This is a genomic window from Burkholderia sp. Ac-20349, assembly GCF_017104865.1.
Classification (GTDB): Bacteria; Pseudomonadota; Gammaproteobacteria; order Burkholderiales; family Burkholderiaceae; genus Burkholderia; species Burkholderia aenigmatica.
In genome coordinates, this window is sequence record NZ_JAAGPM010000017.1 from 1 (window position 1) to 57671 (window position 57671).

A 57671-nucleotide genomic window follows, 5' to 3' on the forward strand; every position below is an offset into this window, starting at 1 on the left:
TTGGGGGCGTGCTGCTCATGACTGGAAGGCGGCTATGAACCAGTTCGCCATCCTTTACGAGGATCGATTCGTTCGACCATCCGTGTGAATCTCAACCCGCCTTGAACACGGAAATCCTGACACCCCCTTCAAAGCAAACGATACCCGTCAAGTCACGATAGCGGCATACCCACAGCACATTTCCCAGGAAAATAGCGGCGAAAAATACCACAACCATCCCGCCAATTGTTGCCCAAACGGGCCATGTCAATACACATCGCATGACAAACCACGCACTCAGCAAACTGCTCGCCGCGTACAGCAAATTCAGCATCCGCCGCGGCCGCTTCATCGGCCTCCAAGTTTCAGGATGCACAGCCGCATCGACGAATACATCAAGGTCAAACCGCAAACCACGACCAGCAAGGCCGCGTAGTATCGCAACAATCAGTGCGTCGCGATTCCTGAACCGTATGCATCGCATAGCATTGGACGTGAGCCTCATCGGAATTCGTTGCTCGACGATTTCACCGGTCGCCAAGCGGCGCCAGAACACGAAGTTCTTCGTGAATGACCTGGATGTCTGGTATTCGGTTCGCACATCACACCCGGCATCCGGCTTCCCGACTATCTCATCCCAGAGGATGCGTCTTCCCGCGGACAGCGCGTTGCTATCCGATAACTTTCCAGTGCCATACCACAGACCAATCTGATCGACGTGAAACCACGCCCCTGCCTTGATTCCCTCGCGCGTCATGACAATGGCTGACGCGGCCATCGAAACAAACAACGCAATCAAAACGATCGCCAACTCGAAGGTCCACTGAATGCGGTCGTCTATCGCAGATGTCGCTCCGAGCCCCAGACACGCGACCATGCAAAGCAACGCCGTGGCAAAACTGATGCAGCGAGTGCCGAACAAGTCGGGATCACCTTCAACCACGGAAAATTTTCGCAGATGTTGCGGTAGTCGAATAACGTGCGCTGGCCGGGCCATCGCTAGTAGAGGAGGGGCTCGCCCCTTGCAATGCCGAGTGTTCCGAGACATGCTAACTCCCAAAAAACTTAGCATAAAAATTCGACGATCCGTCTGTTACATATTGGATAACGTAACGTGCGTTTTCGTGACGGCAACACGTCCGTTAACCCACTGTCCCGCAAACCACCATCAAGCCATATGGCTAGGTCCGGATCAAAGCACGATTTCCCTGAATCGACATCCTGTGGCCGTCACGTTGATGCAGAAGCGAAAACACACCTCGATCGACGAAATGCAATGTGTGGGACATCGTCTCGTGCACCTTGGTGATCTCATGTATCGCCCACAATTGGAAGTCAGTCTGAAATAGTCACTTCGACTCGCCGGTTTCTCGCCCTTCCCGACGCGGTACCGTTGTCCGCCAGCGAATCGGCATCGCCGTTTCCCTCGACACTGATACGCGGCGCCGATACGCCAGCCGCAACGAGAATTTGAGCCACGTGCCGGGCGCGTACGTCGGAAAGCACCTGGTTAGATGCTTGACGTGCCGAACTGATCGGTGTGCTATCTGCGTATCCCGCCACCCGGAGGGTCGCGCCCTTGGTCACAGCCGCGATTTCCCGGCCAGCCGAAGCCACCACCGAAGCACCCCACGGCGCCACCGTCGCCTCGCCTGGCCCGAACATGCCGCTGAATCGGAGCGTCAACGCATTGCGCCCGGAGTCGCGGATCAGTTCGACATTCCCTGCAGCGACCTCGTCGCGAAGTTGCTGCTCCAGGTTTCGGGCGAGCACATCCAGCTGCGATGCCCGGAGCCCCTCATTCGTGCGCACCCAACGGTCCGCCGCGACGTAGCCCCCGGCCCCCAGCAATAACGCCACAACGAGACCGCCAGCGAACCTCGCTCGTGACCGGCGCACCGGCACCGGACGTACCCACGGATCGATCGTCTGTCGCGGACGTTTCCGCGGCTCGCTAACGCGATTCACGCTCTGCCCCCCCGTCATCACCGCGTCGTGTACGTGTTCGCGAATGACCTGCAAGCGCTTTTGACCGCCTGCTTCGAATCGGTATCGCCCACGGAACCCGAGATCGAGTACGTTTTGGTACAACTCGATGAGATCGAGGTTCTCGCGCTGATTGCGCATGGCGTCGTCGATCAGTTGGAAAACACGGTCGCCGCCCTGACGATCATGCCCCAACGCGCTCGCCAGGCTGTTGTCCTGCCATTCGACGCCGGTTGTCTTACCCTTCCCCCAAGGCGTCTGCATCGCCGCCTCGTCGAGCGCGGAGCACAAACAATAGCTGGCGCACCGGACATGCTCGGGTCGGAGCCGGAGTTCACTGCAGAGCCAGGTGAAGAGACGAATTTCCTGCCCCAGCCATCGACGCCACCGTGCGACGGCATCGGCATCGAGCGTTGCGGGCGTCTCGGCCAACGCCCGCAACAGGACACGTGACGCTTCGAGCAGCGGGTTGATCGCCTGCTCCGTGGCTTTCAGCCGTGCGGCAACAGACGGCGACGCCATGGCCCCTGCATGGCCCTGCGGATCGGTTGTCGAAAGATTCATCGATCGCCCCTCCTGGTTCAGCGGGAAGCGCTACCCGCGCTTGCCGGCAACATGCCTCGCGGCAACCCCGGCGGCGGGCCACTATCCGGCAGGTTGAACGCCGACATCGTGCTGGGGCACCGGAACGTCTTCAGCACGTCGCTCGTCAGCGGATTCGCGACACTCCCGGCGCTCGCGACGTCGAGTGCTGCCTGACGACCGTCGAAACCGAACGCGACGCGCGTGCGGCCCGGCGTCGCCGTCTCCACTACGCGACCTTTCTGGAGCAGGCGCATCAACGCCCACGGTCCATCTGCTGCGATCGTCGACGTATCCGGCCGAATCCGCGGGCTGGCCGTGATTTCCGTGTGGACGCCGCCGCGCGGTCCCGGCCATGTGACGGTGAAAGGCGCAACAGGACCATGTTGGTAAAGCGTCGTCTGTCCGTCGATGTCGAGCGAGAGACTCATGATCGTCGGATCGAGTTCGGGAATCCGGATGTCGGCCTTCCACGTCATCTGCTTGCGGCCGGGATCGTTGAAGAAGACGTCGCGGATGGCCTTCGCATGCTCGAACGGCTCCAGGTCTGGCCCCTGCATGGGTTCGGTCGCGCCCGGCAGCGTCCGGTAGCGCCAAGGCTTCGCGGCCGTGTCGACGAACGGTGCAAGCGTTTTCGTGAAGAAGTCATCGATCAAGCCCCCTTGTGCAAACACCCGGGTGAAATCGTCGATGCTGACATCGCGCTTGCTGTCCGGCGAAAACGGATAGTTACCCTCGACAATCAGCCGGCATGTGTCGCCGACCACCGCCTGCATCTGACGCGACAGCAATTGGCCGATGCCTTGATTAACTTCGCGCGAGCCATCGGAGGCAAGCTGCAGCAATACCGCGCGGAACGGTGCGGGCATCGTGTCGGCCGCCATTTTCAGTTTCGCGGCTACGTCGCTCGCCGGTGGCATGCTGTTGTTCGACAACGCATTGTCGGCAACCGTGAGCGCCGTGTAATAGTCGTTCAGCAGGTTGGTGACGCCGTCCAGCCCCGTCTTGTCCGCCTGCGTGGCGGCTGGCCGTGTATCGGATTGCGCATCCACGCTCCCGGTTACGACCTCGCGCAGCGCCGCAAAGTGATTGTCGACGAGTTCCCGTTCAACGCGCTCCGATGCCCGAATGCCCAACGCCTTGTCCGCCTTCTGATTGAGCTGGTCGGCGGCTCGCTGCAGCAGCGACCCGTCCGACACAGCCATCGCCTGCGTGAGCGTCGTCTCGTGCACGGCTGCCCGCGCAAGCCGCACGAGCGGCGAATCAGGCGCCGCGAAGCTGCGCAGCACCTTCAGATTGAACGCAAGGCTCGTGCCGCTCACGGTTCGGATGTCGTTGAGAAACGCGTCCCACTGCTGCGCATATTCCATCAGGTATTCGCGACGGACCGCGTCGGTCAGCGCATCGTCCGCGCCAGTCGCGTTGCTCACGATCTCAGCCGTTTTTTTTTGAGCCGAATCCGACGAACCCGCCAGGTACGAGCGCCCCATCACCCATGCATCGTCATCTCGCGCGATCTGCACGAATTCGGGCAAGCGCTTGTCGAACAGATTCCGATAGCCGTCGAACGTGAAAAGCCCCGCCACGCCACGCGACAACGGTGCGTCGCTCGCCCGCGTGAACACCGTGCCGGCCTGCGGGCCGACCACGCGCAGGAGCGTAAACTCGTCGGGCGCTTCCTTGAGCATCGCCGTCTTCGCGCGCTGATAAAGGCGATCGGTTGCGTTGCTGCCGTCGAGAAACGCGCGCGCCTGCTGCACCAGCGCATCGTTGCGAATCAGCGGCGATTGCACCACGCGCTCTCCGGAGAAAAGCTGCTGCACGTGGTCGATCATCGACGCCCTTCCACCGAAAACGGCCGCGCTGTCGGTCTTCGCCCAGTCGTCGAGCACCCAGGCCTTGACGTCCGCGGCGTTGAGCTTCGCCTTGTCGTACAACATCAGGTAGACACGCAGCGCATCGTAGGCCGCCTTCGGATCCTTGCTGGCGATCGCACCGGACATGACGTCTTCCAGGCGGTGCACGATCTGCGGCAACAGCAGGTTGTCCTCGAGGGCGTCGTACGCATGGCGGCTTTCGGTGGCGATGTCCGCCGGCGTATAGAGACCGTAGCGCCACGTACTGTCCGGATTCGACAGGTCCAGCCCCGGGAAGGTCGCCAGATAGCGGGCCTCGGTCAGCGTGTCGGGCACCGATTCCGGCTTGGGTTCCTTGTAGAGCTGGGTGACGCGGGTCGTGAGCGCCTTCACCTTGCGGCCGATTGCATCGAGATAGTCGCCGTTGTTGCCGAAGCTTGCACGCAGGCCGATGGCCAGCCACACGAACACCAGCAGCGCCAATGTGTGGCCGATCAGGCGCAAGAGCCGGTAGCGGTATTCCCAGCGCAGGTTGGGCCTCACCAGATGCGCTTCCGGGAACACGACGCGAGTCAGGAGGTCGTGCAGGAAGAAGCCCTGGTTGCCTTCGGCGCGTACCGACGACACGGGAGCGTGGTCCTGGGTCGACAGAAGGCGTTGAACGACTGTACTGCGCTCCGCGACGATCTCGCTGTCCCGTTGCCGCGCACTCGTGAAATACACGCCGCGCAACGTCGAATGAAGTTGGGTATCGTCGTACCGTGAGTCGAGAAATACCCGATCGATCAGGTCGAGCAGCGGTTCGAGCAGCGCCGAAAATTCCTCGGGCAATGCCGCAAGCGACCGGCGCTTGCGCGGATCGTACTCATCCTGCAGATGGGTATCAATCGAACCGCCGAGCCGTTGTGCGAGTTCGGCAAGCTCAGCGCGGCAGCGCTCGCGCACGCCTTCCTTCGCAACCGTTTCCTTGCCATACGGAAGCGTGAAGCCCCATGCCTGCGCTCTCCCCTCGGCCGTCAGCGCCCCGAAACACTCGGCGAAACCCGTCAGACGGTCCATCTTCGTGACCATCACATAAACAGGGAAGCGAATACCCAGCTCCTGCCTCAGTTCGGCCAGCCGCGCGCGCAACATGGCAGCCTCAGTCACACGCGCCTGTTCGTCGGCGCCCGCCAACGTGGCGAGATCGATCGTCAACAACGCACCGTTGATCGGTGCGCGGGGCCGATGCCGGCGCAGCATGCCCAGAAATCCGAACCATTCCGCGCGATCGACCTTCTGCCGGCGTTCCCCCGCACCTTGACCGCGCGGAACGGCAGAGCCGCTGGCTGCGGACACGGCGGCGGCTTTCGATTGCGATGCCTCATTGCGCTTCGAATCGTCTTCAGCGGCCTCCACAGCCGGCCCGGTATCGGCGCCGTCCTTGCCCTGAACGCCGGTTGCCGGCTTTCCCGTTTCCAAGACGGGCGCATCGACGTCGTCGGCCGTCGACATGCCGTGATGCGCGTAGTAGCCGGCCGTGTCGATCAGCACCGCGCCATTGGTCATCCACCATTCCACCGCGGCAGCGTCACCGGCCGGCGCGCCGGTCGCGCGCTGCATCTGCTCTGCAACGGGAAACACCAATCCGCCGTTCGTCAGTACGCTGGTCTTGCCGGACCCTTGCGAGCCGAGCGTGATGTACCAGGGCAGCTCGTACAAATAGCGCTTGCCCTGGAACAGCTTGCCAGGACCGCGCGCGCCGGTACGCATCGATTTGAGGCGCGCGAGCGCGCTCGTCATGATCCCTTCGACTTGACGCAAGCGCGGTGCAGCGGGTGAATCATCCTTGCGGCGGTCCATGCGCAGCATCTTCTTCAGGAACGCGTCGTCTTCGCGCATCTTCTGCCACAGACGGAACATCCCGAAAAGAGCGAAAGCGCCCGCCACCAGCGCGATTGCGGTGAGCCGAGCCGACACCGCCTCGAACGGCGCCACATGACCGAACGAGAGCAGCGGTGCCGCGTACCAGATCAACAAGCAAAGCAATGCGGCAAACACGACGATCGTCGACCAGCCCACGAGCCAGAGCAACACGCCGGCGAGCAACAGCGCGATCAGCAGCACACGCATGCCGGCACTGGCGAGCGGCTTGAGCCCGCCGAACGCGAAAAACGGGCCGACGAACCAGATCACCAATGCAACGACGATCAGTGCAAGGAACGCGAGGAACTGGCGCGAGGCCAGAAACGACAGGAACTGGAACTTCTTCATGTGTTATTCCGGAAACGGATCTGGCTTATCGTGCGACGTCGATCTCGACGCGGCGGTTTTGCGCACGCCCCTGCGCAGTTCGGTTGTCGCCAACCGGATCGGTATCGCCCTTGCCGACGGCTTCGAGCCGGCTTGCCGGCACCCCCGCGGCTTGCAGCATCTGCATGACCTGGATGGCGCGCTCTTCCGACAGCACCTGATTCGATGCGAAATGCCGGCTGCGAATCGGCACGTTGTCCGTGTAGCCAATGATCGTGACCTTGCCCGGCACCTTGGCGACCTCGCCCGCGATCTTCGAGATCAGCGGATTCATCGATACCTGAACCGAAGCGCCGCCGGGCTTGAACATCGCGTCGTCGCGGAACGTGACGGCGCTGTGGCGGGCATCCTCGTCGACACTGACCGTGCCAGCCGCGATTTCATCCTTGAGCAATTGCTTGAGGTGCAATTGCCGTGGCGGCGCAGGCGACGGTGTCATGCGGGCGATGTCGGCAATCTGCTTCTGGATGTCCGCGCTGCGGCTAAACAGTTCGCACTTGAACCATCCGAACAGTCCGAGCAGGATCACCGACAAGACCGTGACGGTGATCCATACCGGGAAATCGGTAAACGACAGGTGCTTGCCTTTCACGGTCGATTGCCAGCGCGGCGATAACGTCAGCGGTCCGGGTTCGCGCTGCGATGTAATCACGTTGTAGAGCCGCTGACGAATCGCGTCGCGCTTGCGCGGGCCATCAGCCACGCCTCGGTAGCGTCCTTCGAAGCCGAGACTGAGAATCCGGTAAATCACTTCCAACAGGTCACGATGCTCGTGAGGATCCTCCAGCAACCGGCCGATCAGCAGGTAGACTTTGTCACCGCCCTTGAGATCTCCGTGGAAAGTGGTCGCAAGACCGCTTTTCATCCATTCGATCGCCGACGTGCCCTCCTTGCCCCATGCGGTTTGCGCTACCGCTTCGTCGAGCGCGGTACACAGGCAGTAGCTCGCGCCGATCATGTGATCGCGTCGGATGTTTGCCTGCTCGCATAGCCTCTCGAATACGCGGACCTCTTCCACGAGAAGCGTACGTAACAACACGGTTGCATCTTTCGACTCGAACGTTTCGGGCATGTCGGCCTGCGCACGCAGCAAGACGCGTGATGCCTCGAGCAAAGGATTCGAAGCGGCCTTGACCTTGGCCAGGCGCTGCTCGAAAGCTTCGGGAGGTGCAATATCCTGACTGACAGGTGTATCGCCCTCCCGGTTCAGCGCTTTCTCCAATGCTTCCTCGTCATTCGCGGGAGTGTGCTCGACGCCAAACGGCGTACTGGATTTCCTTGGTGTCGACATGGCTAGCGCCCCACCTTGGCCGTCGAAGTCGCAATCAGTCGGCAGCCGCACTCGGTGCGATGCCCGTGCAATGCCACGTAACGCCCGCCGACGCTGAGCGTCGGATGGGCTTCGATAATCTTGTTGATGCCGTGCGGACGCCCGTCCGGATAGGTTTCCGGACAGTCGACCAGATCGTGCAGACGGGCTATTTTCTTGCCGCCGATCTTGTGCGTATCCGAGCCGGTAATGATCCGGCCGCCATGGTCGGTTGCGTCCCCGACGACTGCGATGCTGATTGACATGGTGCTATTCGTAGGAGGGCGCGCTCATTGGCGCGGAAGATTGCTGAAGTCGAATTTCACCGGGGGCGGCAACGTCCTCGACCGCTCGACGACGAACTTGCCGCGATCCACCGCCGCTTTCTGCTCTCGTGATGCAGCAACGGCTGTCGCTTGATCCGTAAGACCGAGGTTACGGACACGCCTGTCATTGCCGACAAAGAACGTGCGCGCCCATCCATAGCCGCCTGGTGAATATTCGTGAAAATACGGAACGCGAAACCAGGCGCGGCTGTCGTGTACGTAATCGTCCATTAGGCGCACGACGGCTGGCGAGAGCTTCCGCACTGCCTCGTCGGAGGTGTGCTCAAGTAGAAACGGCAACATCTGCGTTTCCGGAGCTAGCACGAAGTCCAAGACCGGCTGGTAGGCAGCGACAGCGCCGAGGAGTTGGATGGCGAGATCGCGATCGCCCAACCAAACGGTGTTCGAACCTTGTCGTCGGTGAGAACCCGCGTCCTTTCGATCGACGGTCAAATAGTAGGCGTTGGGGTTCTGTGATATGAAAATCTCTGCCGAGAAGAGCCCGCTCCCCATCTTGACTGCTTTCGCCGGCGCCTGCGACCAGTACACCTGCAAGCGCGTTCGCTGATCGGGGCGCAAATATGCTAGAACGAGCCGAAATTCCTCGGCCGCCTCGAGAAGGTCGGTCTTGTCATTGGTTGTGATGTCCGTCGCCCCCTCTCCAGGCCGACTTTCCTTTCCGTTATCCGCCGCAGCCTCAAGTATCTCCTTATCCTTCTTCTTGATTTGCTCGGCAAGTTGCTCGGCTCGCTTTTTAAACGCATTCGACTCAAGCGGGTTTCTGATCGTTCCAAGCGCTGCGGCCTCGAGGGTATTCTTTCGAATTTCGAGCTCGCGCTTTTCACGCTTCAGGCCGTCAAGCCGGGCTGATGATCCCTTTTGCTCGAGGCGCTTTTCCAGTCCGTACGGGGTGACCTGATCCTCCCGCGCGCGGCGGAAGAACTCCTGAGACGTAATGTATGTCTGAGAATTGCCTACATCCGCTCGCAGCGTCCGCCACGCGAGAGATTGCCCCATGCCAATACGCAACGCCGTTTCAACGCTGTCGAGCGGCTTCTGATTGACAGTCGACAACCAGTCGTTAAAGGCGTGGACGACTGCTGAAGAAATCCGAAAATCTTGCCCTACAACCTTCGGAAGCGGATTTTTATCATTTCCTGTCAACAGTGGCACCCCAGCCTTCAGCGCCTCAATGTACATATTGTGCAAGGCAATCTGGCTGAGCTTACTACCCTCTCCCGCTCTCGATTTACCCTGGTCACCAACGGGATAACCACCGCCGACGTCAGAATGCACCCCGGGGTAAGCAATCTCGATCCTACGGGGTTCGCCTATTGGATATATCTGCCGCTCCCGAATGGAATCGAGCGGAAAGCTCATCCTCTGTTCGTGGATCGAGAAGAAGTGCACACATTTCTTGACCGATATGGGAACGTTGAGCGCCCCCCTTGACGTCCATGCCCAATGCCCATCGAGTTCCACCCGATTGATCGCCGCCGTAGCGGTATCGGGTATGCCAACCGATGCGACAGTGTCGAAGATCCCCAGGAAATTGACTTCGTACGGAATCGCACCAGCGATCTTTCCACCTGGCGCCCATGTGTTAATGAGACGATTCACGAACACCCGCGCGCCTGCGGCACCTCGAGAAAAGCCGAAAACGTTAACCCACACCTTCTTGATCGACCGGTTGAGCTGCCCGCCCGGGCTGCTGTGCTTCCTTTGAAGCGCCGACAGCTCCCCATGTAATCGCTCAAGCTTCGATCGAACCTTGTATCCGTAGTAAAACATAGGACTACTTGCCGCTGCTCCTGCAACTCGGCTGGTCTTAGCTATGTTCGTGACGGCTGAAACTACAGTTCCGTTGGTCGCAATGACTTCATCGTCGATCAGCGAGCACACCTCCCGTGCTTCCGAGTTATCCATCAGCGCGCTACCTGTCATTGCTTGATGCAGCGCGTTCAACAAGCGGGTGTATCCCCACGCCACGCGCATGCCGAAACCAGCGGCGAATGCCTTACCCTTCGCCGTGAATTCCTTCTCACCAATTTCTTGAAATGGCGTGCCGACGCCGGGAATGTATTCAGCAAAAATTCCTATTGATTTATTCTGATGGCACGCACGATATAATCTGGCAACGTTGCTATGCGTTGGCTTTTCAACGCTCTTAGCATCCTCTTCCATATTATTATTCGTGCCATCGAAGAACAAATTGACATGTAATGTCTGCGGGCAGCTCGACGCACCCTCGGCCAATGCACTCTTGCCCATTGCACGGGCAGTCGCGCCCTCGGACAAACACCCCTGCTCGTTGAATGCTTCGGGCCAACGGATTTCGCTCATTGCCTCTTCTCCTTACTACTTGTTAAATTCCGGATCCAGCATGCCTTGCACAATGTAGGGGTCCTTCTCAGCTGGCTTAACTGGCATTGATGGCTTATCCTGAATTTCAACGCGAATACGGTCACCTGGCAGGAAATGCACCCAGAAGCCATAGGTCCGTGGCCCGTATGGCGGAACTCCTGTCGTAGCAGTAAGCCACTGATCACCGCTTCGATCGTCGTCGTAGGGACGCGTGTCCCGTCGCCACTTGACTACGAGCTTCATGTCAGGACGCCATTTGGAAGGAATACTGATACAACACATGCCGCCACTTTCTGAACGCACCTGCCCTGCCTCCTTCGGCAACATGTTCGACCCACCGGCAGAAAGCCTTTGCCCCTCATTTCTAATGCTGAATTGATCAATGTAATAGTCGGTGTAGTTGTAGCCGCTTACGTTTGACGGATTGCTCTCGTCCGCATCGGAGCAACCCGCCAGTGTCAACAGCAACCCAACGACGAATACCACGGCGAAACGCTTCCAGATAGACTCGATCATTTCCCAACCTCCTGTTCTTGGAGTGCCTTCGCCTTCTTCTCGTGGCTACACATCAACTCCCGCCAGACATAGGCCGGAACCATGTCGAACGATTGCACCAACGGAGCCCTGCTGGCGACACTCGATCGAATCGCCGCTCGAATTTCATCGTGTCGGTCGAAGGATTCGCCGTATTGGTACGAGCCCATACAGAACGCGTGACGGTCCGCGCGTGAAGTCAGCGCCCATTCACCCGCACGGTTGTAGCGTCGAAGAAAATTCTGGTATCTGGTTGCGTACGACTGGCTCGTGTCGATCAAACCAAGGTCGCTCAACTCGCTCATGAGCGCATGCGGTTCATCGTGCCGTTCCAAATCATCGAGCTGCCGTTGACTAAGGAACCGAGGAAACTCTCCCGCGTCTGCTGCCGACGCGCGTGCGTCGATTCCAACGTGTTGCCACTCCGAGCGGCCTCCCCGGTACATCCACATCGTCAACGGGCGAGTTAGTTCTGCCTGTGCCGCTTTCCCCCAGACTTCCAGAATCGACGGAAGCGAACGCGGGTCGAACCAGCGGAGCAGTGCCTGCATCCCTTCACCGATGTCGACAAAGAGAAAGCGCTGCAGGTGCAGCGTGAGCTCATCAATACTCAATGCGCTGCGCACCACGGTGAAGCATGGTCGATACCGGTCCAGCTCATCGATGTGGCGAACCCATTCGCTCTTTGCATCGTCGATCTCGAAGAGGATCGGCGCGGAATTTCCGGCCTCTTCCTCCGGAAGCCCCTCGAACAACGATCGCACCTCTGGCGAGAATTCGAGCACCCATGTAGCAATCGAATCTGGATACTGAGCACCGTCAACCAGACCGTAAAGTTTTGCGTTGTCGTCTACTATCGTCATGATGCAAACCTCAGAGCCGAGGAACAGCGGATGCGCCATTCTTCGCGGCTTTCAGCAGGCACTCGATACACACCTTGGGAACGTGGAGCTCGACAGGCACTTCGTCTGGCTGCGGGAAATAGTGATTGGCTGCATGGGCAAGCCAGACGCCGCTCGTCCCGCTCTTGATACTGCCTTGTTCAAGCTCGATATAGCTGCCGCCCCCGTTCAACACCAGTTTCTTCTGCGCGCTGATATGAATCGTGTCGCTGGTCACGTTGACTTCAAGCAGGGCGAGCAGATTGATCGCCTTCTTAAGCGCGTGAAAGTCGATGTCGCCGTCTGCCGCGACGGACTTCATACCCCCACTCGCCGCAAACTGGCGCAAAGTATCCCGTGCACTGATGAGGACACTGCCGTTCGCCGATGCCGCGATATGCTCCCCGCTTGTCAGCGCGACGTGCTGACCGCTTGCGATATGCGTTGTCGCCGGCGTCGTGGTCTGGATACCGGCAGCACCGGCGATGACGACGTGCGGCGCACCGAATTCAGAAAAACCATCGGCGGCGGCGCCTTGCGATCCGCCTATCGCAGCGTTCTGTTTGGCGAGCGTTCTGGCGACTTCCTCCTGATGCCCGTTCGCCTCTTGAGCCGTCGCCTGCTGCGCCAGTTCCGCGATCATCGTCTGCCAACGCTCGGCCTCTTCGAGTCGAGCCGTCGTTTCACCCATGTCGGTCACATGAGCCTGCGCGTTTTGCCGAACTTCGGTCGTGAGCAGCATCCCCTGCCCGGCACGAAATACGCCATGACCATCCGTGCGCAGTTCGGCCCCACGACCACGCTCATCCTGCCGCCCTGCGTTGCCCGCAATACGCGTGATGTAACCCAGATTCAACTGCGAAGCACCTTCATCGCTCGACAGGTGCGCCTGAATTCTTCCGTTCGTATCGTCGAAGGCGAGCGTGTTCGCCCGACGACCGCCGACCTCCCGGCTGCGATAGCCGGCCAGCGTCTGATTCTCCGGCAGCGCGAAGGGCGGCATGTTGAACGCGTTGGTCGCACTACCCACGATGATCGGCAAATCCGGATCGCCGTTGACGAAAGCGACTTCGACCTCATGCCCCCGACGCGGCAGAAAGACTCCACCGAACTGATCACCGCGCCACGCACCGGCCACGCGCACCCAGCAACTTGAACGCTCGTCGTTATTGCCGAGCCGATCCCACAGAAACTGCAGCTTCACCCGACCATAGGCATCGGTCCAGATTTCCTGGTTCTCGGGACACGTCACAACGGCGTATTCGACGCCGGTCATGCGCGGCTTCGCGATAGTTCGCAATAGCCGGAATGGCTCGTTGGTCGACTGCAACGTGAAATCCGCTTCGCAGCGGTAACGCTGACCGGAACCTGACGATTCGCCGATATCCTCAATCGTCAGCATGCAACCGACGACTGCATACTCTCGGTTGGCCGCGTCCTGCGGGTAGTGCAACAACACGAACGTCTGACCTGTGACGAGGCCGCGTAGGTTGCCTTTGCCGTGAGCCCTCAAGCCTTGGCAACGCCACGCCTGCATCTGCACCAGCGTCAGATACTCCGCCTCCGTGCGAGGCTCGTTGTGGTCGCCTGAGAGACCGGCCGCGCCAGCTTGAGGCTGCGCGTAATCCCCCCACGAGTACTGTTCCTGATGGGCGAGCCCGGTGTCGCGAGGGTCTTCGCGCATCACTTTGAGGTTCGCGCGCGGCAACGTGTAGTCATAGTCGACACTCGTCACTGCGCCTGTGGTCAACGCGTGCGAAACCGATAACTCGTGAATGTGTTCCTCGTCGATCCGCCGACTGGTCGGCGGTTCATAGCGCAGCGCGGTGTAAGCATCACTCAGCGGTTTGAGTGCCCCCATCGAGTCACAAAGCACGAGACGATGTTTGCCCTCGTCGTGCTCGAAAAAATAATAGATGCCCCACTCTTCCCACAAGCGCTGCAGGAATGTCCAGTCGCTTTCGAGGTGCTGGCGTTGGATATCCCGTTTCGGCCATACCTTGCTCGGCCGCGGAGTCGTGATTCGTTTTTCGACCGGAAACGGGTAGACCGAGAGCACCGCATCGGTGATCTCTACAACGGACATATCCTGAAAGATGCGGCAATCGCAGTTCTTCGTCGCGTGCCACAGCCACGGTCGGAGTGTGAGCTCATAGACAATCGACCGCCCGTCTTCACGCACAATCGTCGCTTGGCTGACAATACCGGTGATCTCGCGCATGCCAGCACCGACGTTCGCCATTCCGGCGGCGCCGGCTAGACCTGGAATGAAACGCCCCTTTCCTTCGAGCTGGATCGATACGGTCACTTCTGTGCCGACCAATGCATCCAGATCGACGTTCGCAGCGATGCTCTGCGAAAACCCGAGCGCATCCGGCGTTTTCAGTTCCAACACGTACTCGAACAATTCGCCAATTGTTTCGCCGCCAGCGAGCTTCACCGGCGTCAGGATCGACTGACCACCGCACATCGGCAGGGTCGCGCCGGAAACCGACAGCGTCCGTGGTGCGTCAAACAATGCCATCCCGACATCTCCTTGAATCGATCGAATCACTGAGCATCCGTTTTGTGTTACACCTGTGGCGTCTATAGCCCTTATTTCCAACCGTTAACAAATGAATGCGGCTCACTTAAAAAACTGACGATCAGAATAACTGCCACCACAATCAATACGCCAATGACGGCAACGAGACCATAAAATATTTCCGACATCTTCTCTTCATTTGATTTTTTCATTTTCAAAATTTAAATTAACAAAACTTCATATTTTATGAACTTCGCTCTTTAATTCCTTCATAATTGCCGAACTGTTCAGCGCACACCCCACAACTCAAGCCTCAACGACGGGAACTCTCCCGCCACATGCAATGCGATGCCGCCATGCCGCACCACCTCCTCCCACAACGCCCCGCCCTGCATCAGCTCGTAATAGATATATCCGGCGTTGAACGGAATCTGCCGCGGCGGCACCGGCAGGAGCTGCATACCAATGCCCGGCAGATGACTGCGCACCAGGCTCGGCAGCTTCTCCGACGGCCCCGCCTTCGCCTGCGCGAGAAACTGCTGACGCAGCGCATCGGGCGGCATCGCCGCATGCACGGCCAGTACCAGCGAAGCAAAGCCCTGCATATCCACCGGATCGACCACTGCGTTGCGCATGCCATGCCCCTGATCCTCGAGCACGATGCTCTGCGCGCTCCGCACCAATACGGCATTGAGCAGCCGATGCGTGTCGTCTACCACCGGCTTCAAGCACAGATGCGGCGTCGTATGCTGATATGGCGGATGCGTATCGAGCGGGCGACGCGTATTCGTCCGCAAATGCGTCGACAGCTCGCCCGCCATTGCGATCAGCAGCGTGTACACGTCTGCAGGCGACGTGTTCGGCACGCGCAGCATGTGCTGCAGCAACGGCTCGTACCGGTTCAGGATCTGCAACAGCAGGTAGTCCGTGACCGTCGCCGCGCTCGCGGTTGTATCGTCGGTACCCGCCAGCCGTTGCGACAACGCATTCGCGCGCAGGTGAGCGAGATCGTGGATCTTCGTGACCCAGCTCGTCAGCAGATCGCTCGCGCCATAGCCGGACACGGGCGGCACGATCGTGTCGTCCAGTTCGATGCTGCCGTCCGCACGGATGGTCTTCACACACGTCAGCGCAAGGCCGATCCATGCATCGCCCAGCTCCTTCTCAGGCACAAGGCGCAGCCGCAGGTTCGACAGTTGCACGGATTCAGGCGCCAGTCCGACTGAATTCGAATCGCGCAATTCGGTGTCGAACACCTGATAGCGCGCCATCGAATCCGCCGTGTTGGCGAACGTGGTTTCCTCGCAGTTCGGCAAGCGCACCGGCACCGCCAGATAGATCACCTGGTCGAGGTGTTCCTGACGGATCGTCAACGGTGGCGGCAGCGGCGTATTGCCCGGCGCGTCGAACGGCGTGCCGTCGGCGAACACGCCGGTGGCCGACTTGACGATCACTTTCCCGAGCGCGAGCGACTCCAGATCGAGCCCGTAATGCGCGAAGCCGAAGAAAAACGGCGACAGCGGCGCCGCACGCATGTGTGCGTACTTCTCGAAGTAGCGTTCCTGTTGCTGGAACAGTTGCGGTCTGAAAAACAACCCCTCCTGCCAGGCGACCTTGGCGTACCAGCTCATACGTATCGTCCGTTGTGTTGCGCGACGTGTTTCATTTCTTTTTCGCGTCGTCGATCCTGACGGCCTTGGCCTCGAGATCGACAGTCAGTTTCAGCTTCGGTGTAAAGCGGTACCACGCCTTGTCGGGCGCGGCCGGCATCGTGTAGACCGACCGCCACACCGCGTTCGGCAAGTCGCGGTAGGCCGCGATCACGCCGATGGCAGTCGTTTCCGGATCGGGTCGCCGGACGACTTTCCGTTGCTCGCCGGGCCGCAACTGGAACTCGTCGCGCTTGACGACGTCATCGGCCAGCACCGTCTTCTCCTGCTTCTCCAGCGTGAAGAAATCCGCCGCCACGAATGCGTTGTCGTTCTTCAGCTCATAGATGCGTACGACGATCGGCGCCGCCCGGCCGCGATCGTCCGGATTGACGTCGGATGCCGCCTTGACGGCCAGTTCGAGCCGAACCGGCTCCTTCGGCTTCGGTTCGCCGCTCGCGCAGGCCGAGAGCAGCACGACACCGGCGAGCAACGCGGCAGTCAGAATCGAACGCATGGAGAATTCACCTCGATGAAACGCGAAATGCGCCGCGCGCGGAGGGCACGAACGCTCCGCCGCGCGCAGCGTCCCGCGCTTACGCTTCCTTGTTGCCCTTGATGTCGAAGCTCGCCGTGACGGCGCCGCCGCTGCCGCCCTGCGCGTTCTGCACGACATATTCCTGCTTGACCTTCGAGAACGACAGCGACACCGTCTCGCGGCTCTTCTCTTCGCCGGCCTTGCTGCCGGACGGCCTCACGCGCGTGACGAGCACGTCGCTCATCGTGAGCTTCAGGTATTCGAGCGGGTTGCCGCCCGCTTTGCGCATCACCAGCACGGCCTGGTCGATGTGCTTGCCCGTCAGCGCGTACTTCATCAGGTTCGGGCTTGCACGATCGATGTTGTGTTCGAACGTGAGATCCTTGACGGTTGCCTTCCCGGCACCGCCGCCGCTACCCGAATGCATCGACGATTCCTGCTGGATTTCCCACTCCCAGTTCAGGATCTCGATTTCGTCCTTGTGCTTGTCATCGAGCGATTCGCCGTTGATGCCGTCGATTTTCAGAAAAATGTCCTGCGCCATGTGTAGTACTCCTTTTATTTAACGATTGGAAACTGGCCGATCGTCGGTTGCCCAAGCGAACCGATGTCCGGCCCTGCGGGCCCTACCGGGTGATTAAGCGGCTTCCTTGATCGACGGCAGCTTCGTCACGAGCCGCAGCGAAACGGTCAGCCCTTCGAGCTGGAAGTGCGGGCGCAGGAAGAACTTCGCCTGGTAGTAGCCGGGACTGCCCTCCACTTCCTCGACAAGCACTTCCGCCGCCGCGAGCGGCCGGCGCGCCTTCGTGTCCTGCGACGAGTTCGCGGGATCGGCATCGACGTAATGCATGATCCATTCGTTGAGCCAGCGCTGCATGTCCTCGCGCTCCTTGAACGCGCCGATCTTGTCGCGCACGATGCACTTCAGGTAATGCGCGAAGCGAGAGCAGGCGAACAGGTACGGCAGGCGCGCCGACAGGTTCGCGTTGGCGGTTGCGTCGGCGTCGTGATACTCGGCCGGCTTCTGCAGCGACTGGGCACCGATGAAGGTCGCGTGATCGGTGTTCTTGCGATGCACGAGCGGGATGAAGCCGTTCTTCGACAGCTCGGCCTCGCGACGATCCGAAATCGCGATCTCGGTCGGGCACTTCATGTCGATCCCGCCGTCGTCCGTCGGGAACGTATGGCACGGTAGATTTTCGACCGTACCGCCGGATTCGACGCCGCGGATCAGCGAGCACCAGCCGTACTGCTTGAACGAGCGGTTGATGTTGACGCCCATCGCGTAGGCCGCGTTGGCCCAGCCGTAGCGGCTGTGGTTCGAGCCGTTCGTGTCTTCTTCGAAATCGAACTGGTCAACCGGATTGGTCTTCGCACCATACGGCAGGCGCGCCAGGAAGCGCGGCATCGCGAGACCGACGTAGCGCGCATCCTCGGTATTGCGCAGCGAATTCCACGCGGTGTATTCGAGGTTCTGCGTGAAGATCTTCGTCAGGTCGCGCGGGTTGGCCAATTCCTGCCAGGACTCCATCTGTAGCACCGACGGGGCCGCACCGGTCACGAACGGCGTGTGCGAAGCCGCCGCCACCTTCGCGATCGAGCCCAGCAGGTCGACGTCCGGCGGCGTATGGTCGAAGTAATAGTCGGCCACGATGCAGCCGTATGGCTCACCACCCAGCTGGCCATACTCCTGCTCGTAGATCTGCTTGAAGAGTGGGCTCTGGTCCCACGCCAGCCCCTTGTAGCGACGCATCGAACGATGCAGCTCGGTCTTCGAGACGTCCATCACGCGGATCTTCAGGTGTTCGTCCGTCTCGGTGTTCGACACGAGGTGGTTCAAGCCGCGCCACGCGGATTCAAGCGCCTGGTAGTCATCGTGATGCAGGATCAGGTTGATCTGCTCGGAAAGCTTGTGATCGATCTGCGCGATGATGGCCGCGATGCTCTTGTAGGCGTCGTCGCTGATCGTGATCGATTGCGTAAGCGCCTGCTCCGCGAGCGTCTGCACCGCGTGTTCGACCGCCTCGCGGGCCTGGTCCGTTTTCGGCCGGAACTCCCGCTCCAGCAGCTGCGTAAAGTCGGACTGGGTGGTCGCCTGGATCTCGACGGCCTGTGCTTGCTGTTTTGCCATGATGGTCATCCTCGATCGGTTTGTCGGTCAGCTCGCGTCGCTCGAATCGGCCGCGCGTTCTTCGTGCCGCTCGGGCCGCGGCGCCGCGGCCAGCGACTTCAGCAGGGCCGGGTCCTGCAGCAACTGGGTGACGAGCGCCTCCGCCCCCGACTTGCCGTCCATGTACGTCTGCAGGTTCGCCAGTTGCGTACGCGCCTGAAGCAAGCGGCGCAGCGGCTCCACTTTGTCGGCGATCGCGGCCGGCGAGAAGTCCTCCATGCTTTCGAAGGTCATGTCGACCATCATCTGGCCGTCGCCCGTCAGCGTATTCGGCACGGCAAACGCAACGCGCGGCCGGATCGCCTTCATGCGCTCGTCGAAGTTGTCGATATCGATTTCCAGGAACTGGCGATCCGACACCGCAGGCAGCGGTTCGACCGGGTGCTTGCCGGACAGATCGGCGAGCACGCCCATCACGAACGGAAGCTCGATTTTCTTCTCCGAGCCATACACTTCGACGTCGTATTCGATCTGCACGCGCGGCGCACGATTGCGCGCGATGAACTTCTGCGAACTGCTAGCGGACATGAAAGTCTCCTGACAGTGGTTGACGGATGTCGAGCTCAACGGCACGGCTCGACAAGATGAGAAGGAGTCGCCTCGAACGTCAGCGCCTGGGCAGGCGATGCGGAGGCATCGGCCACGCCGATCGCGATGCGTGTGAGTGGCACGCGCGATGCGAACGCATCGAGCCAGAGCGCGGAAAGACGCGGCAGCACGTGTTGCTCGATGAAGCCGATGAGCACGCGCGCACCGGTCTCCTGAACCAGGCAACGGCCGACGACGTAATTCACGACCGTGTCGTCGTAGGCAAGCGCGATGTCATGACTGTCCGCCATGCGTTTCACGACGCGATCCAGATGCAGGCAAACGATGCTGGCAAGGGCGTTGTCGGCAAGCGGCCGGTACGGCACGACCGTCACACGCCCCATGAACGCCGCCGGAAATGCCTTCAGCAATTCCGGGGCAAGCGCAGCCCGCAGGCCGTCGAGATCGGGCGACAGTGCCGGATCCGCGCAGAGGCTCGCGCTCAGGTCGGCGCCGACGTTGCTCGTCAGCAGGATGGTGGTATTGCGGAAATCGATATGGCGACCGTCGCCGTCCTCCATGTATCCCTTGTCGAACACCTGGAAGAACATTTCGTGCACGTCGCGATGCGCCTTCTCGATCTCGTCGAGCAACACGACCGCGTAGGGACGACGACGCACCGCCTCGGTCAGCACACCGCCCTCGCCGTAGCCGACATAGCCGGGCGGCGCACCTTTCAGGCCCGACACGGTGTGCGCTTCCTGATACTCGCTCATGTTGATCGTGATCAGGTTCTGCTCACCTCCGTATAGCGCCTCTGCAAGCGCCAGCGCGGTCTCGGTCTTGCCGACGCCGGACGGGCCGGCAAGCAGGAACACACCCAGCGGCTTCTTCGGATCGGTCAGGCCCGAGCGCGCAGTCTGCACGCGTTCGCCGATCAGGTGCAGCGCGTCGCGTTGCCCGATCACGCGGGTGCCCAGCGTTTCCGGCAAGCGACGAACGGCTGCGATCTCGTCGGTGACCATGCGGCCGACCGGGATACCGGTCCAGTCCGAGACGATTTCGGCGACGATGGATTCGTCGACCTCGGGGAAAACGAGCGGCACATCGCCCTGCAGCGTAGCCAGCGTACGTTCAAGCTCACGCAGTTGATCAACCGATACCGGCGAACCCTCTGCGTCCGCAATCGCGGCTTCTCTTCCGGCGAGCAACGCCTGGGCGGCTGACACCTGCTCGTGCCAGCGATCCGCGATCGCCGCTTCCTCCGTCGCCAGCATGTCGATACGCGTACGCACGCGATTCAACGCCTTGTCCGCGTCGAGACCGATACGGGCCTCCTGCACCAGCAGCGCCTCTTCGGCACGCGCGGCCGCCAGGCGCTGCCGCACATCGTCGAGCTCGCGCGGCGTCGCGTGCTGCGACAGCGCGACGCGCGCACACGCGGTGTCGAGCAGGCTGATCGCCTTGTCGGGCAACTGGCGGGACGGAATATAGCGATGCGACAGCGTCACTGCGGCACGGATCGCTTCGTCCCGCACGACGACGCCGTGATGCGACGAGAACGTCGGCACAAGCCCGCGCACCATGTCGGTCGCGGCCGCCTCGGACGGCTCCGCGACCTGCAACACCTGAAAGCGCCGGGTCAGCGCCGGATCCTTCTCGATATGCCGCTTGTATTCGGCCCAGGTCGTCGCACCGATCGCGCGGATCGTGCCACGCGCAAGGGCCGGCTTCAGGAGGTTGGCGGCATCGCCTGTGCCGGCCTGCCCGCCCGCGCCGATCAGCGTATGGATTTCGTCGACGAACAGAATGACGGGTGCCGCCGATCTTGTCGCCGCCTCGAGCACGCCCTTCAGGCGAGCCTCGAACTCCCCCTTCATGCTCGCCCCTGCGAGAAGCGCGCCGACATCGAGGCTCAGCAATCGCACGTCCGCGAGATTTGGCGGGACGTTGCCCGATGCAATCGCACGCGCCAGCCCCTCCACCACGGCCGTCTTGCCGACGCCGGCCTCGCCGGTGACCAGCGGGTTGTTCTGTCGCCGACGCAGCAGCACGTCGATCATGGTGCGGATTTCAAGCTCGCGGCCGACGACTGGATCGATTTCGCCGGCGCGGGCCCGCGCAGTGAGATCCAGGCAATACTGCTCGAGCGAGTTGCCCTTCGACGCGCCGGACACCGCGCCCGAGGCCTCACCCGGCAGGACCGGCGCAAGCTCACTGCGATCGTACGGCCCGTCGGCAGCTTCCGGCGACCCGTCGATCCAGGCGGGAAGCACATCGCCAAGATCTTCCACTGAAATCTTGCCGAATTCCGGGGAAATGGCGAGAAGTACGCGCCGCAGTTCGGGGGTCGACACGAGCGCCGCAACCAGCCATGCACCGCGCACGCGACAATCGCCATGACCGAGGGTCGCCAGCACCCAGCCGCGTTCGATGGCCGCTTCGATATGCCAGGAAAAATCGCTGATCGAACTCGCACCGGCCGGCAAGGCAGCCAGCGCCCGCGCAAGATCGCGCTCGAGCGCGTCGCGATTGATATCCGCATGGCGCACGATCCGCTGCAGGTCGCCATCCCGCTGCTGAAGCAGTTGGTGCAGCCAATGGACGAGTTCGACAAACGGGTTTCCGCGCAGTTTGCAGAAACTCGTTGCCGACTCGATTCCTCGGTAAAGCTCGACCCCGAGCTTGCCGAACAAGGTCTGGCGTGAAATGTTCATGGTGGTCTTATTTTGTTCGTTAGCGTGTCGCGAACGAATCCGTCGACGCAATCAGGAGTCCTTGATGGATTCCATGCCAGACGAGACGTTGAGCACTCGAAACACACTTCTCTCTCCGGTTCGAAAAAGACGGCCACTCGAATCAGGAGCCGCATTATCGACACGAAACAACAATTACGTCAACGCATTAATTTTCGCGGCGATATCAAATAATAAATTAGGACGATTCTTATTCCCAACCCGATCTTAAATCACGTATTCGCGCCCGATCATCCACATAAAAACCGCGAGCAATCCATCAAATACGCCACTCGCAAGCCATTGTTATTTCGAGATAAATGCCGGAATTCAACGACCAACATTGCAAACAAACGACCCCATCTTTTTGATTGAAATCAGATTTCCATTTAACCGTTGCAATTTTTGACAATCAATTATCAACTCATTTCCATACATTTATTGTCCGAGCTCTTTTTTGAGATGAAAGATTCATCGATACTCGCATGTCATTTTCGGATCTTTCTCTATCGAACCTGCTCATGCGCCCTCTTCGCCTGCCCTGGCCTCGTCAGTCGAACACCTCGCTCATCGCGCCCGCACTGGAGGACGCACGCTCGCAGCCCGTTGCCGACACGTTGCCGCTGGACGACGCGTTCAGTCCCGCTCGCATCGACGACGACATGCTCGGCCTCCTCGGAATCGGCACCCGGGACGGTGCTGCAGCCTATCCGCATGCCACAACGGACACGGCCGGCATCGACGCCGACCACACCGACGCGTTGATCGATACGCTTCATGCGCAGTACTGGCGCGCCCTGACCGACCCCGGCGCGCCGATCGCGTCAGCATGGGCCCCGTCGATAGACGACACGCTCCCGCACGAGATCTCGCCGGATCACCCGCACGACGTGCATGCCTACGAAAACTCCGGGCGCTCGGATTCGATCGAGACGCTCCTGTCCGGCAATCGCACGATCGAGGATGCCTTCGGTCATCTGGACGAGCACATGGAACCGGTGACCGATGGCGAATCCATTCCGGAGATCCTGCGACTGTTCGCGCCACCCGAATTTCATGCCGAGTTCGCACGCCGCGCCCCCGCACCGCCTCCGCCGCTTACCCGCCGCGAGCACCATGCATTGTCCGTGGACAGTCCGCTGACCGCGCCGTTGCGCAAGGATCAACCATGACCACCCTCACCACCACCGATACGCTCTCCGCGCAGCGTGCGGACGGCCTCCCGCTCGTCGACCAGATCGCACGTATCGAAGCACGCATCCGCTCGCAACCGACGACTGCCTCCCATCGCTGGGCGCTGTTCCAGCTGCTGTGCATCGTCGGCGAGTGGTCACGCGCGATCCAGCAACTGCAGGTTTGGGCAAAGCTCGAACCGGGTCAGGCTCGAACCGCGCAGATGTATCGCGACCTGATCCGTGCCGAACGGTGGCGGGCAAAGGTGGTCGAGGGCCGGGAACGCCCGGGTGTCGTCCTTGCATCACCGCCCTGGATCGATGCACTGCTGGACGCGATCCGCCACGCGGCCGACGGGCAGGTCGAACAGGCCGATACGCTCCGCGATGCGGCATTCCAGGCTGCGTCGGACATTCCGCTCGTCGCACCATCACAGGGCCATGCCGCATGGATCGCGGACAGCGATGCCCGTTTCGGCCCGGTCTGCGAAGTCATCACGGCCGGACACTATCGCTGGGTGCCGTTCGCCGACCTGGCGGAATGGCGCGTGTTGCAGCCGGCGCAACCGATCGATCTGGTATGGGCGCCCTGCACACTCACCCTCATCGACGGCAGCCTCATCCACGGCTTCATGCCGGCCCGCTATCCGGGTTCGGAAACCGGCAGCGACGCCGTGCGCCTTGGACGCGAAACCTTCTGGCGCGACATCGGCCGTACGGGTGTCGTCGCGCTCGGGCAGAAAACCTGGGCAACGGACCTGGGCGACTTCAGCCTGTTCGAACTGGCTCACGCCGAGTTCGGCTCGCGCGCTACGCGTGCTGCGATCGATGCGGATCAAGCCCATGACTGAGCGCAGGAAACACCAGCCGGGTGCCGACGCGCCGACCACACGTACGCCGCGGCGAGCCAGCTCGCATCTGATGCCGACCCTGCTCGATCGCCTGCGCGACGATGCACCGCATCGGCAGACCGAGGCCCCGGAGGAATACACGGTCACGCGCAAACAGATGCGCGACATCGTGCAGCGCGATCTCGCCTATCTGCTCAACACGACGAGTATCGAAGACCGGATCGATCGCAACCGCCATCCGCAAGCGGCCGCATCGACCGTGAATTTCGGCGTACCGCCGCTCGCCGGCACCTTTATCGCATCGCGTCAGTGGAACGACGTCGAAAAGATGATCAGCCGGGCCATCGGCGATTTCGAGCCGCGCCTGATTCCGAATTCGCTGGTGGTAGCGCCCCGTACCAACGCCGATGCCAATTCCGCGGGCGAACATCACAATGTGCTCGCCTTCGAAGTGCGCGGCCTGATTCACATGGATCCGTATCCGCTCGAGTTCATGGTGCAAAGCTCGCTGGATCTCGAAACGAGCGAAATCCGGATCACGGGCATGCGCGCCGGCTGAGCGCGGCGCACACAACGACCACAACGAGGCCTCTCCGATGGACCCGCGACTGCTCGACTATTACAGCCAGGAACTCATTTACATGCGTGAACTCGCCGCCGAGTTCGCGCATGCACATCCGAAGATCGCGCGCCGACTAGGCATGCAGGCCGGCGAAGTGGCGGACCCTTATGTCGAGCGCCTGATCGAATCGTTCAGCTTCATGGCTGCGCGCATGCAAATCAAGCTCGATGCAGAGTTTCCGCGCTTCACGGAACGGCTGCTCGAGGTCATCTATCCGAACTACGTCGCGCCGACCCCGTCGATCTCGATCGCTCGCCTGTATCCCGGACAGTCCGAAGGCAGTCTCACAGACGGCTATCGCCTTGCGCGCGGGACCGCGTTCACCGCGAAGGTTCCCGATGGAGAGCGCACGGCGTGCCAGTTCACGAGCGGGCAGGACGTCACGCTGTGGCCACTCACGATCACCGAAGCACGGCTGACAGGCATTCCACCAGACATCCCGGCGCTGGAGCGCTATTGCCCGCCCGATCAGCAAGTGCGCGGCGCGCTGCGGATCAAGCTCGCGACCACGGGGAACATGCGGATCGCCGACCTGAAAGGACTCGAGCGGCTTCCGGTGTATCTGGCAGGCGACGAACAGGTCGCATCGCACCTGTTCGAGTTGCTGCATGCGGGCGGAATTGCCTCCGTTATCGGTGCCCCCGGGGAATTCGGCATGCCGGGCCGCCCGCTCGCGGCCGTCATGGAAAACGCGATCGAACACGAAGGATTGGGCATCGATCAAAGCCTGTTGCCGCTCAACTGGGCCAAATTCCACGGGCACAACCTGCTGCATGAATACTTCGCGTGCCCTGCGCGGTTCTGGTTTTTTGCGTTGAATGGCCTTGCCGAGGGCTTTTCGCGGGTCAATGGCAGAGAAGTCGAGATCGTCGTGCTGCTCGACCGGGCGCCCGGTCCACTCGCCAATCTCGTCGATGCATCACGCTTCGCACTCTTCTGCACACCCGTCATCAATCTGTTCCGCAAACATACCGACCAGGTCGAGATCTCGCCGCGCGACACCGAATTCCATCTGGTGCCGGCGAGACTCACACCACTCGACTACGAGGTGTTCTCGGTCAGCACCGTCTACGGGCAGGTCGCCTCGACCTCTTCCGAACTCGAGTTTCGGCCGCTCTATCAGACGCTGAACAACGACGAAGGTAATCACGGTCGTTACTTTTCGGTGCGGCGCGAGCGGCGCCTGCTGTCCGATTCGGCACGCCGCTACGGTACGCGCGCGCCTTACGTCGGTACGGAGGTGTTTCTCTCGCTCGTCGACCAGGCAGAAGCGCCGTACGGCGAAAACATTCGCTTCCTGTCGGTCGAGGCGCTGTTGACGAACCGGGATCTCGCCACGCTCGTGCCGCGCAACGGCATGCACGACCTGGAAACCGCGCAGTCCGCGCCGGTCGACAGCATCGGCCTGATTCGGCCGCCGAGCGCGCCGTTGCCGCCTTATGCCGAGCGGGAAATGGCGTGGCGCCTGATCCGCCAGCTGAATTTCAACTATCTGCCGCTCGAAGCACTCGATCATCGGGAAGGCGGTCAAGGCCTGCGCGACCTGCTACGTCTGTACCTCGTGGATGGCGACTCCGGACAAGGCCGCCAGGTCGAGAGCCTCGTGGGTGCGAAAACGCGCCCCATCACGCGCAAGCTGCCGGGAACCGGCCCGATGACCTTCGGCCGCGGCATCGAATGTGCGCTGACGGTCGACGAGACCGGCTTCTCGGGCGTGAGTCCCTATCTGTTCGGGGTGATCCTCGAGCATTGGCTCGCGCGGCATGTCTCGATCAACAGCTTCACGCAGACGGAGTTGCACTCGATGCAGCGCGGCCGGATCGCGCGATGGCCGGCGCGCACGGGCACGCGCGGAGCACTGTGATGAAGCGCGCCACACACCCCACGCTGTCGCCGGAATTGCTCGAATCCCTGCAGGCCGAACCCTGGCGCTTCGGATTCCTGTCGTTGCTACGGCGGATCGGCGCGAACCCGACGGTCGACCCGATCGGCACCGCACGCCGGCCACGGGCCGAACCGTTCAGACTGGGCCAACAGCCGAGCCTGGCTTTCCCGCCGAGGGAAATCGCGAGCGCGCACGAGACGGCCGGGCGACTCAAGATGCGGCTGTTCGGCCTCGGCATGCTGGGACCCAACGGTCCATTGCCGATCCACGTTACCGAGATCGCGAAGGACCGGGAAAGCAGTCGCCGCGACACCACCACCGTCGACTTCTTCGACATCTTCCATCATCGGTTCTTCACCCTGTTCTATCGAGCGTGGGCTTCCGCGCAGGCGGCTGCGGGCCTCGACCGAAAACACGACGAGCAATTCTCGTTCTATATCGCAAGCCTCGCCGGGCAAGCGGTCGGCGAAATCGACCGGCGTCCTCTGCCGTCGCATGCGCGTCTTGCCGCCTCGTCCCATCTCGTCCGCGAATCGCGTAATCCGGACGGGCTTCGCACCACGCTCGAACACTACTTCGGCGTTCCGGTCACCCTCGAGGAAAACGTCTTTCACTGGATCGAAATCGATCCGGCCGACTGCGGGCGCATCGGGTACCCGGGCGCGGCCGCCACGATGGGCCGGGGCGCCGTGCTCGGGCGTGTCGCACCGGACCGTCAGCACCGGTTCCGCATCGTGATCGGTCCCGTCGATCTGGATGCCTATCTGCGCTTCACGCCACAAGGCGAAGACCTGCCGCGACTCGTCGAGTGGGTTCGGGCATTCGTCGGCCACGAGCTCGAATGGGAACTGGAGCTTCGCATCAAGCCCGAGAGCGCGCCGCCGGCCGTAATGGGCGGCCGGCAGCGCATGGGCTGGTCTGGCTGGCTGGGTCGCCCCGCCTCCGACAAGCCGATCACCGGCATGCGCTTCGAGCCGGAACGCCATGCACGTCATTTCAATCGTCGCGCCCCTGACTCCGACCATCGACCATGAGCAAGAAATCATCCCCCGCCCCGAACAAGCCTGGCCGTGCGCCCGTCGCAGATACGCCGCATGATGACTGGCTGGCGCCGTTGAGCGGTACGGAGCCGTGCGGCCCGGATCTCGAATACGATCACGATTTCGTGGTGCTGTTTGCCGGCACCGCACCCAGACAGGATGTGCAGTACGGCACATTCGTCGGTTCGCCCGAACCGCTCAACTGGAGCGAGATCGAGCGAGACTGCCGGCGGTTGATGACACGCACGAAGGACATGCGCGTTGCCGTGCTGCATACGCGCTGTCGAACACGCCTGGGCGGCGTGGCAGGCCTATCGGAAGGTATGCGGTTACTGGCGGCGTGGTTGCAGGCGTTTCCGGAGCAGGTCCATCCGCAGGCCGATGCCGACAACGATCGCCATGCAGCGCTGGAAATGCGAATGAATGTGCTGCAGGCACTGTCGGATCCGGAAGGGTTGCTGGCCGATGTGCGGGAAATCGTATTGACACGATCGACTGCCACCCGGCTGCAGGTTCGTGACGTCGAGCGCGCGTTCGCGCATCCGCGTCCGGTCGATGCGCTCGCGCCCGATTCGGTCACCCTGCAATTGCAGAACCTGCGGGAGCAGCAGCCGTCAACGATGAAGGCCTTCGACGACGCGATCTCGAGCCTCTCCGCTATCGATTCGTGGTGCACGACGCACCTCGAGACGTATCTGCCGGATTTTTCCCCGTTGATCCGCCTGCTCCGGCTCTTTCAAGCAAGCGAACCGCGGGTCGATAGCCAATCCGGCACTTTGCGTACGGTCGAACACGAGGAACGCGATACGCCGGTGTTGGCGACACTCGACGAAACGGCCACAGCGCCGGCACGTCCGGATGACGAAGAAACTGCTTCTCCAACCCCGACGTCCGTTGTCGCACCCGCCCCCCTTGCGCCAACGGACCGGCAGGCAGCGTTGGAGCTGATCTGCGCGGCACGCCGGTGGTTCGAAGCGAACGAACCGAGCAGCCCCATCCCGGTGCTGCTCAAACGCGCCGAACAGTTCGTCGGAAAGCGCTACGTCGATGTCGTCAGGGCCATTCCGCCGGAGCTTCTCGCTCAGTGGGAAGAGGCAGACGGCTCATGATGGCATCCCGTCACGGTCGTGTATGACGGGATGCCATGCGTGCTCGACGATCAGCTCTCGACATCCTCAAGACTGAACACCTCGGTCTTGTCGTTATACGAGAACACTTCCCCGTAACGGCCCCAGTCGATCACCGCGTCGAGCGTTTCCTCTGCCGCTTCGTCGGACAGGAAATCCTCCAGTTCCTGCTCGAAGCGCACGCGCGGCGCACGATGGCCAGGACGTTCGTTCAGCACCTTGCGGATCCGCGCGGCCAGCGGCACGTGCTTCAGCAGGTGATCCGCGAACATCAGCTTGCGCTCCTGCGTGCCGAATTCCGCGAACACGCGCGCGGGCGGCGTGAGGAACACGTCGCCTTCCCGCACGTCCGCGAAACCGAGGTACTGCAGCACTTCCGCGATCGGGAACAGTTCGTCGACTTCCAGATGCAGCGTGCGCGCGATTTCCGGCATGTCCGCGCGGCCATGGTACGGTGCCATCGCGAGCGTCTCGATCAGGCCGGACATCAGGTTGGTCGACACACGCGGCAGCCAGCTGCCGAGCTCGAGCCCCTTCTTCGTCGCCTCGTTGGTCGCACGCGCCGTCATCTTCGCGTAGATGTCGTCGACGAGCTTGCGGAAATCGGTGTCGAGTCGATTGCGCGGATGCTTGAACGGCACCTTGATCTCGGCAATCACTCGGCCCGGGTTCGACGACAGCACGAGGATCCGGTCGCACATGAACACGGCTTCCTCGATGTTGTGCGTGACGATCAGCACCGACTTGATCGGCATCCGGCCCTGCGTCCACAGGTCAAGCAGGTCGGTACGCAGCGTCTCGGCGGTCAGCACGTCGAGTGCCGAAAACGGCTCGTCCATCAGCAGGATCGTCGGATCGACGACGAGCGCGCGCGCAAATCCCACACGCTGGCGCATGCCGCCCGACAGCTCGCGCGGATACGCGTTCTCGAAGCCGTCGAGACCGATCAGGTCGATCGCGGCCAGCGCACGCTCGCGCCGCTGGCGTGCGTCGACACCGAGCGCCTCGAGGCCTGCTTCCACGTTCTGCAGCACGGTGAGCCACGGGAACAGCGCGAAGGTCTGGAACACCATCGCAACACCTTCGGCCGGACCGTCCAGCGGCTTGCCGAGATAGGACACCTCGCCGCCGGTCGGCTCGATCAGGCCGGCGATGATCCGCAGCAGCGTCGACTTGCCCGAGCCGGAACGGCCGAGCAGCCCGACGATCTCGCCTTCGCGCAGCGACAGGTTCGCATCGTCGAGCACCAGCAGCTCGCCTTGCGACTTGTTGAAACCGCGGCTGACATGCTCGACGCGCAGGATTTCGTCGCCAAGACGCGGCGGCTGGGCCGCCTGGTTCGTCTGGACGGGGGCATTCATGACATTCGGATTTTGCATCGCGCTTACTCTCAATCGAGACGGAGCCGGGCTTCCGCATAGGCGTACATCGGACGCCACAGCAGACGGTTGAACAGGGTAACGAACAGGGACATCACGGCGATGCCCAGGATGATCTTCGGGAAATCGCCGGCGGCAGTCGTTTGCGCGATGTATGCGCCGAGGCCGTGCGCGACGACCTTCGTATCGCCCCACTGCACGAACTCGGACACGATGCTCGCGTTCCACGCGCCGCCCGATGCAGTGATCGCACCGGTCACGTAGTACGGGAAGATGCCCGGCAGGATCGCCTGCCGCCACCACTGCTTGCCGCGGATATGGAAGTTCTTCGTCACTTCCTTGTAGTCGTTCGGATAGGACATCGCCCCGGCGATCACGTTGAACAGGATGTACCACTGCGTACCGAGCACGATCAGCGGCGACAGCCAGATGTCCGCGTTCAGGTGAAAGCGGACAATCACGATCACGAACACCGGGAACAGCAGGTTCGCCGGGAAGGCGGCGAGGAACTGCGCGAGCGGCTGGATCTTCTCGGCCAGCGCCGGACGCAGCCCGATCCACACGCCGAGCGGCACCCAGATCACCGATGCGATCAGGATCAGCAGCAGCACGCGCAGCAGCGTGATGAGGCCGAGCACGAGCACATGCCCGACTTCGGCCATCGTCACGCCGGTCGACACGAAGGTAACGACGCGCCACACCACATACACCGTCAACAGGATGACCAGCACGCCCCAGACGATGTCCCCGATCCGCGACGACCGGCGGCGCGATGCGCCGCGCGCACCGGTGCCCTTGAACGACGGCAGGCGCAACGGAATCCGCGCCGCCTGCGACAGCAGCCAGCCGGCCGGCACGAGCAACTGGTGGATCAGGTGCGTACGACGCATCATGTCGAGCAGCCAGGACTGCGGCGCGTCGCCCGATGCGGTGTTTTCCATCCGGAACTTGTCGGCCCACGCGACGAGCGGGCGGAACAGCAACTGGTCGTACGCGAGGATCACGACCGTCATCGCGACGATCACCCAGCCGACCGCGCCGAGGTTCTTGTCCGAAATCGCCTGCGCGAGATACGCGCCGATGCCCGGCAACGTGATGGTCTGGTTGCCGACCGTGATGGCCTCCGACGCGACGACGAAGAACCAGCCGCCCGACATCGACATCATCATGTTCCAGATCAGCCCCGGCATCGAGAACGGTACCTCGAGCTTCCAGAAGCGCTGCCACGCCGTCAGGTGGAAGCCGCGCGACACTTCATGCAGATCGCGCGGTACCGTCCGCAGCGACTGGTAGAAGCTGAACGTCATGTTCCACGCCTGGCTCGTGAAGATCGCGAAGATCGCCGCGAGCTCCGCGCCGAGCACGCGGCCCGGGAACAGCGCGATGAAGAACGTGACGGTGAACGAGATGTAGCCGAGCACCGGCACCGACTGCAGGATGTCGAGGATCGGGATCAGCACCATGCCCGCGCGGCGGCTTTTCGCGGCGAGCGTGCCGTAGACGAGCGTGAACACGAGCGATGCGACCATCGCGGCGAGCATCCGCAGCGTGGTGCGCAGCGCGTATTCAGGCAGGTTCGACGGGTCGAGCGAGATCTTCTGGGTCTGCAGCACGCCGATCGGCGCCATCGTCTGGTGAAAGCCGATGATCGTCATCGCGAGCAGGCAGATGATCAGCGGAAACGCGACGGCATCCCAGCGGTTGGGTAGCACGCGCCACGCCGAAGCGTTCGCGGTGCGGTTCGGATCGAAACTGATATCCATCGGTAGCGTCTTGTGTTGAATTGAAAATCGATGGGACCGGCCGCGCGTCGCGCGGCCGGACGTCGCGCCCCCCGGCGCGGGTCAGAACAGTCCGTGCAGCGCCCAGTACAGGACGGCCGACAGGGCAATCGACGCGGGCAGCGTCAGCACCCATGCGAGCACGAGGTTGCGCACGGTATCCCAGCGCAGGCCCGAGCCGCTCGCCGTCATCGTGCCGGCCACGCCCGACGCGAGCACGTGCGTCGTCGACACCGGCAGCCCGTATGCGTCGGCCATCCCGATCGTCAGCATCGCAACGGCCTCTGCCGATGCGCCCTGCCCGTATGTGAGATGCGATTTGCCGATCTTCTCGCCGACCGTCACGACGATCCGCTTCCAGCCGACCATCGTGCCGAGGCCGAGCGCGATCGCGACCGCGACCTTCACCCAGGTCGGGATGAATTTCGTCGCGCGATCCATCTGCTTCTTGAACGCTTCGAGCGCGCTCGCGTCCTCGACCGAGAACGCCGGCGTCTTCGCCTTCTCCATCAGCCGGATCGCCTCGGACGCGACATACATGTTGTTGCGCACGTTGTCGACGAGGTTCTGCGGCACGCTCGAGATGCCGCCGGCCTGCGCGACCTGGTCGGCGATCGTGTCGGTGAGCTTGCCCAATGCCGGGATCGTCGCGGGCGACAGCTTGTGCGTGCGCACGTACGCCTCGACGTCGGCGCGCGGGTCGGACGACTGCGCGACCGGATCGGCGTACTTGACGAGCGTCGTCGACGCGTGACGCGCCACCGCGACGAACGTGCTCGTCTGGTCGGGCGTCACGGCCTTGTTCAGCGCGTAGGCGGTCGGCATCACGCCGATCAGGATCAGCATGATCAGCCCCATGCCCTTCTGCCCGTCGTTCGAACCGTGCGCGAACGACACGCCCGTGCAGGTGAGGATCAGCAGCAGGCGGATCCAGAACGGCGGCGGCTTGTTGCCCTTCGGCTCCTGGTACAGCGCCGGCACGCGCACGAACGCCTTCAACAGCAGCAGCACGAGCGCGGACAGCACGAAGCCGATCAGCGGCGAGAACAGCAGCGCCTTGCCGACGCCGAGCGCCTGGTTCCAGTCGACGCCGCTCGTGCCCGACGGGCCGCTGACGATCTGGTTCATCAGCCCGACGCCGATGATCGAGCCGACGAGCGTGTGCGAGCTCGACGACGGCAGCCCGAAATACCAGGTCGCGAGGTTCCACGTGACGGCCGCGATCAGCAGCGAGAACACCATCGCGAACCCTGAGCCGCTGCCCACCTGCAGGATCAGCTCGACCGGCAGCAACTGCAGGATGCCGAACGCGACGGCGCCGCTCGACACGAGCACGCCGCACAGGTTCCAGAGGCCCGACCAGACGACCGCCAGGTGCGGGTCGAGCGAATGGGTATAGATGACGGTCGCGACCGCGTTCGCGGTGTCGTGGAAGCCGTTGACGAATTCGAAGCCGAGCGCGATCAGCAGTGCGACGATCAGCATCAGGAACGGGAGGACCGAGCTTTCCTTGACGGGACTGAGGTCGGCGCTGAGATGAACACCGACATAGACGATGCCGCAGGCAATGATCAGAAAAAACAGCGCGAGGCTGATGGCGCGCGTGCGGTTGCTGACCGCACCGCTGGTTTCCGTTGCCGCGAGATTCGGCATGAAGGGGCTCCGGAGAGGTGACTCGGAGTGGCAGGCTATCGATCGGTCGTGACGCAAATGTGACGTGTCACTTACAAGACATTGACAAGCCATCCGTCAGGAATCGCGCCGCACCGCGCAAGCCGCAAACACGGGTGGTCGACCTTGTAACGCATGGGAATAAATCCCCGCTCGGGAATAAATCCGCCGCTTCGCCGGTATGGCACGCGAAGGCGCCGGTTTCTTCCAGGACGATCCGGCCGTCCGGTTTCGTCACACGAATGCGAGGCTCACATGTCTTCATCGACCCCCACCAACCCGTCGCGACGCAAAGCCCTGCAGTGCATGGCCTTCGGCGGCCTCGGCACGCTGTTTACACTGTCGGGCGGCGTCCTGACGCCGTTCGACCTTGCGCTCGCGCAGACCGGCGACACGCTCCCGGCCAACGCGGGCCGCCCGCTGTTCGTGCAGATCAGCGACACGCACATCGGCTTCAACAAGGACGCGAATCCCGACGTGTCGGCCACGCTGAAGCAGACGATCGACCTCGTCAACGGCATGCCGGCGATGCCCGCGCTGGCCATCCATACCGGCGACATCACGCACCTGTCCAAGCCCGAGGAGTTCGACCACGCGTCGCAACTGCTGTCCGCGCTGCGCGTGCCGGAACTGCATACGGTGCCCGGCGAGCACGACGTCACCGACGGTTCCGGCGCCGAATATTTCGGCCGGTTCGGCAAGGCGTCGGACAACCGCGGGTATTACAGCTTCGATCACGCGGGCGTGCACTTCATCGGCCTCGTCAACGTGATGCATTTCAAGCCGAACGGGCTCGGCAGCTTCGGCGACGACCAGCTCGCGTGGCTCGCGCAGGATCTCAAGGGCCGCTCGTCGAGCACGCCGATCGTCGTGTTCTCGCACATGCCGATGTGGACCATCTACGAGCCGTGGGGCTGGGGCACCGGCGACGCACCGCAGACGATGGCGCTGCTGCGCCGCTTCGGCTCGGTCACCGTGCTGAACGGGCACATCCACCAGATCGTGTCGAAGGTCGAGGGCAACGTGACGTTCCACACCGCGCGCTCCACCGCATTCCCGCAGCCGACGGCCGGCAACGGCCCGGGCCCCGTGCCGCTCACCGTGCCGCGCGACCGGCTGCCGTCGATGCTCGGCGTGACGACCGTCGAATTCGCGGGCCATCCGGTCGCATCGTCGCTGCACGATGCGACGCTGGCGTGACGCACCGAACCGCAAGGAGACCGACATGACCCGCTTCAAGCCATTCAGCGTCGTCGCGGCGCTGATCCTGTGCGCCGCCGCCCCGCTTTCCGCACTCGCGCAGGGCCCGGACGGCACGCTCGTGACGATCCGCAATTTCATGTTTTCGCCGATGTCGACCACGATCAAGGCCGGCACGACGATCACGTGGAAGAACCTCGACGCGGAGCCGCACACCGTCGTCAACGACGCCGGCATCTTTCATTCGAAGGCGCTCGACCAGGACGAGACGTACTCGTTCCGCTTCGACAAGCCGGGCGTCTACAAGGTGTTCTGCGGGATTCACCCGTTCATGAAGGAGACCATCACGGTCGAATGACGCGGCGCATCACGACACGCACGGACGAATGGCGGGCGGCGCCGCCTACAATGCCCCCATCCCATTCGCCCGCGTGGCCGACGGAGCCGCCCATGCCCAGGATCGACCTCAGCACCGTGCCCGAACGCCGCGGCAGCGGCTATCCGCAGCCGTTCGACGCGCCGTGCGAGCAGCGCATCCGCCAGCGCGTCGGCGACGCCGGCGGGCTGCGCGATTTCGGCGTCAACCTGATGCGCGTGCCGCCGGGCGGCTGGTCGAGCCAGCGCCACTGGCATTCCGATGAAGACGAATTCGTCTACGTGCTCGAAGGCGAACTCGTAATGATCGAGAACGACGGCGAAACCGTGCTGTGCGCCGGCGACTGCGCGGCGTTTCCGAAGGGCTCGGGCAACGGCCATCACCTGGTCAACCGGTCGGATACGGTCGCCGTCTATCTCGAGGTCGGCTCGCGCTCGCCGGACGACGTAATCACCTGCCCGGACATCGACATGATGAGCCCGAGCCGCGACGGCCGGTTCCTGCACAAGGACGGCACGCCGTACCCGGACGCGTGACGTCGGCGGTCGCCCGACCCAAAGCGGCGCGAGCTGCCGCATGCGAGCGCACCACGGCTAACGCACTTGAGGGTCGGAAGCGGCAGGCAACGCAGACGCAGCGGCCCGTTGCACTTGGGGGCGGTCCCCCGCCGCCGATCGCCTAAACTGAATCGAACCGTTCGGATCCGACCCACCGTCACACGCAGCGAGGCCAGCCATGACCGCGAGCCAGCCGGCACGCATGGATCTCCCCGGGCAAGTCGTGCTCGTGCTCCAGGGCGGCGGCGCACTGGGCGCGTTCCAGCTCGGCGTCTTTCAGGCGATGGACGAAGCCGGTATCCGGCCCGACTGGGTGGTCGGGACGTCGATCGGCGCGATCAACGCGGCGCTGATCGCCGGAAACCCGCCGGAGCAGCGTTACGACAAGCTGTCGGCGTTCTGGCGCCGCGTGACCGAACGGACCCGTTTCGACGCCGCGCCGCTGCTGCCCGGCTGGGACCGGACGCTCGCCGAGCTGATGATCATCGGCGGCGGCATCGCGGGCTTCTTCCAGCCCAATCCGGCATCGTGGCTCGGGCCGATGGCCCGCCTCGGCGTCGATCGCGCGTCGTATTACCGGATCGCGCCGCTGCGCGACACGCTCGCGTCGCTGATCGATCCCGACCTGCTGAACGCGGGCCACCCGCGCCTGACCGTCAGCGCGGTCAATGCGTGCACGGGCACGATGCGCTATTTCGATTCGCGCGATACGCGGCTCGGGATCGAGCACATCATGAGCTCGGGCGCGCTGCCGCCCGCGTTCCCGGCGATCCGGATCGACGGCGAACCGTACTGGGACGGCGGCGTGTATTCGAACACGCCGGTCGAGGTCGTGCTCGACGACAACCCGCGCCGCAGCTCGATCATCTTCTCCGTCCAGATGTGGAATCCGGCCGGCCCCGAGCCCGAGAGCATCTGGCAGGTGTCGGAGCGGCAGAAGGACATCCAGTATGCGAGCCGCACCGACAGCCACATCGCGCGCCAGCAGCAGATCCACCGGCTGCGCCACGTGATCCGCGAACTGGCCCGGCACGTGCCGGAAGCCGAACGCGCGTCGCCGGCCGTGCGCCGGCTCGCCGCGTGGGGATGCGAAACCACGATGCACCTGGTCAAGCTCGCGGCGCCGCGACTCGCCGGCGACAATCAGCTGAAAGACATCGATTTCACGCCGGACGGCATCGCGGCCCGCCGGCAGGCCGGCTACGAGGCCGCGCAACGGGCCATCGCGGCACGTCCGTGGGACACGCCGACGGACCCGACGGAAGGCCTGACGGTATTCGATGCAAGCGCGCCGCCCGGCACGGAAAAAACGGCATGACGCGTGGCGCGGCAATCGCGCGCCGATCGCGATCGGCCTGAACGCGGGCGTGACCGACAGGGAAACGCATCGATCCGGCCGGTTCGTGGATCGTTCCGATCGGTCGATGCCGGCCGGCGCGGTTCTCCCGCACCCGCTTACGGCAACGCCGCGCGCACGCCCGGCGCGGTGCCGGTGACGACCGGACACGATGACGGCAATGCCTGGTCGAACAGTACGGCCAGCCCGCAGGCGGACGTGAACATGCCGAGATTGTCGTGCCCGACGCCCGGTACTTCGACGACCTGCTGGGCGAGATCGGCCGGGTGCCGCTTCTTCAGGTAGTCGAAATACGCGAGCCCGCGCGCGAGACGGTACGGGCCTTGCGCCATGGCCGCGCACGAACGGTCGATGAAATGCGTGTACGGGTTCGTGTCGGCCTGGCCGAGCAGGTACACGACACGACGTGCGACGTAGCGCGCTTCGAGCGCGCGCACGTCCTGCGATGCGACATAGGGCGGCGCCGACTGCAACCCGTATTTCCATTGCGTCGCGCTCGGGCAGGTTCCGCCTGCGATCGCCTGGCCGTCCGGCCGTGCGTCGTCGAAATACAGGTAGCTCGACGGGTTCGCGACCACATAGCGCACGGCGATGCCGGCGCGCTCCAGCGCATCGCATTCGTGCCCGGCCACCGCATAGCGCTGCAGCAACTGCGCGCCGGCGGAATGGCCGATCACGACCACGCTCGACAACGCGGGATACAGGCTGCGGTCGGCGAAATGCGCGAGCAATGCGTCGAGCGCGGTGAACGAACTGACCGGCTCCGGCTGACGGGCCGCGTCGCCGCCCTTCCATCCTTCCTGCGTCCACGCGAGCGTCTGCGCGGGCAACGAAAACGCGCGCGTATCGGCACGCGTCAGGAACTGCGGCGCGACGACCATCGTGCCCTTGCCAATCGCACCGGCTTGCTCGACGACCTTGAGCCCCGACGCGTAATACGCGTCGGCATTGCGCAGCGTGCCGTGAATCACGACGAAGACGCGTGTGACATCGGGCGCGGCCTGGTCGAGCGGACGATCCGCATAGACGGGCAGCACCGCGCTGCCCTGCGGCGTATCGACGGCCACGCGCTGGCCGGCGACGGCCTTGACCGGCGCATCGAGGCGTTCGCGCTGCGTGGCGGCTTCGGCCGGACGCGCGCCGCCCGGCACGCCGAGCACCGCACCGGCGGCCGCGAGCGAAATGGCGTATGACAGCGTTCGGGCGGCCGGCAGCACGCGCGCGAACCGGAGGCTGGCGAAGGCGACGGAAATGAGTGACATGGCGATGGACCGGTGGCGGGTATGACTTCAACGGCGATGGTCGCAGAATCCGTCGCGCGCTGCCGGACTGTTGCCGAAAGCGGTTCAGCCGGCCGGGATCGCGGCGCGGTCGCGCGTCAACCCGATGCTTCGGACGGATCGCGCTGCATCCGCTGCACGATCGCGTCCAGTTCGCCGATATGCGTGGCCACCGCCTGCTTGCCCGCGCGTGCCCATCCGTCGAACGACGTCATCCCGCTCACCGCGCCGACGAACCCCACGCCGGCACGCTCGGCCGCTTGCGCGTCCACCGCGTGGTCGCCCACGTAGATTGCCGAGCGGGCCGGCACGCCCAGCCGCGCCAGCGCCAGCACGAGCCCTTCGGGATCGGGCTTGTGACGCTGCACGTCTTCCCCGCCGATCAGCACGTCGACGAGCGCTTGCAATTCGTTCAGCGCAAGGATCGCCTCGATCCGGTAGCGAAACTTCGACGATACGATCGCGACCGCGAGGCCCTGCTCGCGCAGACGCGCGAGCAGCGATGGCACCTCGGGATAGATGCGCGTGCCGTGCACCATGATCTCGTCGGCCCGCGCCACGAAGTGACGTGCGAACGCGTCAGCCCGCGCCGGCTCGGTTTCCCCCGTGAGCGAGCAAAACATCTCGTGCAGCGGCAGCCCGATCACGGCACTGATCTGCGCCGGCGTCGCGCCGGCGGCATCCAGCCGATGCAACGCGTACTCCGTGCACGCGATGATCGCGGCGGACGAATCCGCCAGCGTCAAATCGAAATCGAAAAGGACGGCCCGAACAGACATGAAAGGACTCCGCAAAATATTGGCTCGTGTGCGACGCGCGAACCGGCATGACATGGCGATGCAAACCCGCGCGTCGATCGATCAGCGCTCCTGACCGGATTGTTCGCGATCGGCCGCGTCGAACCCGTCGGGGTCGCGCTTTGCCCATTGTTTTGCCCACCCCAGCAATGGCTGCAACGCCGCCTCGAGCCGCCGGCCTTCGGCGGTCATGCAGTAGCCGCCCTCGCCATGCTCGACGAGGCCCGACGCCTTGAGCTCCGCCAGCCGCGTGTTGAGCAGGCGTGCGTTCGTTTCGCAGGCTTCCTGCAACGCACGGAAGGTGAGCGGCTCGCCGCGCAGCTCCCACAGGATGCGCAGCGTGGTGCGCCGCCCGAGCAGATCCAGCACGACCATGATGGGTCGTCCCGTCTTCGATCCGCGAACGCGTTGTCCGATTTTGGGTGTCGTCATGCTGTACTTTTTAAAGCAAACGCCGCGTGACGTCAACGTATCGATGCAATGTCGGACGCATGCGGCATCGCATGATGCCGATGTTTTCTTCCTTCCTCATGCTTTACTTTTTAAAGCACGCCACCTACGCTACCTGCTCAGCCATCGGCGAATGCGAGCGTTCACACGCACCCGCCACGAGCACGAAGGAGTTCACATGACTCAGCGTATCGCATGCGCAGTGCCGCCGTTCGCCCCCGACATCGCCGCGTCGATCGACCGGATCATGCGGGGCCGCCCGCCGTTGCGCCTCTTCACCACGCTGGCGCGGGACACTCGCCTGTTCACGAAGTTCTTCGCCGCCGGGCTGCTGGACCAAGGCCACCTCGACATCCGGCAACGCGAGATCGTCATCGACCGCACGACGGCGCTGTGCCGCTCCGAATACGAATGGGGGGTGCATGTTTCCGTGTTTTCGCCGGCCGCGGGGCTGACCAGCGAACAGATTCGCTCGCTGGCCCGCGGCTCGGCCGACGACGCATGCTGGAGCGATGCGGACCGGTTGCTGATCCGGCTGTGCGACACGCTGCATCGGCACTGCGACATCGACGACGAGCTGTGGCACGCGCTGCGCCCGCATTTCAGCGACGAGGCGCTGCTCGAACTGCTGATGCTCGCGGGCTTCTACCGGACCGTCAGCTACCTCACGAACGGGCTGCGCCTGCCGCCGGAAGCCGGCGCCGCGCGATTTCCCGCATGAGCCGTGAACCGGCAGCGCGACGGCGACGCGCGCGTCACGATTCGCCGCGCCGCGCGCGCGTCTTCTCGAGCCGCCAGTGCATGATCTCGTCCGCGCCGGGCCCCGCCTCCACGCGCAGGTCCGGCAGGTCGATCGGGCTACCCGTCTCGACATCGACCAACGCCAGCCGCACCGCATGCCCCGAGCGCGCCTCCATGAAACGGAGCGGCGGCGCCTTCGATTCCGCCTGCCCCCACGCATCGCCGACCTGCGCGAGCGCCATCAGCACGATGCCGATGTCGCGGCCGCGCGGCGTCAGATGGTATTCGTACCGGTCGGGGCGCGACTGATACAGCCGGCGCTCGATCAGCCCCCTGCCTTCGAGCGCCTTCAGCCGATCCGACAGCGTCGCATGGGTCACGCCCGTGGACTGGCGCAGATCGTCGTAACGCGCCAGCCCGAACGCCAGATCGCGCACGATCAGCGTGCTCCATCGATCGCCGAGCGCATCGAGCACGCTGGCGATCGAGCAGGTCATGCCGTCAAAACTCTTGGATTTCATCGTAAATCACCTTTCCTGACTTCGATGCGCAGCCCACGCCGGGGCGCGCACGGCGGTAATCGTATCGTATCCGGCAACGCTTGACGGCGTGTCGCCCTCGACTTACTCTGATAATAAGAGTTATGAGAAACCTTGTCAGTCCAACCCTTTGGAGGTTCGAACATGAAGCAAGAAGATCGAGGCGTAATCGTCGTAACCGGTGCGTCGTCGGGGATCGGCGCGGTCTATGCGGATCGTCTCGCCGCTCGCGGATACGACCTGATCCTGGTTGCGCGCCGGCGCGAACGGCTCACGGCGCTCGCCGACCGGCTCCGGTCCGCATACGGCTGCGATGCGCAGGCCGTCGCCGCCGACCTGTCGAGCCACGACGGCGTCGCGCACGTCGAGGCGCTGATCGACGGCACCGCCGACTTCGCCGGCATCGTCAATGCCGCCGGCCTCGGCGCACTGGGCCTGTCGGTATCGGTCGACCCGGCCGCCGTCGACACGATGATCCGGGTCAACGTGCTCGCGCTGACCCGGCTCTCGCTCGCGGCCGCGCGCCGCTGCAGTGCGGCCGGACGCGGCATGATCGTGAACATCGGTTCGATCGTCACGCTGATGCCCGTGCCCGGTGCGGGCGGATACAGCGGCTCGAAAGCATACGTGCTCAACTTCACGCGCTCGCTGCACGCCGAGCTTGCGCCGCGCGGCGTCGCGGTCCAGGCCGTGATGCCGGGGCCGGTGCGCACGGCGTTTTTCGGCAACGCGGCCGCGCCGTTCCCGGATTCGCTGTTCATGACGCCGGAAACGCTCGTCGACACCGCGCTGCATGCACTGGATCACGAGGAATCGGTGTGCTTTCCGACGCTCCACGATCTCGGCGCATGGCAGCAGTTCGACGGCGCGCGCGGCACCCTCCTTCATGCCGTCACGCGGGATGGCCAGCCCGCCGCGCGCTACAGCGCAATCTGACACGACACCTGCTTGCTCTCACGAACCGGGGAACACACATGCCGCTCTGGAACATCTACCATCCCGAACACGCCTATTCCGATACCGACAAACTGGAGATCGCCGAGCGCATCGTCGGCCTCTACGACGGATTTCTGCCGCGCTTCTACGTGAACGTGCTGTTCCAGCCGCTGCCGCCCGCGTCGTTCCTGATCGGCGGCAAGCCGACCGACGACTTCGTGCGGATCCGGGTCGACCACATCGCGCGACAGATCGAGGATCCCGCCGAACAGGCGCGGTTCATGCAGCATGTCGGCCGGCGCCTGACGCCGTTCATCGGCGAGCGTGGCCTGCGCTGGGAAATCCATATCGGCGAAACGCCGTTCGGACTGTGGACGATCGAGGGGCTGCGCCCGCCGCGGCCGGGCACGCCGGCCGATCTCAAGTGGCGCACGGAGAACCGGCCGTCGCCGTACTGAAAGACGCTGCCTCCCGGGGTCTGTCGTCCGACTCAAGCGCCCCCCCGGGGGGCATCACCACCGCATCCCCACGATTCGCGACTCGCGAATGGAGGCACTGCCGTGATCACCGAAATCGTCTTCTTCAAGCTGCGACCCGACGTCGACCTGCCCACGCTGCGAGATCGCTATGAAGCGACCGCCGTGAAGTGGGCGCTGAACCCGGACCTGCTGCACAAGTGGTACTTCTACGACGCGGCCACGCACGAAGGCGGCGGCGTGTACGTGTGGCGCACGCGCGAAGCCGCCGCGCGCTGGCACGGCGACGAATACAAGGCGATGGTCGAGCGCGTGTACGGCTTTCCGCCCGTGATTCGCATGCTCGACACGATCGCACATGTCGATGCGACGCAGGGGCGGTACGAGATCGTCGGCAAGCCTCCGGTCACTGCGGCACCGGGCAAGCGGTAGCCGACGCAATTCAGGCTGGCGACAAGCCCGTCGCCGGCTGCGCGCGGCCCCTCGCTACAACGCCGCTTCCTTGAGCAACCAGTCGCGAAAGGCCACGAGTTTCGCCAGGCCGGAACACTCGTTGCGATACACGATGTAATAGGCCAACGGCGAAGCGAACGTGATTTCCGGGAAGAGACGCACCAGACGCCCGGTCGCCAGATCGTCACGCGCCATGACGCTCCGCGCGAGCGCGACGCCGTGCCCGTCGATGGCAGCCTGCAGAACCGCCGCGGAATTGTTGATCTGCATCCCGCGCCCGGTAGCGGCATCCGCCACGCCGGCCCTGTGCAGCCACGTATCCCAGGCGGGAAAGCCCGTCCGGCTATCCATCGACAGGTCGTGGATCAAGGTCTCCCGGGCCAGATCGGCCGGCTTTTGCAGACGCGGACGCCCGCGCAGCAGCCCGGGCGAGCACACGGGATAGACATCTTCGTCCATGAGTTTGTCCGCGACGAGCCCTGGCCATGTGCCCGTCCCGTAGCGCACGCCGATATCGATCTGCTGGGTCACGAAATCCACCGGCTTGAGGTTGGTATCCAGGCGCACGTCCGTATCGGGCCACGCGTTCTGGAAGCGCTCGATCCGGGGCAACAGCCACTTGGCCGCAAAGGCCGGGCTGACCGCGACGGTGAGTACCCCGCTCGTGGATCCCTCCTTGAGCCGCTCGAGACCGACCGTCAGCCTGTCGAAGCCTGCCCGAATATCCGGCAGCGCGCGCTCGGCCGCCTCGGTCGGCACGAGTCGCAGACGCCCGCTGGCGCCGCGATGGAACAGCGGCGTGCCCAGCCATTCCTCCAGCGCGCGGACGAGTTGGCCAACCGCCGCAGGCGTCACATGAAGCTCGGCCGCGGCTGCCGAAAAGCTCCGATGACGGGCGCTGGCCTCGAATGCACGCAACGCATTCAGGTGAACGGGCGACTTCATCGTGACAAAGATTTTCTTTCAATGAAGAACACTTTATCTCGTTTGCCGATGAAAGTGAATCGGCGAAAAATTCACGACATGCCCGTTGCTGGCGCCAAGCAGCGTTGAACGGGCCTGCAACATGGCCCATCCGGGTCCAATCCCATCCATAGCTTTTCTTCTAAACGGAATTCACCATGAGCAATCCATTCAACGGCAGGAAGCTGCTGGTCGTCGGCGGGACCAGTGGCATGGGGCTGCAAACGGCCCGCCTGGTGCTCGCCGAAGGCGGTAGCGCGGTCATCGTCGGCCATCGGGCCGACAAGGCCGAGGCGGCGCAGCGGGAATTGGCCGCGCTGGGCCCGGTCGCGGTACTGACGGCGGACCTGTCCAGCGACGACGGCCTCGCAGCGCTGCTCCAGACCCTCGACGCGCACCATCCGGACATCGACCTGCTGGTCAACGCCGCGGGCGTGTTCTTCCCGAAGCCGTTCCTCGAGCATCGCGACGCAGACTACGACCAGTACATGAAGCTGAACAAGGCGTTCTTCTTCATTACGCAGAAAGTCGCCGCCAATCTGGTCGCCAGCGACCGCCCGGGCGCGATCGTCAATATCGGCTCGATGTGGGCGAAACAGGCGATCGCCGCGACGCCGTCGTCGGCGTACTCGATGGCAAAGGCGGGCCTGCACTCGCTGACGCAGCATCTGGCCATGGAACTGGCCCCGAAGCACATTCGCGTCAACGCGGTGTCGCCGGCAGTCGTCCAGACGCCGATCTACGAAGGCTTCATCCCGAAGGCTGACGTGCACGACGCGTTGCAGGGCTTCAACAGCTTCCACCCGATCGGCCGGGTCGGCACGCCGCAAGACGTGGCGGAAGTCGTTGCGTTCCTGCTGTCGGACAAGGCGAGCTGGGTCACCGGCGCGATCTGGGACGTGGACGGCGGCGTAATGGCCGGCCGCAATTGATGGACCGCAGGCAGCAGCACGACATGCCCGCCTGCCCCGTTCGAACCGGATCGTCGAACCATGACGGATCGATGGCCGGAACCCCGCTGCACCTTCCCGCTCGATGAGGAGAAACGACATGGTTTATTTGCAGATCACGCTCAGGATTGCCGACGCCAACCGCGCTGCCGCAGCCGAGATCTACAGGCGCTACAAGACGCCATTCCTCGACACCGTCGCCGGTGCGCAATCGAAGGAACTGCTCGTGCGCGATGAAGACGTGCAGGTGCTGCACGGCTTCGACAGCACGGAGCACGCGAACGCCTACCTGCAAAGCGAGCTGTTCACCGCCGACGTGGTGGCCGGCCTCCAACCGCTGCTGGATGCCGCGCCCGACGTGCGCATCTACCAGGTCGCCTAGTCACACGGCCGGGCGCCCTCTCGCACGCGCCCCTTATTTATCAGGAAACCTTAACATGATGAACGACTGGAACGCCTACCGTGCTTCCCTGCTGGAGCGCGTCGGCGACTATGCGAAACAGAGCCCCGACGTGGTGCGCGGCCTGACGGCGATCGACAGTGCCGCCGCGAAAACGGGCCATCTGGATCCCAAGATCCACGAGCTGATCGCGCTGGCCGTGGCCGTGACCACCCGCTGCGACGGCTGCATTTCCGTGCACACCCAAAAGGCAGTCGAGCACGGCGCCACGCTGGGGGAAATCGCCGAAGCGCTGGGCGTCGCGATCGCGCTGAATGCGGGGGCTGCGCTGACCTACTCGGCGCGCGTCATCGAAGCCCACGCGCAACTGTCCAGCCAGTAATTCGCATCGAGGCCGGCCGCCGATTCCCCGTCGGCCGGCCGCGCGCTCATCCAGCCCAGGAACACCACCCATGCTCGTCAACGCAGATTTCTCGCGGCGCGTCGTCGTCGCGCCTCACCAGTATCGATGGGTGGCCTCCCCGCAGGCCGGCGTCGAGCGCGTGATGCTGGATCGGCTGGGTGGCGAGCAGGCGCGCGCCACCAGTATCGTCCGGTATGCGCCCGCTTCGTGCTTCCCGCCCCACCGGCATCCCGAGGGCGAAGAGATTCTTGTGCTGTCCGGCACCTTCTCGGAAGACGGCGTGCATTATCCGGCAGGCTGGTATCTGCGCAATCCGCCCGGCTCCAGCCACCGCCCGTCCAGCCGCGAGGGCGCCCTCCTCTTCGTCAAGCTGCGGCAGATGCGCGCCGGCGAGCGGCAGCGGGTACGCGTCGACACCAACGACCCGGCGGCCTGGCACCGGCGCGACGGTCGCGACATCTGCCCGTTGTTCGCGAACGATGTCGAACAGGTTTGCCTGCAACGGCTGGCGCCGCGTGAAGCACTGTTCTCCGCGCCGACAGACAGCGCCGAAGTGCTCGTCCTGGCCGGAAAGGTCGAGGACGAGGGCCGGCCTCACGGGCATGGCAGCTGGATGCGCCTGCCGAAGAGCGCCTATCCGGAGATCGTCGCCGGGGCCGGCGGGGCCACCGTCTATCTCAAGACCTGCCGCCCGGCCAGCATCACGGTGGATGCCTAGCCATGCAGACAGCACGCATCGCCATCGTCGGCGCGGGCCTGAGCGGCCTGTACGCGGCCGTTCTGCTGGAGCAGCGAGGCATCAGGGACTACGTGCTGCTCGAGGCACGCGATGTCCCGGGTGGTCGCATCGCCTCCGTTTCTCGGCACACGGCCGCCGGCACTGCGGTTGCGACGAACGACATCGATCGCTTCGATCTGGGCCCGACGTGGTTCTGGCCACACCTCCAGCCCCAGTTGGACCGACTGATCCACGATCTCGGCCTGCAGCGCTTCGAGCAATACGAAGCGGGCGACATGATGATCGAACGCTCGCCAGATGCGCCGCCCGTCCGCATGCAGGGGTACGCCAGTACGCCGGCGTCGATGCGCGTGGCAGGCGGCATGAGCGCGCTGATCGATGCGCTGCGCGGCCGCCTGGACGCGCGCCGTGTCGTCACCGGTCAGATCGTGCGGCGCATCCGCATCGTCGACGCCCACGTGGAACTGGAAAGCGAAAGCGTCGCCGCTGGCGTCACGACCTGGCGCGTCGAACACGTGCTGCTGGCCATCTCGCCGCGACTGGCGGAGGAGCGCATCGCATTCTTCCCGCCATTGCCGACGGCACTGGCCCGGCAATGGCGCGACACGAGCACCTGGATGGCGCCGCATGCCAAGTACGTCGCCATCTACGACACGCCGTTCTGGCGCGAACAGGGACTGTCTGGCGAAGCTCGAAGCGCACGCGGGCCATTGGGCGAGATCCACGACGCGTCCATGCCGGGCGGCAGCGCCGCACTGTTCGGCTTCTTCGGCATCCCCGCGCACGTTCGCAAGAACGTGCGCGACGACGTGCTGCGCGCACATTGCCGCGCACAGCTGGTGCGCCTGTTCGGTGCGAAGGCGGCGACGCCCGAAGCCGAGGTCATCAAGGATTGGGCGCAGGACGCCTTCACGGCCACCGCCGCCGATCTCGACGACAACGGCCACCACGCGCAAGCCCCTGCCGCCGCCGCGTCGTCCGGCCCCTGGCACCGACGCCTGACCGGCATCGCGAGCGAATGGTCACGATCGTTTCCGGGCTATGTCGCCGGCGCGATCGAAGCGGCGCACGCGGGTGTGCAGGCCTTGCCTGCATCGGGCGAATGACGATGCATCGCTGCAGCACATCAGGTTCCATTCACGACTCTGGAGAAACCCTCATGAAAAGTCATTACCGGGCCATGCAGGTCACCCGCCCCGGCGTTCTCGAACTGGTGGAGCGCAAGACGCCCACGCCGGCAGCCGGCGAGGTACTGATTGCGGTCGAGGCTTGCGGGATATGCGGTGCGGACGCCGCCGACATCGAACGCGCCGACCCGGCCTTGCAACCGCCACGCGTTCCGGGTCACGAGATCGTGGGACGGATCGCCGCGCTCGGAGCCGGTGTGCCGTCGCGCTGGCAGATCGGGCAGCGCGTCGGGGTGGGCCGTCTTGGCGGCTACTGCAACGAATGCGCCCAATGTCGCCAGGGACACTTTCAGCTTTGCCGCAACCAGCCGGTCGTCGGCGCAACCTGCGATGGCGGTTACGCCGAGATGATGCTCGCCCGCAGCACGGCGCTCGTCTCGATCCCCGACGAACTCGGCGCGGCCGAAGCCGCCCCGCTGCTCTGCGCCGGGATCGCGACCTTCAACGCGCTCAAGAAGTGCGGTGCCGAAGCGGGCGATGTCGTGGCCATTCTCGGCGTCGGCGGCCTCGGGCACATGGCGTTGCAGTATGCGCGCCACATGGGATTCAAGGTCGTCGCCATCGGCCGTCGCGGCGAGGTCGCCGCGGATGCGCTCGCGTTGGGCGCACACGTCTACATCGATACCAACCAGGAGCATGCCGCCACCCGGCTGCAAAGCATGGGCGGCGCGCGCGCCATCCTGACCACCATCGGCAATGCCGACGCGGTATCCGGTTTGCTGGACGGCCTCGCCCCTGCCGGCCGGCTCGTCGTGCTCGGTGTGACCCGGGACCCGCTGTCCGTCTCGTCCGGCCAGTTGGTCGTCGGCGAGCGGACGATACAGGGGTCGATCACCGGCTCACCGTACGAGAGCGAGAAAGCGCTCGATTTCAGTGTGCTCACGGGGATCCGCCCGATGATGGAAGTCATGCCGCTGGCGCAGGCCAACGAGGCCTATCGAAGAATGAAATCAGGCGACGTCAGATTCCGCATGGTGCTCACGATGAACCATGAGCCTTCGGATGAAACAAGCGATGGCCCGCGGCAGGAACAGGCATGGCACACCCAGGACAGGTGACGATTCCGGCGTCGCATTTCGGCATGGTGCTGGGCCTCGCCGGCCTCGGGCAGGCCTGGCGCGCCGCCACGCGGCTGTGGGCACTGCCGCCGCTCGTGGGCGAAACGATTCTGGCGGTGGCGGGCCTGACCTGGGCCGTCCTGATCGCCGGCTATGCGTGGCAAGCCGTGCGTCGCTTCGAGCAGGTGCAGGCCGAATGCCTGCATCCCGTGCAGGGCGGCACGCCTGCATTGGTGTCGGCGGCCACTTCGCTCGTTGCGATGGCAGTCCAGCCGTATTCGATGACCCTCGCGTGGATGCTAGCCATCGTCAGCATCGCGTGGCACCTGGGGTTCAGCCTGTGGCACACGGGCACGCTCTGGCAAGGCGGGCGGAATGCGCAGGACACGTTGCCGACCGTGTATCTGCCGACCGTCGCAGGCAACTTCACCAGCGCGGCCGTACTCGGCTCGTTGGGTCACCCGGACTGGGGGTGGCTGTTTCTGGGTGCAGGCCTGTTCTCCTGGGTGGCGCTCGAGTCGCTGGTCATACAGCGGCTGTGGCACCCGACGACGCTGCCGGCACCGCAACGCCCGTTGATCGGCATCCAGCTCGCACCGCCGACCGTGTGCGCGATGGCCTGGCTGACCTTGTCACCCGGCAGCGCAGATCACTGGATTCTCATGCTGTGGGGCTACGGCCTCTTTCAGTTGCTGCTTGGCCTGCGGCTCGCCGCGTGGCTGCGCGCGCAACCGTTCGTCCCTGCGTACTGGGCCTATACGTTCGGCGTCGACGCTGCATCGGTGACCAGCCTGAAACTGGCCCATGCGGGTGTGGGATCGGCCCGGGCATTGGCGCTACCCGTCTTCATCGGCGCCAACCTGTTGATCGGATATCTCGTTCTACGCACGGCCAGCCTTTTCATCGGGAATCTTGCAACGCGGCAAGCGCATGCGTCGACTCGAGAATCCCCGATCGATCCGGCCGCGGATGCCGAATACGCGCGCCGAGTCGAGCGCTCTTGACCGGGTGGCGATGCATCGACTGATCGCCATTCACGTCGAAGTTCCTTGCGCTTGTCCATTCCTCGATACAGGTTGACGACCGATCGACATACAACAAGCCCGCTCGGCGATAAATTTCCTGTTCGATTATTCCGTTGGTTTTCCTGAACGAGGAGAAGTCTCGCATGTTCATCGGCTTTATTCCGGTGCTGTTCGCGTTCGCCGCGGCGCTGGCATCGCTTCGCAACCTGGCCGCCGCGCGGCTCCTGTGGTCGACGAGCGCATTACTGGTCGTCGTGTGGACCGTTCATCACGGCAGCCATCACATGAAGGATCTGATGACGCTGGGGTCGTGGTAATGAAGCTCACACCACGCCACCTCGACGGACTCGATACCGCCGCGCTGCTCGGCATCGCCGTCACGCTGCTCGCCGCCTTCTACTTCCAGTTGGCAATGGGCGAGCTCCCGTGCGCATTCTGCAATCTGATCCGGGTAGGCTTCATGCTCTTCGGCAGCGGCCTGCTGCTGAATCTGCGGTTCGGCGCCCAGGCCTGGAACTATCTTCTCAGCGCCTTCGGCGCACTGATCGGCAGCCTGATCAGCCTCCTGTTCATGTTCGCGAAGGCGCCCGCCTATACGGTCCCGACGGGCTCGGCGATTCTGGGCCTGCACATGTACACGTGGACGTACCTGATCTTCACCGCCGCGATCCTCTATTGCGTGCTGATGCTGTGCCTGCACGCGCAGGCACGCGCGACCTCGGCCGCGGATCCGTCGCAGCGTCCGCGCCCGGCCATTCGCTCGTTCGCCATGGTGCTGTTCATCGCGCTGGTGGGCGCCAATCTCGTCTCGGCATTCCTGCAGAACGGCTTCCATTCGTTCAAGGCCGGCGGACAAAAGCACTACGAGATGCTCTACGACGGCGACGTCATGAAACCCTGACACCGGCCAGGGCCAGGCGCCCGTGCCGCGTGACGGTCGGGCGCCGCCCCTGGCGACGGTATCGCAACGCACATTCCACTGGAGGTGAAGATGTCAAACGTGAGAGTCGTCCCGTGGCAGGACGGAGAGCCGGCCCCCGAAACGTTGCTGGCCGCGATGCGCGCGCGTCGTCCGGGCGGCGAACTGATCGGCATCGACCGTGTCCTGCTCAGGAGCGAGCCGCTGGCGGCGGGATGGAACGAACTGCTGCGCCGGGTGCGCGCCGATTTCAGCCTGCCGCTCGTGCTCCGTGAACTGATCATGCTGCGCGTGGCCGTGCTCAACGGCGCGGATTTCGAGTGGCACGTTCATTACCCGGCCTATCTGGCGGCAGGCGGCACGCGCGCGCAGAGCGAAGCCTTGAGGGCTGCCGAGGTAGACAGCCGGCTGTTCGGTGACGCGGAACGCGCGCTGATTCGTCTGACCGATCAATCGACGCGACAGGTGCGTGTCGATGCCGATGTGATCGCCGAACTGACGTTGCATTTCGGCGAAACGCAGACGATAGAAGCCGTGGCCACAGCGGCCGCCTACAACATGGTTTCGCGCTTTCTCGTGGCACTGGGAATCTGAAGCGTGCCGCGAACCGGCATCCATGAGCCGGGCTCACTGCTCCATGAGGAGATACCATTGTTCGTCGAAATTTCGCGCTGCTACTCTATTCGCCATACGTGGTCACGCCGCCGGCGTGCCGTTTTTATCGTGAATGGAAGGGAACGTGAAGTCTCATTCTGAATTGGCTGCCGGCGGGGGCGCGGCAGATACGCCCGCCTCGATCTTCGACGAAGTCATCGATCGCAGATCATCGAACTCGCTGAAATGGGCGTTCGGCGCCACGCTGCTGTCACCCGACGAGCATGCTGCCGATCCGCTGCCGATGTGGGTCGCCGACATGGATTTTCGCGCACCGCGCCCGGTCATCGATGCACTGCACGATGCGGTCGAATACGGTGTCTTCGGCTATTCGTGCGGCGCGACCGCAAGCTACGTCAGTGCCGTCGTCGACTGGCAGGCGCGCCGCTTCGGTTGGGAAGTCGATCGCTCCTGGGTGATGCAGGCAAGCGGCATCATTACGGCGTTGAAGACGGCGATCCAGGCCTTCTCGTCACCCGGCGATACGGTCCTGATTCAGCCGCCCGTCTATGCGCATTTCCATGATGATGTCCTGCTGAACGGGCGGCACCTCGTGTTCGCACCGCTCGAGCGCGCCGGCACCGCCTATCGTTTCGACGAGCGCGCGTTCGAGGCGGCGATACGCGACAACACGCGGCTCTTTATCCTCAGCAATCCGCACAATCCGACCGGCAATGTCTGGAGCGAAGGTGAGCTGCGGGCGATGGGTGAAATCTGCGCACGGCGCGGCGTGATCGTCATCTCCGACGAGATCCACCAGGACCTGATCCTCAATCCGGCCAGGAAGCACATCCCCTTCGCGTCGCTCGGCGCATCGTTCGCGCGCAACAGCATCACCTGCACCGCGCCGAGCAAGACCTTCAACCTGCCCGGACTGCAGAGCGCGAACCTGTTCGTGCCGGATCCGCGCCTGCGCGACTCACTGCGGCGCCAGTTCGACCGCAACATGTACCAGTCGGTCAACACGCTCGGCATGGTGGCCGCCGAAGCCGCCTATACCCATGGCGAGTCGTGGCTCGAAGCGCTGCTGACCTATCTGCGCGGCAATCACGCCCATTTCCGCGACGCGATCCACGGCATCACGTCGCGCATCGAGGTCTTGCCGGCCGATTCGCTCTATCTGGCCTGGATGGATTGCCGCGGACTCGGCATGGACCCCGACGTCCTCAATCGCTTCATGCTGACCCAGGCGCGGCTCTGGCTCGACAAGGGGCAGAAATTCGGCATCGAAGGGCACGGCTACATGCGCGCGAACCTCGGATGCCCGCGCGTGCTGATCGACGAGGCGGTCGAGCGGCTGAGCCTGGCACTGGCCGCGCTCTGACTTCCGCGATGCAAGCCGGCGCAAGGCTGGACTAGCGCCCGCTTCGCCCGCGGTCACCCGGTGCAGGACAAGGATGCCGATCGTCCTGAACGACCACGCCAAACAATAAGGAATGCAAACAAAAAAAACACCGATTTCCCATGCAACTGCAAAGACAGATGAAGACACTCTCGGAGGCGACATGACACAGACCCCCACCACCCCTGCTTATGAACAGGAAGACCTGAAGCGCGACCTGTCGAACCGGCACGTCCAGATGATCGCCATCGGCGGCGCAATCGGCACCGGGCTTTTCTACGGCTCGTCCTGGGCCATCCGCACGGCCGGACCGGCCATCCTGCTCGTCTATGTGCTCGCCGCCATCGCGATCTACTTCGTGATGCGCGCACTGGGCGAGATGGCGGTCGAGGAGCCGGTATCCGGTTCCTACGTCTCGTACTCGAACCGCTACATTCACCGCTTCGTCGGCTTCCTGAACGGCTGGAACGCGTTCATCTTCCTGCTGGCCACCAGCGCGGCCGACCTGAACGCGCTCGGCAACTACGTGCACTTCTGGTTCCCCGCCATCCCGATCTGGGTGACGGCGGGCACGGCCGTCTCGATCATGTTCTGCGTCAACATCATCGGCGTGAAGTTCTATGGCGAGGCCGAATTCTGGTTTGCGCTCGTCAAGGTGGCGGCGATCGTCGCACTGATCATCTTCGGCGCCGGCATGATCGTGTTCGGCATCGGCAACCACGGCGTACCGATCGGCTATCACAACCTCGTTGCCAACGGCGGATTCTTCGCCAAAGGCGTGGGCGGGACCTTTCTCGCGATCGTGATGGTGGCCTTCTCGTTCGGTGGCGTCGAGAATCTCGGCCTGGCGGCCGGCGAAGCGAAGGACGTCCGCACCACCATGCCGAAGGCGATCAACGCGACGTTCTGGCGCCTGCTGATTTTCTATGTCGGCGCGATCGCAGTCCTGCTGATGGTGTTCCCGTGGACCTCGCTGACGACCAAGGGCAGCCCGTTCGTCGAGGTGTTCACGAAGATCGGCATTCCCGCCGCGGCCGGCATCATGAATCTCGTCGTGATCATGGCAGTGCTCTCGGCCGTGAACGCGAGCGTGTTCACCAACAGTCGCACGTTCTACAACCTGTCGCTGCAGAAGAATGCGCCGGCCTTCCTCGGCGTCGTCAACGGCCGCAAGGTGCCGTTTCGCGCGATCCTGATGGTGTTCGCGACGATGTTCGCCGGCGTGCTGCTCAACTACGTGATGCCGGAGCAGGCGTTCGAACTGTTCTCGTCGGTCACCGTGTTCGCGCTCGTCTGTGCGTGGGGTTCGATCGTCATCAGCCACCTGCGCTTTCGCAAGATCCGGATCGCGAACGGCGAAGCGGACAAGCTCACCTACAAGATGCCGTTCTATCCGTACAGCAACTACATTGCGCTCTGCTTCGTCGCCGCGGTGATGGCCTGTATCGCGATCCTGCCGGACATGCGGATGTCGCTGGTGGTGTCGGCGGTCTGGGTCGCGTTCGTATATGGGGTGTATCGCTTCTATATCCGAAACGAAGCCACGAGCACCGATGCCGCGTGCGAATCGTGCGATCCGAAGGATCTTCCCGCGTAAGCGGCACCGGCCGGATCCCGGCAGGCATCGCGCCTGCCGGGGCCCGATCGGCCCCGATTGCCGTCGCCTTCAGCGCGGCCGCGCCGGCGCGCGTTCGCCGACCGCGGTGCCGCGTCCGCGCATGTAGACCTGCGGGCTGCTGCCCATCTCCAGCCGGAATGCGTAGACGAAAGCCGACGTCGAGCCGTAGCCCAGTTCCATCGCGACGCGCGTCACGCCGTGCCCGCCCGCCAGCAGTTCGATCCCCCTGAACAGGCGCATGCGACGGCGCCACGAACGCAGGCTCATGCCGGTTTCGGCGACGAACCGGCGCGCCAGCGTGCGCGTCGACATGCCGAACCTCGCCCCCCACTCCTCCGGGCCGCGCAGGTCAGCCGGATCCGCATAGAGCGCTTCGCACAGCGACATCAGCGCCGCATCGCGCGGCCAGGGCAATGCCGACGGAAGTGCCGGCGCCCGTCGCAGCTGGTCGAGAATCAGATGCGTGATGCGCCCCGCATAGCCGTCTTCGTCGGGTTGCCCGTCGATTTCGCTCGCCTCGACGATCAGCGCCTTCAGCAACGGCGAGACGGTGAACACGCTCGGACTCGTGCCCGGCAGCGCCGGCCCCGCGTCGTCCGAGATCCACAGGCTTCGAAATTCCGCACCCAGGAGCGAGCCGACGCGATGCCGCGCGCCGGTGGCCAGCCACACGGCCTGATCCGACGAGATCACGCAGGAACCGCCTTCCGCGATCACCGTCAACGCGCCCGAGATCGCGTACACCACCTGATGCCAGTCATGATGATGTTCGGGAAAACAATGGCGGGCGGGAATGAACTGCGCGCGCACCCTGAGGGGTGCCGGTGGCGCCGCGTTCTCCGGCGCCTCGATCGTCTCCCAGACCATGATGATTCTCCAGTTGGCAGATATTCTATACATCTTGTCTATCAATCGAAATACCGACACGGCGAAACTTGGTCTAATGACGTCATGCCTGTTTCGCGGCAACGTGCGCAATCGACTGCCGCAGCCCCGAACCGCCAACGATCCTTACCGGAGTTTCCCGCCTCATGGCCTGTTTCGACCGCTACAGCCTGCCCCTTTCGACGACCTCCGAAGTCGCGGCCGAGCGCTATCGCGCCGGTGTCGACCTGCTCCTGTCCCTGTGGCCAGGCGTGGCCGAAACGCTCGACGAGGCGATCGCGGCCGATCCGGAATTCGCGCTGGCGCAGGCGGCCCGGGCACGCCTGCATGCGATCCGCGCCGAGATCGGTGAAGCACGCGCGATGGTCACGAACGCGGTCGCACTCGCTGCCCGCAACGGCACGCCGCGCGAGCGCAGCCATGTCAACGTGCTGTCGCTCGCGATCCACGGGCAGTCCGCCCAGGCACTGACGGCCGCGCTCGAGCATGCCGACAGCTGGCCGCGCGACGTGGTCGTGTTGTCGCTGCCGCTCGGTGCGTTCGGCCTGTTCGCGTTTTCGGGCATGGCGGATCACGACCAGGCGCGCGTCGATCTATGCGAGCGCCATGCGCGGCATTTCGAGGACGACGACTGGTGGTTCCTGACGTATCGCGGCTGGGCACATGGCGAGAACGGCGACGTCCGGCTCGGCCGTACGCTGACGCAGCGTGCGCTCGAACTGCGCCGGCACAACGTCAATGCCGCGCACGCGGTGGCACACGTGCTGTACGAGGCGGGGGCAAACGACGAGGCCGACGCGATGATCGCCGGCTGGCTGCCCGAATACGACCGCAGCGGCATCCTTCACAGCCACATTGCGTGGCATGCGGCCCTGATCGCGCTCGAACGCGGCGACACCGAACGCGCGCTCGCGATCTACGACGCGCAGGTTGCGCCGGCGGCGTCGCTGGGCGTGCCGATCAACGTGGTCAGCGATACCGCTTCGTTCCTCTGGCGCATGCAGGCTTACGGCTACACCGTTCCCGACGGCAAGTGGGACGACGCGGCCCGATATGCATCGGATTACTTCCGGCAGGCGGGCTTCCCGTTCGCCGATGTCCATATGGCGTTGATCGCGGCGGCCACGGGCGCAACGGCGGCGCTCGACGAACGTGCGGGCGCGCTCGACGCGCTCGTCGAGGCCGGCACGCTGCGGGCCGGTGCCGTGGTGCCGGCGATCTGCCGGGCGGCGCGTGCCTTCGCCGACGAGCAATACGCGCAATGCGCGGCGCTCCTCGAGCCCGTGGCGCACGAAGCGGTACGCCTCGGCGGCAGCGGCGCGCAGCGCGAAATCGTCCAGGACACGCTGCTGGTTGCGTGGATGCGCAGCGGCAACGCCGGCAAGGCACGCGCACTGCTCGAGCAGCGCCTGCATCGTCGCCCGTCGCCGCGCGACACGCGCTGGCTCGGTCAGCTCGTGACCGCCTGATCCGGCCCGTCCGTGACCGCGTAACCGGTAGCGGCGCGCCCCGCGCCCTCCCTTCACCCCGCCCGCCGGCGCCCCTGCCGGCTCGCGCGGACATGTCCGTCCGATTCGGCGCGTGGACGGCGAGCGAGACCGCGGGCAGCCGCGCAACCGCCAAGGAAGTCATATGTGTTCAAGCATCGTGGAACCGCGCACCGGATTGCGGCGCTGGCTGGTCGACGGAATCGGGCCGGTCGCCGCGATCGCGATCGCGCAGCTGTTCGGTACGGCGCTGTGGTTCAGCGCGAACAGCACGGCCCCGGACCTGATGCGGCTCTGGCAGGCGAGCGCGGCCGACATCGGCTGGCTGACCAGCGCGGTCCAGCTCGGCTTCATCGTCGGCACGCTGGTGATCTCGTTGAGCGGGGCTGCGGACCGGTTTCGCGCGAGCCGGATTTTCGTGTGCAGCGCCGTGCTCGGCGCCGCCTTCAACCTCGGTTTTGCGTGGTTGTCGAGCGGTCTTGTCACGGGTGCGGCGTTCCGCTTCGCCGTCGGCATCTGCCTCGCGGGCATCTATCCGATGGGCATGAAGCTGATCGTCGGCTGGGCGCCGGATCGCACGGGGTCCGCGCTGGCCCAGCTGGTCGCGATGCTGACGCTCGGCACGGCGCTGCCGCACGCCATGCGGGTCGTCGGGACCGGTTTGCCGTGGCAGTGGATCATTACCGCGTCGTCGGTGCTCGCACTGATCGGTGCCGGCGTGATCGGCGTCCTCGGGGACGGTGCCCGCCCACGGACGAACGCGGCCGTCGGGCAGCAACGCGGCCCGGCCGCCGTGCTCGGGGCGTTCCGGATCCGCGCGTTCCGCGCCGCGACACTCGGCTACTTCGGCCATATGTGGGAGCTCTACACGTTCTGGACCGCCGTGCCGCTCCTGATCACCCATACCGCGCTGGCGACCCACTTTCCCCGTGTCGGCGTGTCGGGCCTGGCCTTCGGCGTCATCGCCACGGGCGCCATCGGCTCGCTCGTCGGCGGGACGCTGTCGCGCACGCTGGGCAGCGCGAAGGTCGCGCTCGGCGCGCTCGCCCTCTCGGGGCTCTGCGCGCTGACCTTCGCACTCGCATGGCGCGTGCTGCC

General features: G+C 63.9%; 52 protein-coding genes (1 of these 52 running past the window's edge). 28 read left to right on the plus strand and 24 right to left on the minus strand.

Features of this window, described 5'->3' with window-relative positions; genetic code table 11:
• Positions 1-91 precede the first annotated feature (91 nt).
• The 15 genes from G3N61_RS08910 to tssH form a co-directional block, all read right to left on the minus strand.
• Positions 92-922, minus strand: a complete 831-nt coding sequence (locus tag G3N61_RS08910) for a hypothetical protein (protein WP_205822215.1) — start codon at positions 920-922, stop codon at positions 92-94.
• Positions 923-1314: 392 nt separating this feature from the next.
• On the minus strand, positions 1315-2529 hold the full coding sequence (gene icmH, locus G3N61_RS08915; RefSeq protein WP_205822216.1) for a type IVB secretion system protein IcmH/DotU: 1215 nt from the start codon (positions 2527-2529) through the stop codon (positions 1315-1317).
• A gap of 17 nt (positions 2530-2546) precedes the next feature.
• Positions 2547-6656: a type VI secretion system membrane subunit TssM gene (gene tssM, locus G3N61_RS08920; protein WP_205822217.1), complete on the minus strand. Its 4110-nt coding sequence runs from the start codon at positions 6654-6656 to the stop codon at positions 2547-2549.
• A 25-nt stretch (positions 6657-6681) separates the two neighbouring features.
• Complete coding sequence (gene tssL, locus G3N61_RS08925; RefSeq protein ID WP_205822218.1) at positions 6682-7986, minus strand: type VI secretion system protein TssL, long form; 1305 nt, start codon at positions 7984-7986, stop codon at positions 6682-6684.
• A gap of 2 nt (positions 7987-7988) precedes the next feature.
• Complete coding sequence (locus tag G3N61_RS08930; protein WP_011354597.1) at positions 7989-8270, minus strand: PAAR domain-containing protein; 282 nt, start codon at positions 8268-8270, stop codon at positions 7989-7991.
• 24 nt (positions 8271-8294) lie between these two features.
• Positions 8295-10673: a DUF2235 domain-containing protein gene (locus tag G3N61_RS08935; RefSeq protein ID WP_205822219.1), complete on the minus strand. Its 2379-nt coding sequence runs from the start codon at positions 10671-10673 to the stop codon at positions 8295-8297.
• 15 nt (positions 10674-10688) lie between these two features.
• Positions 10689-11210, minus strand: a complete 522-nt coding sequence (locus G3N61_RS08940) for a DUF3304 domain-containing protein (RefSeq protein ID WP_205822220.1) — start codon at positions 11208-11210, stop codon at positions 10689-10691.
• Entirely contained in the window at positions 11207-12130 is a 924-nt protein-coding gene (locus G3N61_RS08945) for a DUF4123 domain-containing protein (RefSeq protein ID WP_241017652.1), read from the minus strand. The genes G3N61_RS08940 and G3N61_RS08945 overlap by 4 nt, the downstream gene beginning before the upstream one ends.
• Positions 12102-14633: a type VI secretion system Vgr family protein gene (gene tssI / locus G3N61_RS08950; RefSeq protein WP_205822221.1), complete on the minus strand. Its 2532-nt coding sequence runs from the start codon at positions 14631-14633 to the stop codon at positions 12102-12104. The genes G3N61_RS08945 and tssI overlap by 29 nt, the downstream gene beginning before the upstream one ends.
• 287 nt (positions 14634-14920) lie before the next feature.
• On the minus strand, positions 14921-16264 hold the full coding sequence (gene tssK / locus G3N61_RS08955; RefSeq protein ID WP_205822222.1) for a type VI secretion system baseplate subunit TssK: 1344 nt from the start codon (positions 16262-16264) through the stop codon (positions 14921-14923).
• 31 nt (positions 16265-16295) lie between these two features.
• Entirely contained in the window at positions 16296-16799 is a 504-nt protein-coding gene (tssJ, locus tag G3N61_RS08960; RefSeq protein WP_205822223.1) for a type VI secretion system lipoprotein TssJ, read from the minus strand.
• Between the two features lie 79 nt (positions 16800-16878).
• On the minus strand, positions 16879-17364 hold the full coding sequence (locus G3N61_RS08965; protein WP_043179711.1) for an Hcp family type VI secretion system effector: 486 nt from the start codon (positions 17362-17364) through the stop codon (positions 16879-16881).
• 93 nt (positions 17365-17457) lie between these two features.
• On the minus strand, positions 17458-18951 hold the full coding sequence (gene tssC / locus G3N61_RS08970; protein WP_205822224.1) for a type VI secretion system contractile sheath large subunit: 1494 nt from the start codon (positions 18949-18951) through the stop codon (positions 17458-17460).
• A 27-nt stretch (positions 18952-18978) separates the two neighbouring features.
• Entirely contained in the window at positions 18979-19518 is a 540-nt protein-coding gene (gene tssB / locus G3N61_RS08975; RefSeq protein WP_205822225.1) for a type VI secretion system contractile sheath small subunit, read from the minus strand.
• Positions 19519-19553: 35 nt separating this feature from the next.
• Positions 19554-22235 (minus strand): type VI secretion system ATPase TssH, encoded by a 2682-nt coding sequence (gene tssH / locus G3N61_RS08980; RefSeq protein WP_205822226.1) that lies wholly within the window; start codon positions 22233-22235, stop codon positions 19554-19556.
• A gap of 503 nt (positions 22236-22738) precedes the next feature.
• Between tssH and G3N61_RS08985 the strand changes: the two genes are divergently transcribed.
• From G3N61_RS08985 to G3N61_RS09010, 6 genes are read left to right on the plus strand one after another with little or no spacing between them, the layout of a single operon-like run.
• A complete protein-coding gene (locus G3N61_RS08985; RefSeq protein ID WP_241017653.1) occupies positions 22739-23425 on the plus strand; it encodes a TagK domain-containing protein in 687 nt (228 codons plus the stop codon).
• Positions 23422-24276, plus strand: coding sequence for a type VI secretion system accessory protein TagJ (locus G3N61_RS08990; RefSeq protein ID WP_043179719.1), 855 nt, complete (start codon positions 23422-23424; stop codon positions 24274-24276). The genes G3N61_RS08985 and G3N61_RS08990 overlap by 4 nt, the downstream gene beginning before the upstream one ends.
• Complete coding sequence (gene tssE / locus G3N61_RS08995) at positions 24269-24835, plus strand: type VI secretion system baseplate subunit TssE (protein WP_205822227.1); 567 nt, start codon at positions 24269-24271, stop codon at positions 24833-24835. The genes G3N61_RS08990 and tssE overlap by 8 nt, the downstream gene beginning before the upstream one ends.
• A 37-nt stretch (positions 24836-24872) precedes the next feature.
• Complete coding sequence (gene tssF, locus G3N61_RS09000) at positions 24873-26762, plus strand: type VI secretion system baseplate subunit TssF (protein ID WP_205822228.1); 1890 nt, start codon at positions 24873-24875, stop codon at positions 26760-26762.
• Positions 26762-27817, plus strand: a complete 1056-nt coding sequence (tssG, locus tag G3N61_RS09005) for a type VI secretion system baseplate subunit TssG (protein WP_205822229.1) — start codon at positions 26762-26764, stop codon at positions 27815-27817. Before tssF ends, tssG begins: the two co-directional genes overlap by 1 nt.
• On the plus strand, positions 27814-28932 hold the full coding sequence (locus tag G3N61_RS09010) for a type VI secretion system ImpA family N-terminal domain-containing protein (RefSeq protein WP_205822230.1): 1119 nt from the start codon (positions 27814-27816) through the stop codon (positions 28930-28932). The genes tssG and G3N61_RS09010 overlap by 4 nt, the downstream gene beginning before the upstream one ends.
• A 50-nt stretch (positions 28933-28982) precedes the next feature.
• On the opposite strand, the gene G3N61_RS09015 is transcribed toward G3N61_RS09010, so the two are convergent.
• The 3 genes from G3N61_RS09015 to G3N61_RS09025 all read right to left on the minus strand — a co-directional run bounded on the left by G3N61_RS09015 (position 28983) and on the right by G3N61_RS09025 (position 33763).
• Positions 28983-30329: a nitrate/sulfonate/bicarbonate ABC transporter ATP-binding protein gene (locus G3N61_RS09015; RefSeq protein ID WP_043179726.1), complete on the minus strand. Its 1347-nt coding sequence runs from the start codon at positions 30327-30329 to the stop codon at positions 28983-28985.
• Between the two features lie 11 nt (positions 30330-30340).
• Complete coding sequence (locus G3N61_RS09020; RefSeq protein WP_043179728.1) at positions 30341-32092, minus strand: ABC transporter permease subunit; 1752 nt, start codon at positions 32090-32092, stop codon at positions 30341-30343.
• Positions 32093-32173: 81 nt separating this feature from the next.
• Positions 32174-33763 carry an inorganic phosphate transporter gene (locus tag G3N61_RS09025; protein WP_205822231.1) on the minus strand — a complete coding sequence of 530 codons (1590 nt, stop codon included), beginning with the start codon at positions 33761-33763 and terminating at the stop codon, positions 32174-32176.
• A 273-nt stretch (positions 33764-34036) separates the two neighbouring features.
• On the opposite strand from G3N61_RS09025, the gene G3N61_RS09030 reads away from it, so the two are divergent.
• From G3N61_RS09030 to G3N61_RS09045, 4 genes are all read left to right on the plus strand, one after another.
• A complete protein-coding gene (locus G3N61_RS09030; RefSeq protein WP_043179734.1) occupies positions 34037-34981 on the plus strand; it encodes a metallophosphoesterase in 945 nt (314 codons plus the stop codon).
• A 25-nt stretch (positions 34982-35006) separates the two neighbouring features.
• Positions 35007-35339, plus strand: coding sequence for a cupredoxin family copper-binding protein (locus tag G3N61_RS09035; protein ID WP_175024319.1), 333 nt, complete (start codon positions 35007-35009; stop codon positions 35337-35339).
• A gap of 92 nt (positions 35340-35431) precedes the next feature.
• Entirely contained in the window at positions 35432-35893 is a 462-nt protein-coding gene (locus G3N61_RS09040; protein WP_205822232.1) for a cupin domain-containing protein, read from the plus strand.
• A 199-nt stretch (positions 35894-36092) separates the two neighbouring features.
• Positions 36093-37232, plus strand: coding sequence for a patatin-like phospholipase family protein (locus G3N61_RS09045; protein ID WP_089452357.1), 1140 nt, complete (start codon positions 36093-36095; stop codon positions 37230-37232).
• Positions 37233-37369: 137 nt separating this feature from the next.
• On the opposite strand, the gene G3N61_RS09050 is transcribed toward G3N61_RS09045, so the two are convergent.
• The 3 genes from G3N61_RS09050 to G3N61_RS09060 all read right to left on the minus strand — a co-directional run bounded on the left by G3N61_RS09050 (position 37370) and on the right by G3N61_RS09060 (position 39723).
• Entirely contained in the window at positions 37370-38533 is a 1164-nt protein-coding gene (locus G3N61_RS09050; RefSeq protein WP_205822233.1) for an alpha/beta hydrolase, read from the minus strand.
• Between the two features lie 116 nt (positions 38534-38649).
• Positions 38650-39330, minus strand: a complete 681-nt coding sequence (locus tag G3N61_RS09055; protein WP_205822234.1) for an HAD-IA family hydrolase — start codon at positions 39328-39330, stop codon at positions 38650-38652.
• An 81-nt stretch (positions 39331-39411) separates the two neighbouring features.
• The gene (locus G3N61_RS09060; protein WP_231937848.1) at positions 39412-39723 is read right to left on the minus strand and encodes a winged helix-turn-helix transcriptional regulator; all 312 of its coding nucleotides are present in this window, start codon (positions 39721-39723) and stop codon (positions 39412-39414) included.
• On the opposite strand from G3N61_RS09060, the gene G3N61_RS09065 reads away from it, so the two are divergent.
• On the plus strand, positions 39722-40519 hold the full coding sequence (locus tag G3N61_RS09065; protein WP_241017654.1) for a carboxymuconolactone decarboxylase family protein: 798 nt from the start codon (positions 39722-39724) through the stop codon (positions 40517-40519). The two genes, G3N61_RS09060 and G3N61_RS09065, sit on opposite strands and share 2 nt — an antisense overlap.
• A gap of 34 nt (positions 40520-40553) precedes the next feature.
• Here G3N61_RS09065 and G3N61_RS09070 read toward each other — a convergent pair whose 3' ends face one another.
• A complete protein-coding gene (locus tag G3N61_RS09070) occupies positions 40554-41060 on the minus strand; it encodes a helix-turn-helix domain-containing protein (protein WP_043179746.1) in 507 nt (168 codons plus the stop codon).
• Between the two features lie 162 nt (positions 41061-41222).
• On the opposite strand from G3N61_RS09070, the gene G3N61_RS09075 reads away from it, so the two are divergent.
• From G3N61_RS09075 to G3N61_RS09085, 3 genes are all read left to right on the plus strand, one after another.
• Positions 41223-42014 (plus strand): SDR family oxidoreductase, encoded by a 792-nt coding sequence (locus tag G3N61_RS09075; RefSeq protein ID WP_205822235.1) that lies wholly within the window; start codon positions 41223-41225, stop codon positions 42012-42014.
• A 38-nt stretch (positions 42015-42052) separates the two neighbouring features.
• On the plus strand, positions 42053-42472 hold the full coding sequence (locus G3N61_RS09080) for a tautomerase family protein (protein ID WP_043179749.1): 420 nt from the start codon (positions 42053-42055) through the stop codon (positions 42470-42472).
• A 102-nt stretch (positions 42473-42574) separates the two neighbouring features.
• Complete coding sequence (locus G3N61_RS09085; RefSeq protein WP_205822236.1) at positions 42575-42922, plus strand: hypothetical protein; 348 nt, start codon at positions 42575-42577, stop codon at positions 42920-42922.
• 54 nt (positions 42923-42976) lie between these two features.
• Here the strand turns inward: G3N61_RS09085 and gcvA are convergent, their stop codons facing one another.
• Positions 42977-43888, minus strand: coding sequence for a transcriptional regulator GcvA (gcvA, locus tag G3N61_RS09090; protein WP_043179752.1), 912 nt, complete (start codon positions 43886-43888; stop codon positions 42977-42979).
• Positions 43889-44064: 176 nt separating this feature from the next.
• Between gcvA and G3N61_RS09095 the strand changes: the two genes are divergently transcribed.
• From G3N61_RS09095 to G3N61_RS09150, 12 genes are all read left to right on the plus strand, one after another.
• Positions 44065-44838: an SDR family oxidoreductase gene (locus tag G3N61_RS09095; RefSeq protein WP_205822237.1), complete on the plus strand. Its 774-nt coding sequence runs from the start codon at positions 44065-44067 to the stop codon at positions 44836-44838.
• Between the two features lie 118 nt (positions 44839-44956).
• Positions 44957-45238 carry a hypothetical protein gene (locus G3N61_RS09100; RefSeq protein ID WP_043179755.1) on the plus strand — a complete coding sequence of 94 codons (282 nt, stop codon included), beginning with the start codon at positions 44957-44959 and terminating at the stop codon, positions 45236-45238.
• 55 nt (positions 45239-45293) lie between these two features.
• Positions 45294-45638: a carboxymuconolactone decarboxylase family protein gene (locus tag G3N61_RS09105; protein WP_043179756.1), complete on the plus strand. Its 345-nt coding sequence runs from the start codon at positions 45294-45296 to the stop codon at positions 45636-45638.
• Positions 45639-45708: 70 nt separating this feature from the next.
• On the plus strand, positions 45709-46377 hold the full coding sequence (locus G3N61_RS09110; protein ID WP_043179758.1) for a cupin domain-containing protein: 669 nt from the start codon (positions 45709-45711) through the stop codon (positions 46375-46377).
• A gap of 2 nt (positions 46378-46379) precedes the next feature.
• Positions 46380-47504 (plus strand): FAD-dependent oxidoreductase, encoded by a 1125-nt coding sequence (locus G3N61_RS09115; protein ID WP_205822238.1) that lies wholly within the window; start codon positions 46380-46382, stop codon positions 47502-47504.
• A 53-nt stretch (positions 47505-47557) separates the two neighbouring features.
• Positions 47558-48643, plus strand: coding sequence for an alcohol dehydrogenase (locus G3N61_RS09120; protein WP_205822239.1), 1086 nt, complete (start codon positions 47558-47560; stop codon positions 48641-48643).
• Positions 48640-49647, plus strand: coding sequence for a dicarboxylate transporter/tellurite-resistance protein TehA (gene tehA, locus G3N61_RS09125; RefSeq protein ID WP_346778562.1), 1008 nt, complete (start codon positions 48640-48642; stop codon positions 49645-49647). Before G3N61_RS09120 ends, tehA begins: the two co-directional genes overlap by 4 nt.
• Before the next feature lie 164 nt (positions 49648-49811).
• Positions 49812-49985, plus strand: a complete 174-nt coding sequence (locus G3N61_RS09130) for a hypothetical protein (protein ID WP_155291816.1) — start codon at positions 49812-49814, stop codon at positions 49983-49985.
• A complete protein-coding gene (locus G3N61_RS09135; RefSeq protein WP_089452345.1) occupies positions 49985-50569 on the plus strand; it encodes a disulfide bond formation protein B in 585 nt (194 codons plus the stop codon). Before G3N61_RS09130 ends, G3N61_RS09135 begins: the two co-directional genes overlap by 1 nt.
• Positions 50570-50713: 144 nt before the next feature.
• A complete protein-coding gene (locus tag G3N61_RS09140) occupies positions 50714-51181 on the plus strand; it encodes a carboxymuconolactone decarboxylase family protein (RefSeq protein ID WP_241017655.1) in 468 nt (155 codons plus the stop codon).
• A gap of 133 nt (positions 51182-51314) precedes the next feature.
• A complete protein-coding gene (locus G3N61_RS09145) occupies positions 51315-52565 on the plus strand; it encodes a MalY/PatB family protein (RefSeq protein ID WP_089452344.1) in 1251 nt (416 codons plus the stop codon).
• A 181-nt stretch (positions 52566-52746) separates the two neighbouring features.
• Positions 52747-54180 carry an amino acid permease gene (locus G3N61_RS09150; RefSeq protein WP_205822241.1) on the plus strand — a complete coding sequence of 478 codons (1434 nt, stop codon included), beginning with the start codon at positions 52747-52749 and terminating at the stop codon, positions 54178-54180.
• Positions 54181-54249: 69 nt separating this feature from the next.
• Here the strand turns inward: G3N61_RS09150 and G3N61_RS09155 are convergent, their stop codons facing one another.
• Positions 54250-55068 carry a helix-turn-helix transcriptional regulator gene (locus G3N61_RS09155; RefSeq protein ID WP_205822242.1) on the minus strand — a complete coding sequence of 273 codons (819 nt, stop codon included), beginning with the start codon at positions 55066-55068 and terminating at the stop codon, positions 54250-54252.
• Positions 55069-55232: 164 nt separating this feature from the next.
• Between G3N61_RS09155 and G3N61_RS09160 the strand changes: the two genes are divergently transcribed.
• Positions 55233-56555: a tetratricopeptide repeat protein gene (locus G3N61_RS09160; protein ID WP_089452342.1), complete on the plus strand. Its 1323-nt coding sequence runs from the start codon at positions 55233-55235 to the stop codon at positions 56553-56555.
• A gap of 163 nt (positions 56556-56718) precedes the next feature.
• Positions 56719-57671: the 5' portion of an MFS transporter gene (locus G3N61_RS09165; protein ID WP_205822243.1), read on the plus strand. The gene runs 286 nt beyond the window's last position; 953 of the gene's 1239 nt are visible here — the first part of the coding sequence; its start codon is at positions 56719-56721; its stop codon lies off the right edge, out of view.

What these genes read in the sequence shown, in the direction of transcription:
- icmH (WP_205822216.1), bottom strand. Translation starts at nt 2,529, where the DNA reads ATGAATCTTTCGACAACCGATCCGCAGGGCCATGCAGGGGCCATGGCG.
- tssM (WP_205822217.1), bottom strand. Translation starts at nt 6,656, where the DNA reads ATGAAGAAGTTCCAGTTCCTGTCGTTTCTGGCCTCGCGCCAGTTCCTC.
- tssL (WP_205822218.1), bottom strand. Translation starts at nt 7,986, where the DNA reads ATGTCGACACCAAGGAAATCCAGTACGCCGTTTGGCGTCGAGCACACT.
- G3N61_RS08930 (WP_011354597.1), bottom strand. Translation starts at nt 8,270, where the DNA reads ATGTCAATCAGCATCGCAGTCGTCGGGGACGCAACCGACCATGGCGGC.
- G3N61_RS08935 (WP_205822219.1), bottom strand. Translation starts at nt 10,673, where the DNA reads ATGAGCGAAATCCGTTGGCCCGAAGCATTCAACGAGCAGGGGTGTTTG.
- G3N61_RS08940 (WP_205822220.1), bottom strand. Translation starts at nt 11,210, where the DNA reads ATGATCGAGTCTATCTGGAAGCGTTTCGCCGTGGTATTCGTCGTTGGG.
- G3N61_RS08945 (WP_241017652.1), bottom strand. Translation starts at nt 12,130, where the DNA reads ATGGCGCATCCGCTGTTCCTCGGCTCTGAGGTTTGCATCATGACGATA.
- tssI (WP_205822221.1), bottom strand. Translation starts at nt 14,633, where the DNA reads ATGGCATTGTTTGACGCACCACGGACGCTGTCGGTTTCCGGCGCGACC.
- tssK (WP_205822222.1), bottom strand. Translation starts at nt 16,264, where the DNA reads ATGAGCTGGTACGCCAAGGTCGCCTGGCAGGAGGGGTTGTTTTTCAGA.
- tssJ (WP_205822223.1), bottom strand. Translation starts at nt 16,799, where the DNA reads ATGCGTTCGATTCTGACTGCCGCGTTGCTCGCCGGTGTCGTGCTGCTC.
- G3N61_RS08965 (WP_043179711.1), bottom strand. Translation starts at nt 17,364, where the DNA reads ATGGCGCAGGACATTTTTCTGAAAATCGACGGCATCAACGGCGAATCG.
- tssC (WP_205822224.1), bottom strand. Translation starts at nt 18,951, where the DNA reads ATGGCAAAACAGCAAGCACAGGCCGTCGAGATCCAGGCGACCACCCAG.
- tssB (WP_205822225.1), bottom strand. Translation starts at nt 19,518, where the DNA reads ATGTCCGCTAGCAGTTCGCAGAAGTTCATCGCGCGCAATCGTGCGCCG.
- tssH (WP_205822226.1), bottom strand. Translation starts at nt 22,235, where the DNA reads ATGAACATTTCACGCCAGACCTTGTTCGGCAAGCTCGGGGTCGAGCTT.
- G3N61_RS08985 (WP_241017653.1), top strand. Translation starts at nt 22,739, where the DNA reads ATGTCATTTTCGGATCTTTCTCTATCGAACCTGCTCATGCGCCCTCTT.
- G3N61_RS08990 (WP_043179719.1), top strand. Translation starts at nt 23,422, where the DNA reads ATGACCACCCTCACCACCACCGATACGCTCTCCGCGCAGCGTGCGGAC.
- tssE (WP_205822227.1), top strand. Translation starts at nt 24,269, where the DNA reads ATGACTGAGCGCAGGAAACACCAGCCGGGTGCCGACGCGCCGACCACA.
- tssF (WP_205822228.1), top strand. Translation starts at nt 24,873, where the DNA reads ATGGACCCGCGACTGCTCGACTATTACAGCCAGGAACTCATTTACATG.
- tssG (WP_205822229.1), top strand. Translation starts at nt 26,762, where the DNA reads ATGAAGCGCGCCACACACCCCACGCTGTCGCCGGAATTGCTCGAATCC.
- G3N61_RS09010 (WP_205822230.1), top strand. Translation starts at nt 27,814, where the DNA reads ATGAGCAAGAAATCATCCCCCGCCCCGAACAAGCCTGGCCGTGCGCCC.
- G3N61_RS09015 (WP_043179726.1), bottom strand. Translation starts at nt 30,329, where the DNA reads ATGCAAAATCCGAATGTCATGAATGCCCCCGTCCAGACGAACCAGGCG.
- G3N61_RS09020 (WP_043179728.1), bottom strand. Translation starts at nt 32,092, where the DNA reads ATGGATATCAGTTTCGATCCGAACCGCACCGCGAACGCTTCGGCGTGG.
- G3N61_RS09025 (WP_205822231.1), bottom strand. Translation starts at nt 33,763, where the DNA reads ATGCCGAATCTCGCGGCAACGGAAACCAGCGGTGCGGTCAGCAACCGC.
- G3N61_RS09030 (WP_043179734.1), top strand. Translation starts at nt 34,037, where the DNA reads ATGTCTTCATCGACCCCCACCAACCCGTCGCGACGCAAAGCCCTGCAG.
- G3N61_RS09035 (WP_175024319.1), top strand. Translation starts at nt 35,007, where the DNA reads ATGACCCGCTTCAAGCCATTCAGCGTCGTCGCGGCGCTGATCCTGTGC.
- G3N61_RS09040 (WP_205822232.1), top strand. Translation starts at nt 35,432, where the DNA reads ATGCCCAGGATCGACCTCAGCACCGTGCCCGAACGCCGCGGCAGCGGC.
- G3N61_RS09045 (WP_089452357.1), top strand. Translation starts at nt 36,093, where the DNA reads ATGACCGCGAGCCAGCCGGCACGCATGGATCTCCCCGGGCAAGTCGTG.
- G3N61_RS09050 (WP_205822233.1), bottom strand. Translation starts at nt 38,533, where the DNA reads ATGTCACTCATTTCCGTCGCCTTCGCCAGCCTCCGGTTCGCGCGCGTG.
- G3N61_RS09055 (WP_205822234.1), bottom strand. Translation starts at nt 39,330, where the DNA reads ATGTCTGTTCGGGCCGTCCTTTTCGATTTCGATTTGACGCTGGCGGAT.
- G3N61_RS09065 (WP_241017654.1), top strand. Translation starts at nt 39,722, where the DNA reads ATGATGGGTCGTCCCGTCTTCGATCCGCGAACGCGTTGTCCGATTTTG.
- G3N61_RS09060 (WP_231937848.1), bottom strand. Translation starts at nt 39,723, where the DNA reads ATGGTCGTGCTGGATCTGCTCGGGCGGCGCACCACGCTGCGCATCCTG.
- G3N61_RS09070 (WP_043179746.1), bottom strand. Translation starts at nt 41,060, where the DNA reads ATGAAATCCAAGAGTTTTGACGGCATGACCTGCTCGATCGCCAGCGTG.
- G3N61_RS09075 (WP_205822235.1), top strand. Translation starts at nt 41,223, where the DNA reads ATGAAGCAAGAAGATCGAGGCGTAATCGTCGTAACCGGTGCGTCGTCG.
- G3N61_RS09080 (WP_043179749.1), top strand. Translation starts at nt 42,053, where the DNA reads ATGCCGCTCTGGAACATCTACCATCCCGAACACGCCTATTCCGATACC.
- gcvA (WP_043179752.1), bottom strand. Translation starts at nt 43,888, where the DNA reads ATGAAGTCGCCCGTTCACCTGAATGCGTTGCGTGCATTCGAGGCCAGC.
- G3N61_RS09095 (WP_205822237.1), top strand. Translation starts at nt 44,065, where the DNA reads ATGAGCAATCCATTCAACGGCAGGAAGCTGCTGGTCGTCGGCGGGACC.
- G3N61_RS09100 (WP_043179755.1), top strand. Translation starts at nt 44,957, where the DNA reads ATGGTTTATTTGCAGATCACGCTCAGGATTGCCGACGCCAACCGCGCT.
- G3N61_RS09105 (WP_043179756.1), top strand. Translation starts at nt 45,294, where the DNA reads ATGATGAACGACTGGAACGCCTACCGTGCTTCCCTGCTGGAGCGCGTC.
- G3N61_RS09110 (WP_043179758.1), top strand. Translation starts at nt 45,709, where the DNA reads ATGCTCGTCAACGCAGATTTCTCGCGGCGCGTCGTCGTCGCGCCTCAC.
- G3N61_RS09115 (WP_205822238.1), top strand. Translation starts at nt 46,380, where the DNA reads ATGCAGACAGCACGCATCGCCATCGTCGGCGCGGGCCTGAGCGGCCTG.
- G3N61_RS09120 (WP_205822239.1), top strand. Translation starts at nt 47,558, where the DNA reads ATGAAAAGTCATTACCGGGCCATGCAGGTCACCCGCCCCGGCGTTCTC.
- G3N61_RS09130 (WP_155291816.1), top strand. Translation starts at nt 49,812, where the DNA reads ATGTTCATCGGCTTTATTCCGGTGCTGTTCGCGTTCGCCGCGGCGCTG.
- G3N61_RS09135 (WP_089452345.1), top strand. Translation starts at nt 49,985, where the DNA reads ATGAAGCTCACACCACGCCACCTCGACGGACTCGATACCGCCGCGCTG.
- G3N61_RS09145 (WP_089452344.1), top strand. Translation starts at nt 51,315, where the DNA reads ATGGAAGGGAACGTGAAGTCTCATTCTGAATTGGCTGCCGGCGGGGGC.
- G3N61_RS09150 (WP_205822241.1), top strand. Translation starts at nt 52,747, where the DNA reads ATGACACAGACCCCCACCACCCCTGCTTATGAACAGGAAGACCTGAAG.
- G3N61_RS09155 (WP_205822242.1), bottom strand. Translation starts at nt 55,068, where the DNA reads ATGGTCTGGGAGACGATCGAGGCGCCGGAGAACGCGGCGCCACCGGCA.
- G3N61_RS09160 (WP_089452342.1), top strand. Translation starts at nt 55,233, where the DNA reads ATGGCCTGTTTCGACCGCTACAGCCTGCCCCTTTCGACGACCTCCGAA.